The sequence below is a fragment of the Streptomyces sp. NBC_00289 genome, from assembly GCF_041435115.1.
GTDB lineage: Bacteria > Actinomycetota > Actinomycetes > Streptomycetales > Streptomycetaceae > Streptomyces.
Genome location: NZ_CP108046.1, coordinates 5,746,223 through 5,803,678, shown reverse-complemented (window position 1 = coordinate 5,803,678; position 57,456 = coordinate 5,746,223). Strand labels below are relative to the sequence as shown.

45 protein-coding genes, 1 tRNA gene and 3 pseudogenes (2 of these 49 only partly in view) are annotated in these 57,456 nt (G+C 71.0%); 25 read left to right on the top strand and 24 right to left on the bottom strand.

Annotation, left to right across the window (positions count from 1 at the left end; translation table 11 throughout):
- A protein-coding gene (gene fxsT / locus OG985_RS26310; protein WP_371670797.1) for an FxSxx-COOH system tetratricopeptide repeat protein crosses the window boundary here: on the top strand, positions 1-3,554 show its 3' portion. 376 nt of this gene lie to the left of the window's left edge; only the last 3,554 of its 3,930 coding nucleotides appear in the window; its start codon lies beyond the left edge, outside the window; it ends in the stop codon at positions 3,552-3,554.
- A 21-nt stretch (positions 3,555-3,575) separates the two neighbouring features.
- Here the strand turns inward: fxsT and OG985_RS26305 are convergent, their stop codons facing one another.
- From OG985_RS26305 to OG985_RS26295, 3 genes are all read right to left on the bottom strand, one after another.
- The gene (locus OG985_RS26305) at positions 3,576-5,360 is read right to left on the bottom strand and encodes an HEXXH motif domain-containing protein (protein ID WP_371670796.1); all 1,785 of its coding nucleotides are present in this window, start codon (positions 5,358-5,360) and stop codon (positions 3,576-3,578) included.
- An 11-nt stretch (positions 5,361-5,371) separates the two neighbouring features.
- Complete coding sequence (locus OG985_RS26300; protein ID WP_371670795.1) at positions 5,372-5,569, bottom strand: hypothetical protein; 198 nt, start codon at positions 5,567-5,569, stop codon at positions 5,372-5,374.
- Between the two features lie 143 nt (positions 5,570-5,712).
- The gene (locus tag OG985_RS26295) at positions 5,713-7,227 is read right to left on the bottom strand and encodes an MFS transporter (RefSeq protein ID WP_371670794.1); all 1,515 of its coding nucleotides are present in this window, start codon (positions 7,225-7,227) and stop codon (positions 5,713-5,715) included.
- A 62-nt stretch (positions 7,228-7,289) separates the two neighbouring features.
- Between OG985_RS26295 and OG985_RS26290 the strand changes: the two genes are divergently transcribed.
- Positions 7,290-8,258, top strand: a complete 969-nt coding sequence (locus tag OG985_RS26290; RefSeq protein ID WP_371670793.1) for a helix-turn-helix transcriptional regulator — start codon at positions 7,290-7,292, stop codon at positions 8,256-8,258.
- Between the two features lie 162 nt (positions 8,259-8,420).
- On the opposite strand, the gene OG985_RS26285 is transcribed toward OG985_RS26290, so the two are convergent.
- On the bottom strand, positions 8,421-9,269 hold the full coding sequence (locus OG985_RS26285; RefSeq protein ID WP_371670792.1) for a TetR/AcrR family transcriptional regulator: 849 nt from the start codon (positions 9,267-9,269) through the stop codon (positions 8,421-8,423).
- Positions 9,270-9,820: 551 nt separating this feature from the next.
- Complete coding sequence (locus tag OG985_RS26280; RefSeq protein ID WP_371670791.1) at positions 9,821-10,819, bottom strand: RNA polymerase sigma factor RpoD/SigA; 999 nt, start codon at positions 10,817-10,819, stop codon at positions 9,821-9,823.
- A gap of 169 nt (positions 10,820-10,988) precedes the next feature.
- Between OG985_RS26280 and OG985_RS26275 the strand changes: the two genes are divergently transcribed.
- Complete coding sequence (locus OG985_RS26275) at positions 10,989-11,519, top strand: N-acetyltransferase family protein (RefSeq protein WP_371670790.1); 531 nt, start codon at positions 10,989-10,991, stop codon at positions 11,517-11,519.
- A 120-nt stretch (positions 11,520-11,639) separates the two neighbouring features.
- On the opposite strand, the gene OG985_RS26270 is transcribed toward OG985_RS26275, so the two are convergent.
- Positions 11,640-12,431 (bottom strand): dioxygenase, encoded by a 792-nt coding sequence (locus tag OG985_RS26270; RefSeq protein ID WP_371670789.1) that lies wholly within the window; start codon positions 12,429-12,431, stop codon positions 11,640-11,642.
- A gap of 110 nt (positions 12,432-12,541) precedes the next feature.
- On the opposite strand from OG985_RS26270, the gene OG985_RS26265 reads away from it, so the two are divergent.
- A complete protein-coding gene (locus OG985_RS26265; RefSeq protein WP_371670788.1) occupies positions 12,542-13,051 on the top strand; it encodes a MarR family winged helix-turn-helix transcriptional regulator in 510 nt (169 codons plus the stop codon).
- A gap of 177 nt (positions 13,052-13,228) precedes the next feature.
- Here OG985_RS26265 and OG985_RS26260 read toward each other — a convergent pair whose 3' ends face one another.
- Positions 13,229-14,764, bottom strand: coding sequence for an MFS transporter (locus tag OG985_RS26260; RefSeq protein ID WP_371670787.1), 1,536 nt, complete (start codon positions 14,762-14,764; stop codon positions 13,229-13,231).
- A 169-nt stretch (positions 14,765-14,933) separates the two neighbouring features.
- Positions 14,934-15,578: a TetR/AcrR family transcriptional regulator gene (locus OG985_RS26255; RefSeq protein ID WP_371670786.1), complete on the bottom strand. Its 645-nt coding sequence runs from the start codon at positions 15,576-15,578 to the stop codon at positions 14,934-14,936.
- A gap of 244 nt (positions 15,579-15,822) precedes the next feature.
- Between OG985_RS26255 and OG985_RS26250 the strand changes: the two genes are divergently transcribed.
- The 3 genes from OG985_RS26250 to OG985_RS26240 all read left to right on the top strand — a co-directional run bounded on the left by OG985_RS26250 (position 15,823) and on the right by OG985_RS26240 (position 19,447).
- Positions 15,823-17,127 carry a M6 family metalloprotease domain-containing protein gene (locus OG985_RS26250; protein ID WP_371670785.1) on the top strand — a complete coding sequence of 435 codons (1,305 nt, stop codon included), beginning with the start codon at positions 15,823-15,825 and terminating at the stop codon, positions 17,125-17,127.
- Positions 17,128-17,444: 317 nt separating this feature from the next.
- Positions 17,445-19,319 (top strand): IclR family transcriptional regulator C-terminal domain-containing protein, encoded by a 1,875-nt coding sequence (locus tag OG985_RS26245; RefSeq protein ID WP_371670784.1) that lies wholly within the window; start codon positions 17,445-17,447, stop codon positions 19,317-19,319.
- Positions 19,320-19,371: 52 nt separating this feature from the next.
- Positions 19,372-19,447 (top strand) — tRNA-Arg (locus OG985_RS26240).
- Between the two features lie 120 nt (positions 19,448-19,567).
- Here the strand turns inward: OG985_RS26240 and OG985_RS26235 are convergent.
- Positions 19,568-19,849: pseudogene (locus OG985_RS26235) on the bottom strand (tyrosine-type recombinase/integrase); the annotation flags it as partial.
- Between the two features lie 132 nt (positions 19,850-19,981).
- Between OG985_RS26235 and OG985_RS26230 the strand changes: the two are divergent.
- Entirely contained in the window at positions 19,982-20,344 is a 363-nt protein-coding gene (locus OG985_RS26230) for a DUF5335 family protein (protein ID WP_371670783.1), read from the top strand.
- 380 nt (positions 20,345-20,724) lie between these two features.
- Here OG985_RS26230 and OG985_RS26225 read toward each other — a convergent pair whose 3' ends face one another.
- A complete protein-coding gene (locus tag OG985_RS26225) occupies positions 20,725-21,096 on the bottom strand; it encodes a hypothetical protein (RefSeq protein WP_371670782.1) in 372 nt (123 codons plus the stop codon).
- Positions 21,097-21,628: 532 nt separating this feature from the next.
- Here OG985_RS26225 and OG985_RS26220 point away from each other — a divergent pair.
- Together OG985_RS26220 and OG985_RS26215 are read left to right on the top strand one after the other, a co-directional pair.
- Complete coding sequence (locus OG985_RS26220) at positions 21,629-21,880, top strand: hypothetical protein (protein WP_371670781.1); 252 nt, start codon at positions 21,629-21,631, stop codon at positions 21,878-21,880.
- An 11-nt stretch (positions 21,881-21,891) separates the two neighbouring features.
- Positions 21,892-23,076 (top strand): SPFH domain-containing protein, encoded by a 1,185-nt coding sequence (locus tag OG985_RS26215; protein ID WP_371670780.1) that lies wholly within the window; start codon positions 21,892-21,894, stop codon positions 23,074-23,076.
- A 216-nt stretch (positions 23,077-23,292) separates the two neighbouring features.
- Here OG985_RS26215 and OG985_RS26210 read toward each other — a convergent pair whose 3' ends face one another.
- Complete coding sequence (locus tag OG985_RS26210) at positions 23,293-23,967, bottom strand: lamin tail domain-containing protein (RefSeq protein ID WP_371670779.1); 675 nt, start codon at positions 23,965-23,967, stop codon at positions 23,293-23,295.
- A 736-nt stretch (positions 23,968-24,703) separates the two neighbouring features.
- Here OG985_RS26210 and OG985_RS26205 point away from each other — a divergent pair.
- Positions 24,704-24,925 (top strand): hypothetical protein, encoded by a 222-nt coding sequence (locus OG985_RS26205; protein ID WP_371670778.1) that lies wholly within the window; start codon positions 24,704-24,706, stop codon positions 24,923-24,925.
- 318 nt (positions 24,926-25,243) lie between these two features.
- Here OG985_RS26205 and OG985_RS26200 read toward each other — a convergent pair whose 3' ends face one another.
- Both OG985_RS26200 and OG985_RS26195 read right to left on the bottom strand, forming a co-directional pair.
- Positions 25,244-26,161, bottom strand: coding sequence for a hypothetical protein (locus OG985_RS26200; protein ID WP_371670777.1), 918 nt, complete (start codon positions 26,159-26,161; stop codon positions 25,244-25,246).
- A 208-nt stretch (positions 26,162-26,369) separates the two neighbouring features.
- Positions 26,370-27,020: an FMN-dependent NADH-azoreductase gene (locus tag OG985_RS26195; RefSeq protein ID WP_371670776.1), complete on the bottom strand. Its 651-nt coding sequence runs from the start codon at positions 27,018-27,020 to the stop codon at positions 26,370-26,372.
- Positions 27,021-27,141: 121 nt separating this feature from the next.
- Here OG985_RS26195 and OG985_RS26190 point away from each other — a divergent pair.
- The 5 genes and pseudogenes from OG985_RS26190 to OG985_RS26170 all read left to right on the top strand — a co-directional run.
- Positions 27,142-27,492: pseudogene (locus OG985_RS26190) on the top strand (winged helix-turn-helix transcriptional regulator); the annotation flags it as partial.
- A 357-nt stretch (positions 27,493-27,849) separates the two neighbouring features.
- Positions 27,850-28,542: a DUF4232 domain-containing protein gene (locus OG985_RS26185; protein WP_371670775.1), complete on the top strand. Its 693-nt coding sequence runs from the start codon at positions 27,850-27,852 to the stop codon at positions 28,540-28,542.
- Between the two features lie 411 nt (positions 28,543-28,953).
- A complete protein-coding gene (locus OG985_RS26180; protein ID WP_371670774.1) occupies positions 28,954-29,088 on the top strand; it encodes a hypothetical protein in 135 nt (44 codons plus the stop codon).
- A 166-nt stretch (positions 29,089-29,254) separates the two neighbouring features.
- Entirely contained in the window at positions 29,255-30,178 is a 924-nt protein-coding gene (locus OG985_RS26175) for an N-acetylmuramoyl-L-alanine amidase (RefSeq protein WP_371670773.1), read from the top strand.
- A gap of 385 nt (positions 30,179-30,563) precedes the next feature.
- The gene (locus OG985_RS26170) at positions 30,564-31,616 is read left to right on the top strand and encodes a chitinase (RefSeq protein ID WP_371670772.1); all 1,053 of its coding nucleotides are present in this window, start codon (positions 30,564-30,566) and stop codon (positions 31,614-31,616) included.
- Between the two features lie 264 nt (positions 31,617-31,880).
- Here the strand turns inward: OG985_RS26170 and OG985_RS26165 are convergent.
- A pseudogene (locus OG985_RS26165) lies at positions 31,881-33,078 on the bottom strand (MFS transporter).
- Positions 33,079-33,203: 125 nt separating this feature from the next.
- Between OG985_RS26165 and OG985_RS26160 the strand changes: the two are divergent.
- Positions 33,204-34,187 (top strand): winged helix-turn-helix domain-containing protein, encoded by a 984-nt coding sequence (locus OG985_RS26160; RefSeq protein ID WP_371670771.1) that lies wholly within the window; start codon positions 33,204-33,206, stop codon positions 34,185-34,187.
- A 140-nt stretch (positions 34,188-34,327) separates the two neighbouring features.
- Positions 34,328-34,825, top strand: a complete 498-nt coding sequence (locus OG985_RS26155) for a glutathione peroxidase (RefSeq protein WP_371670770.1) — start codon at positions 34,328-34,330, stop codon at positions 34,823-34,825.
- Positions 34,826-35,194: 369 nt separating this feature from the next.
- Here the strand turns inward: OG985_RS26155 and OG985_RS26150 are convergent, their stop codons facing one another.
- From OG985_RS26150 to OG985_RS26140, 3 genes are all read right to left on the bottom strand, one after another.
- Entirely contained in the window at positions 35,195-35,383 is a 189-nt protein-coding gene (locus OG985_RS26150) for a DUF397 domain-containing protein (protein ID WP_371670769.1), read from the bottom strand.
- Positions 35,384-35,564: 181 nt separating this feature from the next.
- Positions 35,565-36,422, bottom strand: a complete 858-nt coding sequence (locus OG985_RS26145; RefSeq protein ID WP_371670768.1) for a helix-turn-helix domain-containing protein — start codon at positions 36,420-36,422, stop codon at positions 35,565-35,567.
- A gap of 372 nt (positions 36,423-36,794) precedes the next feature.
- Positions 36,795-37,550, bottom strand: a complete 756-nt coding sequence (locus tag OG985_RS26140) for a GPP34 family phosphoprotein (RefSeq protein ID WP_371670767.1) — start codon at positions 37,548-37,550, stop codon at positions 36,795-36,797.
- Positions 37,551-37,771: 221 nt separating this feature from the next.
- On the opposite strand from OG985_RS26140, the gene OG985_RS26135 reads away from it, so the two are divergent.
- Entirely contained in the window at positions 37,772-40,615 is a 2,844-nt protein-coding gene (locus OG985_RS26135) for a D-alanyl-D-alanine carboxypeptidase (RefSeq protein ID WP_371670766.1), read from the top strand.
- A 206-nt stretch (positions 40,616-40,821) separates the two neighbouring features.
- Positions 40,822-42,999: an MFS transporter gene (locus tag OG985_RS26130; RefSeq protein WP_371670765.1), complete on the top strand. Its 2,178-nt coding sequence runs from the start codon at positions 40,822-40,824 to the stop codon at positions 42,997-42,999.
- 69 nt (positions 43,000-43,068) lie between these two features.
- Here OG985_RS26130 and OG985_RS26125 read toward each other — a convergent pair whose 3' ends face one another.
- Positions 43,069-43,908, bottom strand: a complete 840-nt coding sequence (locus OG985_RS26125; protein ID WP_371670764.1) for a hypothetical protein — start codon at positions 43,906-43,908, stop codon at positions 43,069-43,071.
- Positions 43,909-43,989: 81 nt separating this feature from the next.
- Here OG985_RS26125 and OG985_RS26120 point away from each other — a divergent pair, with 81 nt between their 5' ends.
- Both OG985_RS26120 and OG985_RS26115 read left to right on the top strand, forming a co-directional pair.
- The gene (locus OG985_RS26120) at positions 43,990-44,778 is read left to right on the top strand and encodes an SDR family oxidoreductase (protein WP_371670763.1); all 789 of its coding nucleotides are present in this window, start codon (positions 43,990-43,992) and stop codon (positions 44,776-44,778) included.
- 160 nt (positions 44,779-44,938) lie between these two features.
- Positions 44,939-46,516 carry a sodium:solute symporter family protein gene (locus OG985_RS26115; protein ID WP_371670762.1) on the top strand — a complete coding sequence of 526 codons (1,578 nt, stop codon included), beginning with the start codon at positions 44,939-44,941 and terminating at the stop codon, positions 46,514-46,516.
- 39 nt (positions 46,517-46,555) lie between these two features.
- Here OG985_RS26115 and OG985_RS26110 read toward each other — a convergent pair whose 3' ends face one another.
- From OG985_RS26110 to OG985_RS26095, 4 genes are all read right to left on the bottom strand, one after another.
- Complete coding sequence (locus OG985_RS26110) at positions 46,556-47,671, bottom strand: ADP-ribosylglycohydrolase family protein (protein ID WP_371670761.1); 1,116 nt, start codon at positions 47,669-47,671, stop codon at positions 46,556-46,558.
- Between the two features lie 197 nt (positions 47,672-47,868).
- The gene (locus tag OG985_RS26105; RefSeq protein WP_371670760.1) at positions 47,869-48,435 is read right to left on the bottom strand and encodes a hypothetical protein; all 567 of its coding nucleotides are present in this window, start codon (positions 48,433-48,435) and stop codon (positions 47,869-47,871) included.
- Between the two features lie 66 nt (positions 48,436-48,501).
- Positions 48,502-51,087 (bottom strand): bifunctional FO biosynthesis protein CofGH, encoded by a 2,586-nt coding sequence (locus tag OG985_RS26100; RefSeq protein WP_371670759.1) that lies wholly within the window; start codon positions 51,085-51,087, stop codon positions 48,502-48,504.
- Between the two features lie 69 nt (positions 51,088-51,156).
- A complete protein-coding gene (locus tag OG985_RS26095; protein ID WP_371670758.1) occupies positions 51,157-52,032 on the bottom strand; it encodes an LLM class F420-dependent oxidoreductase in 876 nt (291 codons plus the stop codon).
- Positions 52,033-52,252: 220 nt separating this feature from the next.
- Between OG985_RS26095 and OG985_RS26090 the strand changes: the two genes are divergently transcribed.
- Complete coding sequence (locus OG985_RS26090) at positions 52,253-53,776, top strand: CehA/McbA family metallohydrolase (protein WP_371670757.1); 1,524 nt, start codon at positions 52,253-52,255, stop codon at positions 53,774-53,776.
- A gap of 545 nt (positions 53,777-54,321) precedes the next feature.
- Here OG985_RS26090 and OG985_RS26085 read toward each other — a convergent pair.
- Positions 54,322-54,933: a hypothetical protein gene (locus tag OG985_RS26085; RefSeq protein ID WP_371670756.1), complete on the bottom strand. Its 612-nt coding sequence runs from the start codon at positions 54,931-54,933 to the stop codon at positions 54,322-54,324.
- Between the two features lie 131 nt (positions 54,934-55,064).
- Between OG985_RS26085 and OG985_RS26080 the strand changes: the two genes are divergently transcribed.
- Positions 55,065-55,832 carry a calcium-binding protein gene (locus OG985_RS26080; protein WP_371670755.1) on the top strand — a complete coding sequence of 256 codons (768 nt, stop codon included), beginning with the start codon at positions 55,065-55,067 and terminating at the stop codon, positions 55,830-55,832.
- Between the two features lie 40 nt (positions 55,833-55,872).
- Here the strand turns inward: OG985_RS26080 and OG985_RS26075 are convergent, their stop codons facing one another.
- Complete coding sequence (locus OG985_RS26075) at positions 55,873-57,063, bottom strand: nuclear transport factor 2 family protein (RefSeq protein WP_371670754.1); 1,191 nt, start codon at positions 57,061-57,063, stop codon at positions 55,873-55,875.
- 150 nt (positions 57,064-57,213) lie between these two features.
- Here OG985_RS26075 and sigJ point away from each other — a divergent pair, with 150 nt between their 5' ends.
- A protein-coding gene (gene sigJ, locus OG985_RS26070; protein ID WP_371670753.1) for an RNA polymerase sigma factor SigJ crosses the window boundary here: on the top strand, positions 57,214-57,456 show its beginning. Its footprint extends 696 nt past the window's final position; 243 of the gene's 939 nt are visible here — the first part of the coding sequence; it begins with the start codon at positions 57,214-57,216; the stop codon falls past the right edge of the window.

The window sequence follows — 57,456 nt, the reverse complement described above, 5'->3', positions numbered from 1 at the left end:
GCCGGCTGACCCTGCTCGTCACCGACGGCGCGGGCCCCCGGTGGCACACCCACGCGGTCGAACCGTGGCTGCGCCGCCGGGGCCAGGCCGGGCCGGTCGCGCTGATCCACCTGTTGCCGCACCCGGTGTGGCCCGCGACGGGACTGCGTCACTGGCAGGTGCTGCTGCGTTCGCCCGCTCCCGGAGCGGCGAACCACCGGCTGCGGTGGCGTGCGCGCGGACTCGGCCCGGACCCGGGCGGCCTCCCGCCGGGCAGCGGGCCCGACGTGCCCGTCCCGGTGCTCGAACTCGCTCCGCGCTGGCTGGACGCCTGGTCCGGCCTGCTGGGCGCGACGCGGCCCGCCTGGCTGCCGCTGACGGTGATGTTTCCCCGTGCGGGCGTGCCCGCCCGCTCCGAGGGCGAGCCGTCCGAGGACGCCGGAGCACGGGTGGCGCGCTTCCGCTCCTCGGTGACCCGGAACGTCTTCACGCTGGCCACGCTGCTCGCCGCCCTACCGCTGCGCGGGCAGCTGATCCGGGAGGTGCAGGGCGCGCTGCTGCCGGACGGCTCACTCGCCGACTTCGCCCAGCTTCTGACGTACGACCTGATCCGGCCGGTGGACGGCCCCTTCGTCGCCTTCGAGTTCACGACCGGCGTGCGCGAGGAGCTGCTGGCCGCAGGACGCCGTACGGATCTGCTGCGAGTCGTCGAGCTGGTGGGGGATCGCGGCGGACCCGGCGGGGAACACTTGTGGCGACTGCCTCGGCTGCTGCGCGGGGTCGCCGTACCGCAACTCCCGCCGCTCGACGAGGAGTCCGAGCCATGGCTCATGGCGGAGAGCGCCGTACTCCACGCGCTGTCCGGCCCGCTCCTGAGGCCGGCCGCGGAGGTGGACGCGGCTCTCGCCGCACACCGGGAGCACCGGCAGCGCACCGGGCACGAGGGCACCACCGCACCCGCAGCACCCAGCGATGCCGTCGCCCCGCTCCGGGGCGACGCCGACGGTCCGACGACCCAGGGGAAGAGGAGGCCGGTGATGCCGCAGCAGGCCCCGGCGAGCACGGTGGGCGGCGAACGCGCCAGCAACACGCCCACGGTCTGGGGAAACATCCCGCCCAGAAACCCGAACTTCACCGGCCGCGAGGCGCTCCTCGACGCACTGCACCAGCGCCTGCTGCGGGAGAAGGAGACCGCCGTACTGCCCCACGCCCTGCACGGCATGGGCGGAGTGGGCAAGAGCCTGCTGGCGGTGGAGTACCTCTACCGCCGCATGAGCGAGTACGACGTGATCTGGTGGATCTCCGCCGAACGCACCGCGCAGATCTCCCTGTCCCTCGTGGAACTGGCCCCGCGGCTCGGACTCCAGCCCGGCTCCGACGCCTCCTCGACCGTCGCCCAGGTCCTGGAGTCCCTGCGCATCGGGGTCCCGTTCGCCAACTGGCTGCTGGTGTTCGACAACGCCGAAAGTCCCGAGGCCGTACGGCCGTTCTTCCCGGTCGGCGGACCGGGCAACATCCTCATCACCTCCCGCAACCCCCAATGGGCCTCTCTGGCAAGGCCGTTGGAGGTCGACGTCTTCACGCGGGCGGAGAGTAAACAGCTGCTGCAGGTGCGCGGGCCGGAGATCAGCGACCGGGACGCCGACCGGCTGGCGGAGGCGCTCGGCGACCTGCCCCTCGCGATCGAGCAGGCGGCCGCCTGGCACGCCGAGACGGGCATGCCCGTGGACGAGTACCTGCGCCTGCTCGAGGAGAAGCGCGTCGACCTGCTGCGAGGCACCGCGCCCCTCGGCACCCAACACCCGGTGATAGCGGCCTGGAACATCTCACTGGACCAGCTGGAGGCCAAGAGCCCCGCCGCCTACCAGCTGCTCCAGGTGTGCTCCTTCTGCGCCCCCGAACCGATCGCGCGCGGCCTGCTCGCACGCATGCAGCGCGGCTCCATCGCCCCCGAGCTGGACGCGGCACTGGAGGATCCGATCCGGCTCGGCCAGGTCATCCGGGAGATCGGCCGCTACTCGCTGGCCCGCTTCAACCACCGCAACAACTCCCTCCAGATGCACCGGCTGGTGCAGGCCGCGCTGCAGTTCCGGATGACGGAGGAGGACCGCACGGTCATGCGGCGGGGCGCCCACCTGCTGCTGGCGGCGAGTGATCCCAACGATCCCAACGACGCGCTCCGGTGGGATCGCTACGGAGCCCTCTATCCCCACGTGGTCGTCTCCGGCGCGGTCCAGTCGGACGAGACGTGGGTCCGCAACCTGGTGGTCAACGAAGTCACGTACCTGCTCCGCTGGGGCGACTACGAGTCCTGCCTGGAACTGGCCCGCACCGCCCACGACACCTGGTCCGCCCGGCTGGGCGAGGAGCACTCACAGACCCTGCAGGTCGCCCGCCTGCTGGGTTTCCTGCTGTTCAGCATGGGCCGCTACCCGGAGGCCGCCGACCTCAACGCGGCGGTACTGGAGGCATACCGCAGGTCGGTGGGCCCCCACCACCAGGACACTCTGGCCGCCCTCGGCAACGTCGCCATCGACCACCGGGTACGGGGCGCTTTCACGGAGGCCCTGGAGCTGTCGGAGGCGGTGCACCGGCAGTACCTGGAGTTGATCGGGCCAGACGATCCGGAGACGCTGCGCGCAGCGCACAACCTCGGTGTGAGTCTGCGCCTGGTGGGCGACTTCGCCCGGGCGCTGGAGTTGGACCAGGAGACCTGGCACAACCGCACGCAGGTCTTCGGCCAGGACCGCGTGGACTCGCTGCGCACCTGGCTGAGCGTGATCGTCGATCAGCGGGAACTCGGCGACTACGACGCGGCCCTGACGTATCACCGCGAGATCACCGAGCAGGCGTCCAACCTGCTGGGCGGCAGCAATCCGTTCACCCTGTCCTGCGTCCGTCACCTCGCCGTCGCACTGCGCAAGGCAGGAGCGCACGAGGAGGCCGCGGACACCGCGCAGCAGATCCGCACGGAACTCGTGCGCCGGTACGGCGACCGCAACCCCGAGTCCCTGGCCGCGACCCTGGAACTGACCATCCATCTGCGGCACCGGGGAAGCCTCGACGAGGCGCTGGCGCTCGGCACGGAGATCTGCGGCCGGTACGAGCAGACGTACGGAAAGAGTCACCCGCACGCCCTTTCGGCCGCCGTGAACCTGGCGATCACCTATCGGCTGCTGGGGAACGCGGCAACCGCTCAGTACATCGACACACTGGCCCTGCGGCAGCTCACGGCGACGCTCGGTGCGACACATCCCTCCACGCTGGTGTGCCGCACCAATCTCGCCAGTGACCATCACGCCCTCGGTGACGCGGCAGGCGCTCTCGACCTGGACACCGAGACGCTGCGCCGTTCCCGGCAGGTCTTCGACGAGGAGCACCCCTCGACCCTGGCCTGCGCGGCGAACCTCGCGATGGACCTGCACTCCGTGGGGCGGGCCGAGGAGGCGGACACGCTCCGCGGCGACACGCTCGAACGGCTGAGCCGCAGACTGGGCGGCGGACATCCCGCGGTCGCGCAGGTGGCCGACTGGAACCGTCGCGCGGACTGCGACATCGACCCGATGCCGCTGTGACCGCGGGGTGGTTCGGGTGGCCTACCCCGCCAGCCAGTGGGCCAGGGCCACCGGATCCGGCGGGGTGGGCAGTGAGCGGCTGACGGCCACGGCCAGTTCGGGGTGCTCGACGAGCGCGGCCCCGGCAGCCGCCTCGCCGCGTTCGGCCAACGCCAGGCCCAGCCCGGCCCAGGCCGCCTGTCTGCCGCCCGGACCGGTGAGCTCCTCCGCGTACAACTTGACCGCGGTCTCCGCGTCGCCGTCCATCAGAGCCACGTCGGCTCGAGCCACCCCGGGCAGGAGATGTGCCGGATCGTCCACCTGACGCAGTGCCTCGAACTCCGCGGGAGCGACGAGACTGAGGCGGGCCAGCAAGGCCAGGGAGTCGAGCCGGCGGGCGTGGGGGTCGACACGGAGTTCGGGCTCCGTCCCGCCCCGCACCCCTCGTCGTCCCTCGCACCACGCGGCCGTCAGTTCCCGCGCGTGCGCCGTCGGGGTGTGCAGGTGGTGGACACGCCAGGTGGCTTGGTGGTGAGTGGCCGCGAGATGGGCGAGGCGTTGTTCGCGTGGGCTTACCTGGTCCTCTCGCCAGCCTGAGGTCTGTTCGTACAGCGCGGTCACCAGTGCGCTGCCCGACGGGGTGAGGGCGGGGTGGTCCAGCAGCGTTTCGAGCACGGCACGTACGGCATCGCGCCACAGCGCGAACTCGAAGCCCGCGAGCCCGTCCGTGCCTCGCGTGCGCCAGTAGTGCGCGACGCCCGAGAAGGCGTACGCCCCGTGCACGAGACCTCCGATGGGGCGAGGGTCGTCGCGCCACGGGGTGTGGAACAGCTCGCCGCGTTCTTCGAACAGTGGCGTGAGGAAGGCAAGGCCGTTGAGGAGGCTGTGCCTCAGTTCGTGCACGAGCGCGACGCCGAGCTGCGCCGGGAGGACGTCGTCGTCCGCATCCGGCTCGGACAGCAGCACGCATCCGAACGCGTCACTCGACGAAGCCGCTCGCGCCCGCAGCCGCTCGCCCCGCGCCAGCGGCACCACGGACAGCAGACCGGCGGCCAGCGCCCGCGCACTGTCCGGATGGCCCTCCACCAGTTCCGGCCACATACGCCCGAACCAGTCCTGCCAGCGCACGAACCGCGCCGGGGACAGCCGACCGGCCCGGCGGAGCGCCGGCACCGGCGCACCGGGGCCGAGGTCGTCGAGCGTGACCGTGACGGCCACTCCGGCATGCTCGGCGCGGAGCTTGCGCAGCCCCTCCCACCCCGGCGCGTCGCTCTCCACGTCCTGGGGGAGGGTTGTGGTCGTACCGCCCGCGGCGACCCGGACCACGCCGTCGCGCGCCGAGACCTCGGCCGTACTCCAGCCCTCGCCGCGGACGGTCGCCCGTCCGAGGCCCGGCAGGATCACCTGGCCGTCCCACAGGGGCACCCGCGCGTAGAAGTCGACGCCGGCGGTGACGAACACGGCCGCCGCCAACTGGGCGAGGAAGCCCAGCTCCACTCGGAGCGGGGCCTCTCCCGCGGCGGCCTGTGGATCCGGTCGGGACAGTCTGCGCACCAGGGTCGCCGCCCACACACCGACCTGCGGTTCGAGAAGTGCCCTGCGGAACGACGCCGGGTCCGCCCGCTCGGCGGATTCCAGCAGCTGCCACGCCCGCGTCAACTCCGAGGCGTCGCCGTGCGGGACCTCGGCACCGGCGTCCAGGATCATCCGCAGCAGAAGAAGCCGGCGGCTCACTTCCGTGTCCAGCAGGAAGGTGACGGCGTCCTCGTGTTCGGTGACGGAGTTCAGGGAGCGCAGGACGGGGCCGGAAAGGTGGTGGAGGCGCATCGGCACAGAGGTCAGCCGCCGTCGCTGCCCGCGATGGTCGACACGGGACGGCCGACCTGGTGCCGCATGCGTTCGGCCGACGGCAGCAGATCGGTGCGTTCGAGGGCTGTGAGCTCCTCCAGGGACAGAACCGACAGTGCGGGCAGCCACGGTCGCGCCACCTCCGGCGCCGTCGCCGCACTGGGGGTGACGTGTTCCCTCGATGACATGGCGTCACGGTACCGCACCAAGGTGTGGCCACCCCTACCCGGCAAGCGGCCGTCGGCGCCCCGGCCGGATGGCCGGTACGACGGTGCGCCCGCCCTCCGGCAGTGGAGGACGGGCGCCACTCGCGTCTCAGCCAGGGCCGGCCTCAGCCCACGAGCGCCGCCTCCCTCTCCCCCGCCGGAAGCCGGCCGTCCCCGCCCTCGACGTGCTGGGCCGGTCGCCCGGGCAGCGCGAACATCAGCAGGAAGATCACGCCCATCACCGCGGCCACCCAGACCAGCGCGTGCTGGAAGCCGTTCACGAAGGCCGGGCCCGTGTCGGCGGGGCGCAGGTCGTCGCCGATGGTGCCGAAGAAGACGACGGACACCAGGCCGAGACCGAGCGCGTTGCCCATCTGCTGCACGGTGTTGATGAGGCCGGACGCCGACCCCGAGTGTTCGCGCGGTACGTCGGAGAGCACCGCGTCCGTCAGCGGGGCGACGATCAGACCCATGCCGAGGCCCATCACGACCAGGGGCAGGGCCATCTGCCAGGAGGCGATCGACATGCCGTACCGGTCGGACTCCCAGATGTAGAGCAGCACGCCCGCGCCCATCACCAGCGCGCCGGCCTGGAGCACCTTGCGCCCGAAGCGCGGGACCAGTTGCTGGACCGACAGGCCGGCCGCCGCCGAGACGGCGATCGAGAAGGGGACCCCGGTCAGTCCCGCGCGCAGCGGGCTCCATCCCAGGCCGACCTGCATGTACAGCGTCCACACCAGGAAGAAGATGCCGAGCGCGACCCCGAAGACGGTCTGCACCGCGATGCCGGCCGCGAAGCTCTTCACCCTGAACAGCGACAGTTCGATGAGCGGGGAGCCGTCGCGGGCGGCCTTGCGCCGCTCGTACGCCACCAGCGCCGCGAAGACGACGAACGCGCCGGCCATCGAGACGTACCCCCACAGCGGCCAGCCCAGCTCACGGCCGCGGGTCAGCGGGTAGAGCAGCATCAGCAGGCCCAGGATGACGAGGGCGACCCCGACGAGGTCCAGCTTGAGCGCCTTCGGCGCCTTGGACTCGGCGATGAAGCGGCGGCCGAGGATCAGGCCCGCGATGCCGACCGGCAGGTTGATCAGGAAGATGGGCCGCCACTCCAGCCCGAACAGGTTCCACTCCGTCAGCAGCGCGCCGAGCAGCGGCCCGGACACCGCCCCCAGGCCCACGACCGCGCCGAAGAGCCCGAAGACCTTGCCCCGCTCGTGTGCCGGGAAGGTCGCGTGGACGATCGACAGAACCTGCGGCACCATCATGGCCGCCATGCCGCCCTGCAGGATGCGCGAGGCGACCAGCATCTCCGGGTTGGCGGCGAAGCCGCACAGTGCGGAGGCGATCGTGAAGCCGCCGATGCCGACGAGGAACAGCCGCTTGCGGCCGTGGATGTCGCCGAGCCGCCCGCCGGTGATGAGACCGGCTGCGAAGGCGAGCGCGTAACCGGCGGTGATCCACTGGATCTGGCTGAAGGAGGCGCCCGCGTCCTGCTGGATCGACGGGATCGCGATATTGACGATCGTGACGTCGACGAGGTCCATGAAGGCCGCGGTCATCACGATCGCGAGGGCGAACCAGCGGCGGCGGTCCGCCGTGAGGGCCGAGCTGTCCACAAGGGGTTCGGTGGAGTTCATGCCCCCAAGCTATGACCCCAATAGGTCAGATCATGTCCTAGATCTACGGCATCCTCGACCTCATGACGACGGACACCCCGGCCCGGCTCCTCCAGCTTCTCTCCCTCCTCCAGACGCCCCGCGAATGGCCCGGCGGCGAGCTCGCCGGACGACTCGGGGTGTCCCGTCGTACGGTCCGGCGCGACATCGACCGGCTGCGCGAGCTCGGCTATCCCGTGCAGGCCAGCAAGGGGGCCGACGGCGGCTACCGGCTGGTCGCGGGCAAGGCGATGCCGCCGCTCGTGCTCGACGACGAGGAGGCGGTGGCGATCGCGGTCGGGCTGCGGGCCGGGGCCGGGCACGCCGTCGAGGGCGTGGACGAGGCGTCGGTGCGGGCCCTGGCCAAGCTGGAGCAGGTCCTGCCGTCCCGTCTCCGCCACCGCGTCTCCACCCTCCAGGCCGCGACAACACCGCTGACCAGCGGGGACGGGGCGAGCATCGCACCCGAGACACTGACCGTGATGGCCTCGACGGTGGCCGGGCGGGAACGCCTGCGGTTCGCCTACCGCGCCAAGGACGGCACGGGCTCGCGGCGCGTGACGGAGCCGTACCGACTGGTGTCGACGGGGCGCCGCTGGTACCTCGTCGCGTACGACCTCGACCGCGACGACTGGCGCACCTTCCGCGTGGACCGGGTGAGCGAGCCGTTCGCGACCGGGGCCCGGTTCACTCCCCGGGAGCTGCCGACGGGCGACGCGGCAGAGTACCTGAGGCAGTCGATGTACCGGCGGCAGGAGACATACGAGTTCACCGTCACCTTCGCCGCCCCCGCCGAGGCGGTCGCACCCCGGCTGCCGTCCTGGCTCGGCACGCCCGAACCCCTCGACGAGCGCAGCTGCCGGCTGCGCGGCACGGCCGGGGACTCGGTGGAGTGGCTGGCGGTACGGCTGGCGATGCTGGAGATCGAGTTCACGGTCGAGGAGCCGGAGCAACTCGTGCGGCGCGTACGGGAGCTGGGAGGACGGCTGGTGCGGGCGGCGGGGGGCGCCTGATCGACGCCGCACCGTGCACCGGTACAGGTGGAGGTGGACCGTCCGACGAGTGGCTAGGTGGAGGGGGACCGTCGCCGACGAGTGGACAGGTGGAGGGGACCGTCACCGAGACACGGATAGGTGGGACCGTCGCCGACGAGCGGACCCCCGAACGTCGGACCGTCACGTCTCGCGCCGGTCCACCACCGTCTCCCAGGGGAAGTCCCGCAGCGCCGCCAGGTTCCGCAGCGCCACCGCGGCCGGCCCCTCCGGCCCGCCGGCGGCCGCGTCCCCGGCCGCCCAGCCCTCGACAGCCGTGCGTACGACGGCACTCGCGGCGGCAGCGGCGAAGCGCAGCCCCGCGTGCGGGACAACGGGCGGCTCACTCACGGAACCCGAGCCGGAACCAGCCCCGGTGCCGGAGCCGGTCTCGGAACCGGAACCAGCCCCGGTGCCTGAGCCGGTCTCGGAACCGGGAACGGCTCCTGCCCCCGCTCCTGCCCCCACCCGGTTCTCCCGCTCGGCAACGTTGTCGTCGTGGCCCGGCCGCGTCACCCGTTCCCGCAGTACCTCCGCCAGGGTCCGTTCCGAGGTGTGGCAGACCTCCGCCCACACCTTGCGCAGGGCGGGGCTCGCCTCCGCGAGGCGGATCAGGGTGCGGACCCATTCCCAGGAGCTCGCCGAGACGCCGACACCGGGCGTCAGCGTGTGCCGTACGCCGTGTTCCAGGGCCTGCGCCAGGGACAGGTCGGCGGGTGCCTCGCGCACCGCCTCCGCCCAGCGCTGCGCGCCTGCCGCGTAGAGCGGGGCGACCGCCTCCTCCTTTGTGGCGAAGTAGCGGTAGAAGGTGCGCGGGGCGATGCCCGCCGCCTGGGCGATGTCCTCGGCGCGGGTGGCACGCAGACCGTGCTTGACGAAGAGACCGGCCGCCGCGCGGGCGATCTCCATCCTGGTCGCGGCTTTACGGCGTTCCGTGAGCGAGGTGGCCGCGGTGGCAGGTGGGGTCGGGGAGGCAGAGGTGGGGAGACGCACATTCGGCAGGCTATGCCCATGTGACACAATCTGCCATTCGGCGGGCCACCCCGGGGTTCAGGTACGGGGTGCCCCGCCGTCCCCATACGCCCCGACTGCCCCGCCGCCCCCATCTGACCGCTCTGACAGAGCTGGCCTCTCTAGCAAAGCTGACAGCTCTGACAGCGCATAAGTCAGCCGGGCTCCGGCGCCCGGGGGGAGGGTCGCCGGAGCCCGGCTGGTGGAGAGTCCCGGCGCCGGGGGGGGTGTGCGTCGGGACTTGGCTCAAGGAGTCAGGGGACTTGCCCCCGGACTCGAACATCAGGGAAAAGCATCCGAACTCCCGGGCCCTGAGGTCTTGTTCCCGGGCCCGTGTCGGTTGAAGCGGCGTTACGCGCCATGTTTGCGCCGTCTTTCGCCACCCGGCGTACGCGGCCCAGGCCGTCGTACGCCATCCGGCGCCAGTCGTGTCAAACGCGCCCCTCCGCTCCCGCTGCTACCCCGCAGTCGCGAAGCGACACATCACGGACCGGCAACGAAAACGACCGGCTGTCACGCCGCCGCTTCGACCGTCACGCCGCCGCGTCGAACCCGGTGGAGCGCGCCAGCTTCTTCAGCTCCAGCAGGGCGTGCTTCTCGATCTGACGGATGCGCTCGCGCGTCAGGCCGTGCTCCTTGCCCACCTCGGTCAGCGTGCGCTCCCGGCCGTCGTCGATGCCGTAGCGCATCTTGATGATCGAGGCCGTGCGCTGGTCGAGGCGGCCGATGAGGTCGTCCAGTTCCTCGCTGCGCAGCAGGGTGAGTACCGACTGCTCCGGCGAGACCGCCGACGTGTCCTCGAGGAGGTCGCCGAACTGGGTGTCCCCGTCGTCGTCGACCGCCATGTTCAGCGATACCGGGTCGCGGGCCCAGTCCAGGACGTCCGTCACACGGGCCGGCGTCGAGCCGAGCTCGGCGGCGATCTCCGCGGGCTCCGGGTCCCGGCCGTTCTCACGGTTGAACTCGCGCTGCACGCGCCGGATCCGGCCCAGCTCCTCCACCAGGTGGACGGGCAGGCGGATGGTGCGCGACTGGTCGGCGATCGACCGCGTGATGGCCTGGCGGATCCACCAGGTGGCGTACGTCGAGAACTTGAAGCCCTTGCGGTAGTCGAACTTCTCGACCGCGCGCACCAGACCGGCGTTGCCCTCCTGGACCAGGTCGAGCAGGGGCAGGCCGCTACGGGGGTAGCGGCGGGCCACGGCCACGACCAGTCGGAGGTTGGAACGGATGAAGACGTCCTTGGCCCGCTCGCTCTCGGCGACCAGTGCCTCCAGCTCCTCGCGGGTGGCGTCCGCCTTCGACTCCTCGAACCCGTCGAGGACCTGCCGCGCGAACACACCCGCCTCGATGATCTGTGACAGCTCGACTTCCTTGGCGGCGTCGAGCAGCGGTGTACGCGCGATCTCGTCGAGGTACATGCCGACCAGGTCGCGGTCGGCGATCTCGCCGCCATGGGCGCGAACACTGCGTGGCGCGTCGTTGGTCTCGCCGGTGGCGGACTGTCGACGGGCGACGGCACGGGTTGCCATGCGTGCTCCCTTGCGATGGTGGTTCAGCGGTGGTCTCTCAGACGCTCGGCACTCTCCTCGGGTGCCCTGCATCCGAAGGAAACAACGACTGGAATCCGGACAGAATTCCCAACCGGCATCCCTGTTTTTCTGATCATGCAGTACCCTGTCCCGCCACACGGGAGGCACGATGTCGTCGGCACGTACAGAGGTCCAGGTCAGGCCGGGAGTCGAGGCCGACCTCGACGCTCTCACCGACATCTACAACCACTACGTACGTGAGACGGCCGTCACCTTCGACACCGCCGCATTCTCCCCGGAGGAGCGCCGCCCCTGGCTGCTCTCCCACCCTGTAGACGGGCCGTACCCGCTGATGGTTGCCACGATGACGGCCCCGGGGGAGATCTCACAGGAGATTCTCGGATACGCCACATCCAGTCCCTACCGCGCGAAGCCGGCGTACGGGACCTCGGTGGAGACCACGGTCTACGTCGCTCCGCACGCGGGCCGCCGCGGCATCGGCACGCTGCTCTACAAGGCCCTCTTCGCGGCGCTCGCCGACGAGGACCTGCACCGCGCCTACGCCGGCATCGCCCAGCCGAACGAAGCGTCCGTGCGACTGCACGAACGCTTCGGCTTCCGGCACGTCGGCACGTACGCGGAGGTGGGCCGCAAGTTCGGCCGCTACTGGGACGTGGCCTGGTACGAGAAGGAACTCTGAGCCGACGCCACAGCGGGCACCGTACGGCGGGCCGCCACAGCAGGCCCCCGTACAGCGAGGGCCCGGCCGATCCCCCGGCAGGCGCAGGCATGGGCGACCCGGGCGGGGCGCCCGCACCCGTCAGCCGAACTGCACCGACCGCTTGGCCATCCCCATCCAGAACCCGTCGATCACGGACTTCTGCGCGTCCAGCTCGCCGCCGGCCTCCGCCGCGCCCATGGTCACGAACAGCGGGGCGAAGTGCTCCGTGCGCGGGTGGGCGTACCGGCCGGCCGGGGCCTTGTGGAGGAAGTCGAGCAGGGCGTCCCAGTCACGGGTCTCCAGGGCGCGGTGGCCCCAGTCGTCGAACTCCGAGGACCAGGTCGGCACTCCCCCGCCCGTGTGCCGCAGCGCGGCCAGGTTGTGGGTGAAGAAGCCGGAGCCGACGATCAGTACGCCCTCGTCGCGCAGGGGCGCCAGGGTGCGGCCGATCTCCATGAGCTTCACCGGGTCGAGGGTCGGCATGGAGATCTGCAGGACCGGGATGTCGGCCGCGGGGAACATCTCGACGAGCGGGACGTAGGCGCCGTGGTCGAGGCCGCGGTCCGGGATGTCCTGCACCGGCATGCCCGGGGCGCGCAGCAGCTTGCGTACGGACTCGGCGAGTTCGGGGGCACCCGGGGCCGTGTACTGGACCTGGTAGTAGTGCTCGGGGAATCCCCAGAAGTCGTACACGAGAGGGACGGTCGTGGTGGCGCCGAGGGCGAGCGGGGCCTCCTCCCAGTGGGCGGAGACCATGAGGATCGCCTTGGGGCGGGGCAGGTCCTTGGACCAGGTGGCGAGCTGGCCGGGCCACACGGGGTCGTCCGCCAGGGGCGGCGCGCCGTGGCTGAGATAGAGGGCGGGCATGCGCTCCTGGATGGCGGCGGACATGGCGTCTACTCCCTCGGAAGAATCAACTACTTGAACTCTCAACGTATCCAGTACAGAGAGTACGCCGCGTTTGTTTAATATTCAAGGAGACCTCTCGTACAGTGGAGTACATGAACACGGCATCCACATCCGCTGAAGAGCCTCGCTGGCTCACTGACGAGGAGCAGCGCGTCTGGCGCTCCTACATCGACGCCTCCACCCTGCTCGAGGACCATCTCGACCGCCAGCTTCAGCGCGACGCGGGCATGCCGCACATCTACTACGGCCTGCTGGTCAAGCTCGCCGAGTCCCCTGACCGCCGGCTGCGGATGACCGAGCTCGCCATGATGGCCAAGATCACCCGGTCCCGTCTCTCCCACGCCGTCGCGCGCCTGGAGCGGAACGGCTGGGTGCGCCGCGAGGACTGCCCCTCCGACAAGCGGGGCCAGTTCGCCGTACTGACCGACGAGGGGGCCGACGTCCTGCGGCGGACCGCCCCGGGCCACGTGACCGCCGTACGGCAGGCGGTGTTCGAGCGGCTCACCCCGGAACAGCAGAAGTCCCTCGGCGAGATCATGCAGATCCTCGCCGAGGGACTCCAGCCGAACGGAGCGGGTGCGGACCTGCCCTGGCTCCGCTGAACCTCCGTTCAGCCGGATACCAGGGCAGGTCCGTCAGGGTCGTACGTGCGGGTCGTGCGTGCGGGGCGTCCCCTTCCCCGTACGCACGGGTGTGGCGAATCCGAAGCGGGTCCAACTGGCCGGTGGCAGGTAGCCGGTAGCGGTAACCACTGGCTACCGGCTGGTGGCCGGTGGCCGTCAGTGCATGGCGACCGGCACTGCCAGCTCGTCCTCGACGCCCTCCGCGGAACCCGCCACCGTGGTGCTGCCCGGGCGGCCGGTGTTGATGAGCGTCGCGGCGATCGTCGCGGCGAGCACCAGGATCCCTACGGCGAACCAGATGGCGTTGGTGTAACCGTGCACCTGTCCCTCCAGCTGAACCAGCTGCTGCTGGGTCTTCGAGCCGGCGCCGGCGATGTGGTCCTTGATGTACGAGGTCGTCGCCGAGGCGGCGATCGTGTTCAGCAGGGCCGTACCGATCGCGCCGCCCACCTGCTGCGAGGTGTTGACCATCGCGGAGGCGACACCGGCGTCACGCGGCTCGATGCCGAACGTGGCCAGGGACATGGCGGGCATGAACGCCGTACCCATGCCGAGACCGAGCAGCACCATGCCCGGCAGGATCACGCCGGAGTACGAGGAGCCGATCTCCAGCTGGGTCAGGAACAGCATGCCGAACGCGGCGACCAGGAAGCCCGGGCCCATCAGCAGGCGCGGTGCGACGCGGGTCATCAGGCGGGTGCCGATCTGCGTGGAGCCCACCATCATGCCGCCGATCATCGGCAGGAAGGCGAAGCCGGTCTTGACCGGCGAGTAGCCCTTCACGATCTGCAGGTAGTACGTCAGGAAGAGGAACAGGCCGAACATCGCGATGATCGCGAGTCCGAGCGAGAGGTAGACGCCGCCGCGGTTGCGCTCGGTGATGACGCGCAGGGGCAGCAGCGGGGCCTTGACCTTGGACTCGGTGACGGCGAACGCGGCGAGCAGCACCGCGGAGGCGACGAACAGGCCGACCGTCGTGGAGTCGCCCCAGCCGTCGGACTCGGCGCGGGTGAAGGCGTAGACGAGCGTGACCAGACCGAGCACGGAGAGGATGACGCCGGGGATGTCGAGCGGCGAGCGGTTGCGGCCACCGGCCGGCTCACGGATGACGAAGTACGCGCCGGAGGCCGCGATGATCGCGAACGGGATGTTCACGAAGAACGTCCAGCGCCAGTCCATGTACTCGGTGAGCACGCCGCCGAGGATGAATCCCACGGCGCCGCCACCACCGGCGATCGCGCCGTAGATGCCGAACGCCTTGGCGCGCTCCTTGGGCTCCGTGAACATCACTGCGAGCAGCGAGAGCGCGGCGGGCGCGAGCAGTGCGCCGAACGCACCCTGGAGGGCGCGGGCGCCGAGCATCATCGCCTCGTTCGTGGCCGCGCCACCGATGGCGGACGCGGCGGCGAAGCCGATCAGACCGGCGACGAAGGTGCGCTTGCGGCCCCACAGGTCGGCGATGCGACCGCCGAAGAGCAGCAGACCGCCGAAGGCGAGGGCGTAGGCCGTGATGACCCACTGCCGGTTGCCGTCCGAGATACCCAGGTCCTGCTGGGCGGAGGGCAGCGCGATGTTCACGATGGTCGCGTCGAGGACGACCATCAGCTGGGCGAGCGCGATGAACGTGAGCGCTTTCCAGCGGTTGGCATGGGCGTCGGCGACGCCGTGAGCCTTTACGGCTGTTTCAGACATGGGGATACCCACTTCGGGACTTCGTGACGGAAAAGAGTGTGTGAAGGGGACGGCTCGTCGGTTGGCGACTGCCGGGAAGCTGAATCTCAACTGGTCGAGATCAAGAAATCTGAACTGGCCGAACTAGCGAACCAGTTGACCTGACCCGATGAACTGATGAACTGATGACTCAGGCTTGACGCAGATCCTCCATGGTCGCGGCTGTTCCCGGCAGGACGGAGCGGGCCGGGGCCCGCAGTCCGTCCAGGAACAGCTGCAGGTGTCGGTGTACGAAGCGGTCGGCGCTGAGGCAGGCGGTGCCGGCCGGGGGCCGGCTGAGCTGGGCCACGGCGACCAGCACGTCGCCCACCCCCACGTCGGTACGGAGTCGACCGGCCGTCTTCGCCCGGTCCATGAGTTCCTCGACGAGCTGCTCGACGCGCCGGCGCGCGGCCTCCAGGTCGGGGTGGTTCTGGTCGAAGGTGCTGGCGACCATCGGGCACAGCGCGCTGATCCGCTCGTCGGCGGCGGCGTGCACGAAGCGCTCCAGCGCCTCGAAGGCGTCGCCGGTTTCCGCGAGCCCCTGCTCGGCGGCCTCCGACGTACGGTCCATGACCGAGCAGACGACCTCGCGGACCAGAGCATCGCGGTCCGGGAAGTTGCGGTACACCGTGGCGTTGCCGACGCCAGCCCGGCGGGCGATCTCGTCGAGCGGCACGTCAGGGCCGAACTCGACGAACATCTCCTGGGCGGCGGTGACGATCCGCTCCCGGTTGCGCAGCGCGTCGGCGCGCGGCCGGGTGACCTTTCGCTGCACGGCGGGTGCGGTCTGCACGGTGGGCTCCTCGGGTGAGTGGGCGGGCGATCCGGGGAGCCTTTCCCCGTTTCGCGCGGACACAGGTCTAAACGGGGAAACGATCCCCGGTTATTTCCCGCCTTCGAGAAGTTTCCTGTGACCTGAGTCACACCGGGAAACCCACGTTCGGCTCCCTCAACGCGCGCCCGACCACCTGGCGGCACAGGGTGATCGAAAGGGTGCAGCCGGTGACCGGCGGCTGCCCGCAGCGAAAGGCCCGTGCATGCAGCCGCAGCCTGAGGGACCCCGCGGGCCGCACCGCCGTCGGATACGCCCGCGGCGTGTGGCCGCCCTCGCCTCCGTGACCCTGCTGACCCTGGCGGTCAGCACCTCGGCCGGAACCGGACACCTCTCCCCGGGCTCCACGGTGGCCGGAGCGGGGCCGATCTCCCTGGCCCGCTCCCCCGCGCTGAGCCCCTGCATGATGACCAGCGGCCCGACCGTCCAGATGTCCGAGGGCGTCCCGACATCCGGCGGCTACTCCCGCTCCACGGGCACCGTCCGCGCCCTCACCCTGATGGTCGACTTCTCCGACGCCCCCGGCCACGGCAACGCGCTCGACCGCTTCCACGAGTTCTTCCCGCAGACCCAGCAGTGGTTCCGCACCAGTTCCTACGGCCGTCTCGACTACCGCCCCGAGACACCGATACCCACCTGGCTGCGCATGCCCAAGCCGTTCGAGGCGTACGGCATAGAGCGCGGCGCGGCCTTCGACCCCGGCTACCGCCGGCTGGTCCAGGACATCGTGGCCACGGCCGATCCGAAGGTCGACTTCCGCTCGTACGACTTCCTCAACGTGCTGATCACCCCGAACGCCGGCCCGTCCGCGCTGGACACGGTCCTGTCGGTCACCTTCGCCGGCAACCCGGAGGCCCCGGTCGCCGACGGCGTCCCGGTGGCGAACGCCTCCTTCGTCTACTCCCGCCAGGACGACGGCTCCGGCTCCTACGACCAGACCGGCTACCGGGTCCTTCCGCACGAGAACGGCCACGTCTTCGGCCTGCCCGACCTCTACACCCAGGAAGGCGGGGGCGCCGTCGGCCACTGGGACATCATGAGCGAGGACTGGGGCGCCAACAACGACCTGCTCGGCTGGCACAAATGGAAGCTGGGCTGGCTGGACGCCTCGCAGGTGCACTGCGCGGCAACGCCGGGCACGACCGAGTACACGCTGACACCACTGGCCCGGGCCGGCGGAGTGAAGCTGCTCGTGGTCCCGGCCGGCACCCGCACCGGGTACGCCGTCGAACTGCGCACCCGCGAGGGCAACGACGAGACGGTGTGCCGCCCCGGCGTACTGATCTACAAGGTCGACGCGGACGTCGACACCGGAATGGGACCCGTGACGGTGTACGACTCCCGCCGCGACAGCGGCGGCTGCACCCGCAGCCCGAACGTCCACGCGGAACTCTCCGACGCCCCCTTCGCCCCCGGCGAGGACTTCAACGACCCGAGAAAGGGCCTCCGCATCACGGTCGCGGGCGCCGACCTCAAGGGCAACTACCGGGTGTTGGTGACGCGGAGGTAGCGACCGGGGCGGGTGCGGATCTCAGGGGGCCGGGTTACGGCGGCGCGTGGGGAGCGGGGGGTTACGGCGACGCGCAGACGGCTACAGGAGCGGGCGCCGACCTCGCGCGGAACTGCCGGATCCCGGCGATACGCAGGTGACCACCGGGGCGGCGCGGACCTGACAGGGGGGCTGTCGGCTACCGGTGAAGCGCAGGTAGCGGCCGGACCGGGTCCGACGACGGGGACGGCCGCAAGCGCGGAGAGGGAGGGCACTGGACAGCGCGGAACGGGACTACGGTAGGCCGGGTCCGCCATGACCGCCGTACCGGAGAACCGATGCCCGCCTCCCCCACGATGGACTCCGACGAGAGCGCCGAGCCGGATACCGGTGCGGAGCCGACCGAGGCCGACAGCCTCGGCGGCGGGGTGGGAGGGGACACCCGGGCGGGGGCGCCTGGCGCGGCGGGCACGGTCGTAGGGGCGGAGGCCGATACCCCGACGGGATCGGGGGAAGCCGCCGCACCGGAGGCGGCCGACGCCCGGACGGGAGCGGCGGAGACCGCCGTACCCTCGAGGGCCGTACCGTCGAAGGCCGATGCCGTACCAACGGCAGCCGATGCCGTACCAACGGCAGCCGATGCCGTACCGGCGGCAGCCGATGCCGTACCGGCGGAAGCCGTGACACCCCTGATCCGGGGAATCGCCGTACTGCGGGAACTGACCGAGGCGGGCGGGACGCTGAGTCTGAGCGGGCTGGAGCGGGCGACCGGCCTCGCCCGCTCCACGGTCGACCGGATCACGTCCACCCTCGCGCGCATGGGCTACGTCCGTCTGGACGGCCGGGACGCGGTCCTCGCCCCCCGGGTCATGGAGCTGGGCAACGCCTACCTGGCCGCCCTGCGCCTGCCCGCGCTGCTGGCCGCACACGCGGACGCCCTCGCGGACGAACTGGACGAGTCGGTATCGCTGGCGGTCGCCGACGGCGACGGAATCCGCTTCATCCACCAGGCCACCCGCCGCCGCGCGATGTCCCTGAGCTTCCGCATCGGCGACCTGCTCCCCGCCGAACGCACCGCGCCGGGCCCGCTGTTCGCGGCGGAGTGGACGGACGAGGAGTGGCGCAGGTGGCGCGAGCGGCGAGCGACGGACCCGAGAGACCAGAGTTTTCCTGCCGTACCACCACGCGAACACGCCTCACCGGACGGCGACTTCGAACGACGTGCCACCGACGCACGGGAGGACGGCTGGGCGCTGGACGACCAGCTGATCGAACCGGGTCTGGTGGCCGTCTCCATGCCGGTACGGGACCCGCGGACCGGCCGAACGGCCTGCGTGGCAAGCGTGGTGAGCCACACGAGCCGCCACACGGCGCCGAACCTGCGCGACACCCTGCTGCCCCGGCTGCGGACGGCGGTGACACAGATGGAAACGGACCTGACGACGGCCTCCTCGACCCCATCGGCCTCCTCGACCTCCTCGGCACCATCGGGCCTGGCGACCTGGACGGGTGCGTCGAAGCAGGAACTCGGCAGGGAGTTCATCGAGTCCCTGGCCCGTGGCCTGACGATCCTGACCGCCTTCGACGAGGGAAGGGCGTCGCCGACGCTGACGGAGGTGGCCAGGGCGACCGGCCTGGCCCGCGCGACGGCACGCAGGGCACTGATCACGTATGAGCATCTGGGCCTGGTGCGACAGGGCGAGAACCGCACGTTCCTGCTGACCCCCGCGGTCCTGTCCCTGGGCTTCCCACCCGCCTCCCGGACGTCTCTCCCCGTGATCGCGACCCCGCACCTGGAGGACCTGGCCGCGCGTATCCAGGAGTCGGCATCGCTGGCGATCCTGACCCCGTCGGGCGAGGAGATCCAGTACACGGCCCGGGCGGCCACGACCCGCGTCATGAGCGTCAACATCACGGTCGGCACCCGACTGCCCGCCCACGCGACCTCACTCGGGCGAGTACTGCTGGCGGACGCGGAGCAGAACTACGCCCTGGTCGACGGAGAACTGGAGGAGGGCCTGCGCGCGATCGCGGTCCCGGTCCGCGACCGCACGGGCAGGGCCGTCGCCGCGGCGAACGTCACCGTCCACGCGGCCCGGCACACAGCGGCGGAATGCGTCGAGAACATCCTCCCGGAACTGATGACGACGGTCGGCCGCATCGAGGCCGAGCTCCGAGTCGCAGGCCGCTTCACCCGCGTACCCACGACCTGATCCACCCCCGCACCCCACCCCACAGATCCGGTACGCTGACGCCTGTAGCGCTGCCTTCGTAGCTCAGGGGATAGAGCACCGCTCTCCTAAAGCGGGTGTCGCAGGTTCGAATCCTGCCGGGGGCACCAGGCAAAAGGCCCCGGACCGATCATGGTCCGGGGCCTTTGACATCCAGTTTTGACATCAACGAGGACGGTCACTGACGACCGGGACGCTTCCTGAGCAGCCGATCCATGTGGCTCATGGCCTGACTGCCGCATCCGGTGCCAGCGCAACGGGGCGATGCAGAGCGCGGGCAATGGGACGACCCGGCGACGGCGGCTCTTGGGATCGTCGTCGTACAGGACGCCGCGACGGCGCTGGGTCTGCTGGCGGACATAGAGGATCCGGTTGTCGAGATCGAGGTCCGACCATCGGAGGCCCATGATCTCGCCCCGCCGGAGCCCCATGGCGATGGCGAGCACGAAGACCGCGTAGAGCGGATGTCAGTCCAGCGTTTCGTCCAGCGTCCAGGGCTTCAACTCCCTGTGGGGCTTCGGCCCGGACTCGTCCAGGCAGGTCCACCAGGGCCGCACGGCTCGACCTGTCAGGCCGAGGCAGTCGCTCAGGGCTGCCGCTACGGTCGTGAGGAAGAGCGGATTGCCACCGGAGGAGGAACGACGATGGCCGGCACCGAAACGCTCGACCGCAGCACCTGGGAGACCGCCCTCAACCAGATGACCGAGGAACACCAGGGGGAGTTCGTCACCATCGAGGTACTGGACCCCGAGGTCGGGCACCAGTACGCAGCCAACCGGCTGCCCTTCGCCACCATCGTGTACGACCCGAAGGACGACGTAGTGGCCGTCTCCGTCGGTGGACGGTCGCCGCGCTACCCCGTCGTCCTGCGGCACCTGGTGTGGCACCCCAGGGAGATCGACGTCGCCACGCAGGACATTCCCGAGCCGGCGGTCCGGACAGTCGACAAGGACGGCACCGCCACGCTCATCACCTTCTTCCCCCAGGAGTCCGGCACGGAGTCTTGACCCCTGAGGCGCGCCCGCCGCCGGCAGCCGTCACGGCACCTCGTATGACGCGACCTGCTTGTAGCTGGGTCATGTGCTTCTCGGGAGGCGGATCGCGGCGGCCAGGCCGATGACCGCCAGAGTGATCATTACGGCGGCATAGGCGCCCTTGGTGAGGCCGGAGACCGGTGCCGGCGATGGCTGTGCCGAAGGACGAGCCGAGGTTGGAGAGGCTGCGGGAGAGGCCGGAGATCTCGCCTTGTTGGTCCTTGGGGAAGCTGGACTGGACGATGTTGACCGGCGGGGGCCTCACCCGCTGCGGGTGACAGGTGAGCCGATGAGTGCGACAGAGGTGTCCTACACTCCGCCCGTCCATCGCACCCAGAGGCCGGTGAGCACCGCTATTCGGTGCCGGTTTCGGCCTTGTGCAGCAGCTGGGCCAACAGCAGGACGCCTCCGGTCGCTGCTCCTACCGCTCCCGCGGCCAGGAAGCCACGAGAGGAACGCCAGGACAGCACCGACCAGCGCGACTGCGCGGAGAACAACGATCCCGTACTCAGCCACGACCCGGTGGAGATCAGCGACAGGGAGGAACCGATCGAGCCGACCGACAGGGCACTTCCGATCGAGCCGACCGACAAGGCCGAACCGACGGACCCCACGGACAGCACCGATCCCACTGAGCCGATCGACAACACGGAGTCCTGTGACCACAACGACAGCACCGAACCGGAGGAGGCACGTCGGATCGACCGTACGGACAGTTTCGTCATGAGGCCATCCTGCCCGCTGGTCGTGCCGTCTCGCGGGTTGTGGACGGATGCTGCGGTTGGCCGGCGCGAGATCCGGGTTGCTCCTCAACAGCCGTCCCGGGTAGGCCGAGGGATCGAACTCCTTCCCAGCAGGGTCCCAACGGCCCCCGCCGCAGACCGAGTTACAACCATCGACCCGGGCAGAACCGAGCAGACGGGGGATGATCCGCTCATGCGCATACGACGAGAGGTCCGCTGGGGCCTGTGGGGGTTGTGGCTCGCGTGTCTCGTGTTCTCCATCTGGTTCGTCGCCGAGGTGGTCACGCTCTTTCTGGAGGCCGAGTCCTGGTGACGTGGGCGGGGTGTCGTGCCATTCCGTGCCGGACAGTCCTCGCGGGCCGGTTGCGTCGCGCTCGTGGCGCCGGCTTGGGCGAGCCACCGCCCGGGCGCGTCCGCCCCGGCGGCGCAGACCGGGTCCGCCTGCCCGTTGGGTCCCGGCCCCACTGGGTCTATCGTCGGAATCATGGGGCCAGGACTAGGAGGACGGCCGGTGATGCCGCAGGACGAGGCCGTGATCGGCTGCACGGGCAAGGTACTCATCGGGACTCGCGGATCCGCGGGCCCCGGCGAGATTCTGGTGCGGGTCAGAGGTGGCTCCGAGACCTTCCTCGCCTGGTCGGAGACCCCCCTGTCCGCGGGCGCGACGGTGCTCGTGATCGAATCACGCGGATGCCGCGAGGTCGGCGTCATCGAGTGGGTGGATCCATTGGACGCGCTTGGCGAGGACACCGCCGACGCCGACTGAGGAGTACAGGCATGTTCGGATACCGCGTCCCCGCCCCCGACGAGGCGATGTTGATCTCGGGAGGCAGGCGGGGACTGGGGGGCGCGCCGTTTCGAGTGGTGACGGGGCACGGCAAGTTCGTGCTCCCCGTCTTTCGGAAGGTCCGGTTCCTCACCCTGTCCATGTGCGAGTCCGAGGTCACCGAGACGTGTGTGACCAGGCAGGGCATCGCGTTGCACGTCCGCGCGGTCATCGCTTTCAAGGTCGGCAACGATCACGAAAGCGTCATCAACGCTGGCCAGCGGTTCCTCTCCGACCAGGAGCAGATGTCGGTGCTCACCGGCCGGATCTTCGCCGGCCACCTGCGGGCCATCATCGGCTCGATGACCGTCGAGGAGATCGTCACCGAGCGGCAGAAGCTCGCCGCGGAGGTCCTGGACACCTCCAAGACCGAGATGGCGAAGATCGGCCTGACCGTCGATTCCCTTCAGATCCAGTCGATCGACGACGGCGACACCGGCTACATCGACGCGATGTCCGCGCCGCACAAGGCGGCCATCCAGCGGCAGGCCCAGATCGCCCAGGCCCAGGCCACGCAGGCCGCGGCCCAGGCGGAGCAGGCGGCGGCCCGCGAGCAGGCCGAGTACGCCCGACAGACCGCCATCGTCAAGGCGGAGTACTCGGCCGAGGTGGACCGCGCCCAGGCGCAGGCCGCGCAGGCCGGACCACTGGCGCAGGCACACGCCCAGCAGGAGGTGCTGGCCGTCCAGACGGAGCTGGCCCAGCGCCAGGCCAAGCTGCGCCAGCAGCAGCTGGTGGCCGAGATCGTGAAGCCCGCCGAGGCTGAGGCGGAGCGAGTGAGGATTCTCGCGGCTGCCGAGGCGCAGCGGATGAAGATCCAGGCAGAGGCGGCGGCCTCGTACGACCGGGTCGCACTCGACCGGATGCTGATCGACCAGCTTCCGCAGATCGTCAAGGAGGCCGCCGGCGGTCTCGCCGGCGCCAACGTCAATGTCCTCAACGGCGCGGACGGCCTCGGCGAGATCGCCGCCGGCCTGGTGTCCCAGGGCCTGACGATCCTCGACTCGGTCCGACAGAACCTGAACGGCCAGGACTCCGACGGCCGCCGACCCGCGGAGAGGGAGGACAACGGCCTGCTTCAACTGCCCATCGGCAAGGAGCCGAAGGCGAAGGACGGTCGGGTGGACGTCGACTAGGAGCGGCAGAAGCAGGCGAGCTCACCAACGGCCGGGGGGCCGAAGAACGGAAGGGCCGCCACGGCAAGGGCACCGGACGATCATGGTCCGGGCCCGCGTTTGGCAGGGTCTGTGCACGACGGCGGCGCGCCTGAGCCCCTGAGGGGTCGGGCGCGCCGCCTTGTTGGTGCCGGTGGGCCGGGTTCAGCGGTCACCGGGGCGTGGTGCGGGGGTCAGTCAGTGGCGGTCGTTCCCACCGTGGTGGCGGTCGTTCCCACCGTGGTGGCGGTCGTTCCCACCGTGGTGGCGGTCGTTCCCACCGTGGTGGCGGTTGTCGCCGTCGTGGTGGCGGTCGTTCCCACCGTGGTGGCGGTTGTCGCCGTCGTGGTGACGGTTGTCGCCACCGTGGTGACGGTTGTCGCCACCGTGGTGACGGCCGCGGCCCCAGGACTCGTCGTCGACGAAGCGGCCGTGGTCGTTGCGCAGGGTGGCGGTGTCGGAACGGTTGTCCCACGCGTAGTTGCGGCGGTCCTGGTAGAGGTCCGTGCGGGTGTCGCGGCCCTCACCGGTGTGGATCCGGACCGTGGCGCGGCCCTCCAGGCGGTAGTGGCGGAAGGTGAACTTACGGCCGTCTTCTCCTCGCAGGGTCCAGCCGTCGAGGTTGACCGAGTGACGCTTGGTGTTGGTGAGCTCCACCCACTCCTTGTTCAGGGAGCGGTTGGAGCGGTCCTCCGGTCCGGGGGAGTCGTACTGCACGGCTGAGATCTCCACCTGCGAGCGGCCGGGGCGCGCGTGGTCGGCGGCGGACGCGGGCAGCGTCACCACCGCGACCACGGCGCCGGCCGCGAGCGCGGCAGCGGCCAGACGGCGGGCGGTGACAGATGCGGAAACGGACACAAAGTCCCCCTGCATGGTGCGGGCACCTGCCCTCAACGGCCTTCGTGGTCCTTTGAGGGATTCGGTGCGGTGTGCGGGTGGCGACCGGCTGGCCGCGCACTCACACTCTGTCCACAGCACGCTCCGGATGGGGAGGAAATATGGGCGGTGTTACGTATTGCCCACATCTCCGTAACTCTCGACTGCAATATCCACTTATTTCGCGTAGGCGTGAAGTTGACGCCCGGGCGAATGCTGCCCTCTTGCGGCAGTTGGGCTGTGGTGTCCGTTCGCCACGTTCGCGCCACCCCACCCAGCGGCGGGCCGTCACCCGAAAGTGAGTAACGACCGACTGCGTGTTCTCCGCCTTCGTCACAGCAAGAACGCGCCGCCGGCGTATCCGTGACGGGGTCGCGACAGCGACCACGGGCCTTGCCTCACGCTGAGAAGACCGTCCAAGGGCCGTCCCCAGGCCGCCCATGAACCGCCCAAGGACCGCCCAAGGACCCTTGTAGACCGTCTATGGACCGCCCTAGAGGAGGCCCAGGTCGGTCGATCCGGGCCCTGTCGCCGCCGGATGCGAAGAACGTCACGAGCGACAACGGTGACCGGTGGGCGCGCTCGCACGGGTCGGCTCGGTGGCCGACCCGCAGGTCAGGGGCGGGATGTGCCGATCTGTCCCGTACCGCGGTTCTTGCCGCCCGCTCCGTTACCGAACTGTGGAGGCGGACAGCCGCACCGAACGGATACCGGCGGGCGCATACTGGTGAGGATGACAAAGCCAGCAGCGTTGAAGCGTAGTTTGCCCTCCAGCCCCTTCAAGGCCCCGGTCGCACCGCCTCCGAAGCACTTCGCGGTGGGCGATCAGGTCACCCACGACATGTACGGCCTCGGCCGAGTGATCGGCATCGAGGAGGGGATCGCGGTCCTCGTGGACTTCGGTTCCGCGCAGGAGCGGATCCTGAGCCCGTACTCCAAGATGAGCAAGCTGTAGGTCCGCTGTGCCCGGCCACGGCACGCCAGGTCACTTCGTGGGCCTGTAACGAATGGGAGACCCCTCATCGACCTGACTTCGTTGTTCTCCGCTCCGGGAGGGCCGCCCAGCCGTGCCGCCGCGGCATCACCGCCTCCCACGACGAACCCGTTCCAGGCTCCGGACTTCGGCGAGGACGAGACGTATCTGCCCAACGACGGGCAAGCGTCCGTCCCGGGCATGGGGACGGCTCAACGCCAGGTCGGCTAGCTCCAACCGTGGACTGTGGCCTCGGCGGCCGGCCACGGGCCGGCGCCGTGTCCCACCCTGCGGCGACCGTCATGTCGAGACGTCCACCACCTCGGCGACGAACGTCTGGAACAGCACCTGCGAGGGCTTGCTCTTCGCGAGGAGGCTGAATGGGCCGTGCTTCTCGGACTTCACGCCGATGTAGCCGGGAAGGTTCCCCTCGCCGTCGGCTGCCGTCGGGAACTGCTGGCCCTCGAACTTCTTGTTGTTCCTGATGGCGTCGAGACCTTCGCCCTGCGAGGCCAGCGCCATGTACTGGGGGCTGAACAGCAGGTCGTGCGCGCCCGGCTTCAGTACGAACTTGAGCACCGCCTTGGCCTCCCTGGCCTCGTCGGTTCCCTTGTCGTAGTAGTGCCTGGCCTGCCCCTCGTCGCCCATGTGACCCTTGACGGGGATCTCCCCGACCGTCGCGTCGTTGTTGAACGCGAGGCCCGGCCCCGTTTCCGGAATGCTCTCCATCCAGTCGTCGGACGCCTTCTTCTTCCCGGTCTGCCAGGCGAGGATCTCGTCGGCCTCCTCCCTCGGCATGGTCCGGAAGAGGACCAGTTGATCACCCGAAGAGTCCGCCAGGCTTTCCAGCAGGCCAGGAATCACGCTGCTCAGCACTTCATCCAGCGATCTCGCCTTGCTCTTCGACGAGCCTTTTCCCTTTTTGCCCTTGCCCAGCTTCAGGGCGTTCTTCGCCGCCTTCGCCAGCTTGCCGCTTCGACTCCCCCCGTCCCAGTGCTCGGTCGTCAGCATGTCCTGCACGTTCCCCCCGGTGTCCATCCGCTGGACCACCTGGCTGACGGCCGAGTTCCCCGCGGCGCGCTGCAGGCCGAGTACGGCCGCCGGCGTCATGGGGCCTCGGGTGGGGTCGAGCGTGGGAGCCGAGGGCTGACCGTGCTGGGGAACCGGAATGCGCCGCCGGCCGTGTTCGGCCACTTCGGCGGAGTCGTGGGCATGCATGAGGATCCTTTGCGTGCGTTCAGGACGTGTCCGACCACCTTTCATCGTCAACGGGCGCCCGCCGCACGGTGAAGGGCTCGAAGGGCAGTGTTGTGTGCCCCCGGGGACCCGACCCGGGCGTACCGCACCGCCCTTTTCCGGTCCGGGGGCTCGGCTCGGCCGCGCTCTCGGACCGGACGGGCTTCTCGCCGCGCCCTCCGGACCCCGGTTACGCGGCGAAGCGCTCGGCCAGGGCCTTCGCCTTCGTGGCCGCGTCCTGGAGGGCGCGGTTGCGGGAGGCCTCGAAGAGCGGCAGCAACTCGGACAGGGCCGGCATGTGCGGGGCCATCGTGAGCTCGGGAACGATGAAGTCCAGCTCGAGCGCGAGGGCGTCGGCGAGGACCGCCGTCAGGTAGTTCTGGACGTACTCGTAGGGCTCGCGCGGGGTGCCCGGTGCGTACGAACCGCCGCGGCTGGCCACGACGGTGACCGGGGTGCCCTTGGCGGAGGGGGTCTCGCCCGCCGTGCGACCCAACAGGATCACGCTGTCCAGCCACGCCTTGAGGGTCGACGGAATCGTGTAGTTGTACATCGGGGCGCCGATGAGCACCGCGTCCGCCTGCTCCAGCTCCTCGATCAGCTTCAGCCGGTCGGCGAAGGCCGCCGCCTGCTCGGGCGTGTGGGCGGCCGGATCCGCGAAGCCGGCGGTGTGCGCGTCGGCGGTGATGTGCGGGACGGGATGCGCGGCGAGGTCGCGGTAGATCACCGTGCCGTCGGGGTGCTGCTCCTGCCACGTCTTGCGGAAGGCGTCCGTCACGGCACGGGAGGCGGACGCCTCGCCGGTGAAGACGGACGAGTCGATGTGCAACAGGGTGGCCATGAGTCTCTCCAGAAGGGCGAGCCCGTAACGCGACGACGGGCTGAGATTTCGTACTCGACTATAGATAACACAGGGACTTACTTTTTATTAGCCCCCAACGGCAGGGTAGTACCCTGAACCCATGGCGGCAGAGCAGACCCATGACGCGTCGGCGTGCAGGCAAGTGGACGACGGCATCACCCGCGTCTTCCAGCTGCTCGGCAAGCGCTGGAGCGGGCCGATCCTGGCCGTGCTGATGGGGCAGCGCACCCACTTCGCCGACCTGCGCCGGGCCATCCCCGGCATCAGCGAGCGCATGCTCTCCGACCGCCTCGCCGAGCTGGGCGCCGCGGGACTCCTGGTGCGCGAGGTCGACGAGGGACCGCCGTTGCGCGTGTCCTACCGGCTGACCGAATCGGGAGCCGCGCTCGAACCCTCGCTCAGAGGGCTCGGCGAGTGGGCGAGGGAGCACCTGCCGGACGTACCGCCCTGCGTGAAGGCGATGGAGACCGTGAGGGCCGCGGGAACAGCCGAGACGGTCGAAGCCGTGAAGACGGCCGCGGGAACAGCCGAGACGGTCGAAACCGTGAAGACGGCCGGATAGCCACGACTCTCGCGTACGGCGGCACTCCCGGGCCCCGCCGGCCCCGCGGCGAGCGAATGGCCAGGCCACGACCCGGTCTCGTCACCGCCGGGTCACAGGTGGGCGGCCCGGAGAACCCCCGGGCGGGTCCGAGTTGTCTGCGTCGGCGAGGGGCGGCGAGGGCCTGCTCCCGGCGACGCGACTTCGGGGGATGCCATGCGGTACGGGAGCCGGTACAGGAGCGGTGCGCGCGGGACCCTGGTGGCGGTGATCGCGGCCTCGGCCGCGCTGGTGGTCACCGGGTGCCAGGGCGACGACGGTGGTGACGGTGTCGGCTCCGGGACCGTGGCCGGGTCGTCCTCGGGTGCGGCGAGCGTCTCGGTGTCGCCGTCCGGTTCGGCGGGAGGCGGTGTCTCCGAGCCCGGCAAAGGCGGCGCGTCCACATCGGCGTCTGCGTCTGCGTCCACGTCGGCGTCCGCGTCCGCGAGCGCCTCGTCCGGTTCCGTGGGAGGTGCGGTGGAGGCGTGTGCCGCGGCCGGGCTCGAGGCTGCCGCGCGTCAGGCCGCCGATCGGCCCGACGGGACGGGGACCGGAGCCGTGGTCGTCGGGTTCACCAACGTCTCGGGGACGTCGTGCGTCCTCGGCGGGCACCCTTCGGTGGCCGGGGCCGGCAATGGTTCCCCGGAGCACAACTCCCCGCTGGCGGTGACGCGTACCGGTTCGGCGCCCTCGGTGCGGGTGGCTCCGGGTGGCACGGCGTGGGTGAAGCTGACCTTCGTCCAGGTCCAGGGTGAGGGCGACGGCTACTGCGTGTCCGGCGCCGATCCCGTGGTGTACCCCACCCTGGTGGTCGGGCTTCCCGGCGCCGGGAAGCACCAAGTCGCGCTGGACGACGGCGTGTTCGCCGAGTGCGACGACACGGTGACCGCCACGGCCGTGTCCTTGGCCAAGCCTTCCTGATGCCGTGCCCCGGGTGAGTGCGTTCACCGTCGCCGGATGGGTACGCGCGCTCGCATCCGTCCTGCGCGGCAAGGCCGGCATCGTCGTACGACAAGGCGGGGAACGCACCTGACCATCGCCGCCACCGCCGCCACCGCCCTCCTGGTCCTGGCCGCACGGTCGCCGCCTGGGCCTGACGAGCCGGCAGAACTCGGGCGTAATGGCCGGTGTCCGAATTCGACCACTCCTTCCAGCCACTGGGCAGGTCGGACGGCACAGCCCCCGCCGTCGGTGCGATCTCGCCGCCGCCGGCCGGAGTCGGCGGCGTGCCGCCCGGGCGGGCCTCGCACCGCGGGGCCCGGGCCTGCACCGGCGGGGGTACCGGCTCCGCCCACGGTGGCCGGGCTGCAGGTCGGAGTGGGTCTGCGGGGCATGACGGCCCAGGTGGCCGGGGCCGATATCGGCGCCGGCCCGGCGATCGTCATCGAGGTCACGGCGGTGGACGGACTGCGGCTGTGGGCGCCCGTCGGCGAGGTGCGGCCGGCGACCCGGCCGTCCCGAGGGTGACACCGGACGGGGGCAACGGCTGGATTTCGCCCCGCGAGGGGCGTAATTCAGCAATGCTGAGCGGTACCAGGCGTGTCCCGCCGACCGGGCCTGCCGTGCCTCGTCCCGTCTCAACTTGCTTGTTCACCATGACCACTTGATGTGCTGATCCGGAAGGACCACAGCCATGGCCACACCCTTGTCCGCCGCGAAAACGCTTGCTGCGTTAAAGGCCGAGGGTCTCAGCGTCCACGAACACGCCGGCTGGACCACCCACAACCGCGACTCGGCGACCGGCAAGTCCTTCGGTCCCGTGATCGGCGTACTGATCCACCACACCGCCGGTCACGGCGACAAGGAGCTCTGCTTCAAGGGCAGGTCCGACCTTCCCGGCCCGCTCTGCCACGCCTGGCTCGGCAAGACCGACGGCCTGTGGATGATCGGCCACGGCCGCGCCAACCACGCCGGATCCGTCGACCTCGACGTCCTCAACGCGCTGCGCGAGGAGGAAAAGCTGCCGCACGACAACCAGGCCAACGCCGACGGCAACGACTGCCTGTACGGCCTGGAGATCGAGAACCTCGGCGACGGCAAGGACCCGTACCCGGACGCGCAGTACGAGAAGGCCGTGCTGTGGGCGGCGGCCCTGTGCCGGGCCCACGGGTGGTCCGAGAAGTCCGTCGCCGGACACAAGGAGGTCCAGCCCGGCAAGATCGACCCCAGTTTCGACATGGACGACTTCCGTGCCGACGTGAAGAAGCAACTCGCTTCCAAGGTCGGCAAACCGACGCCGTCCAAGCCGAGCAGCCCCGGCAAGCCCCGGGTCGACCTGTCCCGCCTCGCCAAGGCCGCGAAGACCGACCCCGGCGCCAAGCAGGGCCACGTCAGCTACATGGCGGGGACCAACCTCACCGAGGCGGCCCTGGTCAAACTGGGCTATCTCGCCAAGACGTACGCGGGTGACGGTTCCTTCGGCTCGACCACCATCGCCGCCTACGCCAAGTGGCAGCGCCACCTCGGCTACACCGGCACCGACGCCAACGGCATCCCCGGCAAGATCTCGCTGAGCAAACTCGGCGATCGCACCGGCCTGTTCACCGTCGTCGCCTGACCCAAGAGCCGCCTACCGGTGAGCCACCCGGCGGCGAGCCGGCCACCGGCCGGTCGTTCACCGATCAGCCGCTCACCGACCCGTCACACACCGGTCGTTCGCCGTCCGGTCGTTCGCCGAACGGCACTCGGCGGGCCGAACAACCGTCTGACCGTACGGCGAGAAGGGCACCTGCCAGCGCGGCAGGTGCCCTTCCGTGTGTCTTCGGCCGACCGGTGGGCGCGTGGTGTGCGAGCGGCAACTCGGTCAGTTAACAGTAAAGAACCTTGACAGATAATTGGTCTAGTCCAACGATGGCGCTAGCCCGCCCCCCAGCCCCGCTGTCCCTATCTCCCTGGGAGCGTCAATGAGACGACCTGGTCCTCTTCGCGCGTTGCTGTCCTGCATGACCGTGAGCACCCTGTCCGCCGGGCTCGTCGCACTCTCGGGCGGTGGCGCGCTCGCCTCGCAGCAGAGCCCCGCGCACCCCTCGCCCCCCGCGAAGCCGATGCCCGCGCACGTGGCGGCGCCGTACTTCGAGGCGTGGACCGGCGAGAGCCCGGCCGCGCTCGCCGCCGAGTCGGGCAACAAGTACCTCACGCTGGCGTTCCTCCAGACGGCCGCGGCGGGCTCGTGCACCGCGGACTGGAACGGCGACGCCACCCAGCCGATCTCCCCGGCGACCTTCGGCAGCGACATCGCCACGATCCAGGCGCGCGGCGGCAACGTCATCCCGTCCTTCGGCGGCTACAGCGCCGACACCACCGGCACCGAGCTCGCCGACAGCTGCACCAGCGTCGACGCCATCGCCAAGGTGTACGAGAGTCTCGTCACGACGTACGGCGTCACCCGGATCGACCTGGACATCGAGGCCGACTCCATCAACAACGCCGCCGGCATCGACCGCCGCAACAAGGCCGTCGCCAAGGCCGAACGCTGGGCCGAACGCAGCGGTCGCCCCCTGCAGTTCTCGTACACCCTGCCGACGACCAACACCGGCCTCGCGCCCAACGGCGTGGCCCTGCTGCAGAACGCCGTGGACAACGGCGCGCGCGTGGACGTCGTCAACATCATGACGTTCGACTACTGGGACGGTGCCACCCACGACATGGCGGTCGACACCGAGACCGCCGCCGCCGGTCTGCACGCCCAACTGGCCGCCCTGTACCCGAAGAAGAGCCCGGCGAAGCTGTGGCACACGATCGGTGTCACCGAGATGCCCGGCATCGACGACTTCGGCCCCGAGGAGACCTTCACCACGCAGGACGCCGTCAAGGTGGAGAAGTGGGCCGTGGAGAAGGGGATCAACACGCTCTCCTTCTGGGCGCTCCAGCGCGACAACGGCGGTTGCGTGGGCACCGCGGGCGCCAACTCCTGCTCCGGCATCGCCCAGGACACCTGGCAGTTCAGCCACACCTTCGAGCCCTTCACCCGCGGTCACGGCCACAGCCACCACTGACGGCTCGGAGCTCGGGGCTCGGAGCTCGGGGCTCGGGGCTCGGGGCTCGGGGCTCGGGGCTCGGGGCTCGGGGCTGAGAGTCGATCGAGGCCCACGGCCCACGATCGACCCGTGCGGACTCCTGACCAACGTCTGCCACTCACGGCCGCATCCACCCGGCCCCGCTCGATGCCCTCATCCCGGCTCCGTCACATCGGTGTCCCGGCCGGTTTTCCGGCCGGGACCTGTGAGGAATGGGGTGCCGGGGAGAGCAGTCCGCGGCGGCTACCGCGCCGGTGCCGGCCCAGGCACCGGCTCCGGTCGCCGCGCCCGTCCAGCAGCCGTAGCCAACGCCGCTGTCACCACGAGGGACGCCATCGCGGCGAGCGTCATCGCCCGTGCCGGAGAGGTGAGTTGGGCCGCCGAACCGGCCAGGGCCGCGGCCACGCCCTGCATCGTCAGCATGCCCGCCGAGTGCAGTCCGAGGGCGTGGCCGCTCAGTTCGTCGGGGGTGAGGGCCATCAGCCGTTCCTGCTGGACCAGGCTCGCGCCGAAGCCGACGGAGGCGAGAGCGACCAGGGCGGCGGCCACCGGGAGAGCGGGGTGCAGGAAGAACGCCAGGTACGGCCCGGCCAGCAGGACCAGCAGGGGCAGGCCCAGGCGCGGGCGGACGGTGGCCGGCACCAGACGGCCGACCGTCACGTCACCGGCGAACATGCCCAGCGCCGCGCAGGCGAACAGGGTGCCCGCGGCGCCGGGATCGTACGACACGTAGAGCGATTCGCAGCCGACGACCAGGCCGTTGGGAATCCACAGGCCCAGGTAGACGTGGCGGCGAGGGCGCGAGGACCACAGCAGGGCGTTGGTGCGCCAGGTCGCCCGGATCGAGGGGCGGCCCGCGGCACGCGGTGGGCGTCGCGTCAGGCCGAGGCGGATTCCGGCGGCCGACATGAGGAACAGTCCGGCCGCCAGCAGCAGGCAGACCCGCGGTGAGACCACCGTCATCAGGGCGCCGCCGGTGGCGTAGCCGGTGATCTGCATCAGCCCGCTCTGCATGTTGAAGACCGAACGCCCGAGCAGGTAGCCGTCCTTGGAGAGCGTCTCGGTCAGGAGTCCCCAGCGCACTCCCCCGCCGAGCGACGCGACGACCCCTTGGGCGAGGACGACGGCGAAGACGGCCTGGATCGGCAGACCGGGCAACGCCAGCACCGTCGTACCGGCCGCGAAGGCGAGCGAGATGCCCGCCAGCGTCGCCCGCGGCGGCAACCGGTCTGCCCCCGACAGCAGGAAGGTCGCGCCCAGCACCTGCGCCAGCGAGGGGCCGAACATGCTTCAAGGCGGACAGCAGCGGTGAGTCGGTCGCCCGGTACACCAGGGTGCCGAGCGCCAGCCCGCTCACGGTCTGTCCCGCGGTGAGGGCCGCGGAGGTGAGCAGGAGCGGGGTGAACTCCGGGGTCCGGAGAAGTTGTCGGTAGCTGCGCATGAGCGGAGTCTGTGACGGCCTGGAAGGGCGCCGTTATTGTTTCGCGCCGGGGCGAAAGGTCGTGACGCGAGCGCGGACGGCGACGCCGACGGGGTGTGGACCGGGGACGGGGTGGAGGCGGGCGCATGGGCTGGTGGCAGGTCAACGCGGACACCCTGGCCGGCAGCCGCTTCGTACTGTCCCCGCTCGCCGAGACCTTCGCCTCGCTGAAACTGCTGCACGCGGGCGTGCCCGCGCACCCCGGTGAACAGGCCTGGCTCAGCGATCACCTGCCCGCCTACCGGAGGCGGCTGGCCGCCGACCCGGTCACGGCGCTGCTGGTCCGCTCGGGGCTGGGCCGGAACTGGATCGCCGACTTCCTCACGCCCACCCCCAAGGACCGGGAGACCTTCGAGGAGGGTGTCGCCCGTGTCCGGGCCGCCCAGCCCGGCCGGGCCCGCGCGCATCTGCGGACCTCCCTCGCCGGCCCGCTCCCGGCGGCGCTGCACCGGGACGACCTCCCCGAGCGGGCGGCCGCGCTCCTCGAGGACGTCTGGGCCGACGCCGTACGGCCGTACTGGCCCCGGCGGCGTCGCGTGCTGGAGGCGGACGTGGTCGCGCGCACCGCGCGGATGACCCAGGGCGGCTGGGCGGCCGTCCTGGACGCGCTGCGTCCGGGCACGCGCTGGCTCGGCGAGAACCGGCTGCAGGTGAACACGCACGAGTACCCGCCGCGGGAGATCTCCGGCGCGCAGCTCGTGTTCGTACCGGTCACTCCGCAGACGGGCTGGGTGTCGTGGGAGGAGGACGAACGCTACGCGGTGGTCTACCCGTGCGCCGGCGTGCTCGCCACGGGCCGGAGCCCCGCTGTGCCCGCGAGCCTGGGCACGCTGCTCGGAACCGCTCGCGCCGGGGTCCTGGTACGGCTCGGCTCCCCACTGAGCACCAGCCAACTGACCGCCGTGACCGGCCAGGGCCTCGGTTCGGTCGGCCGGCACCTACGCGTCCTGCTGGACGCGGGACTGGTGGAACGGCGGCGGGCGGGGCGATCGGTGCTGTACTCCCGGACGGCGGCAGGGGAGGTCTTGGTGCGGGCCGGACGGGGCGGCGGGGCGGACAGCCCGGCATAATCCGGGGGTTCTGCCGGGCGGGGCCCGGTGGCGGCCCCCGCGAGTCCGGGCCACGGCCCGCCGAGGGGCGGTGGGCGCGGGGAGCGTGTTACGCACCACGTCTCCGGCCCGGCCCGTCGGGCAGGCCATAGCATCGCCGTATGACGAATACTTCTTTGTACGAGATCGAGATCGGCGCCCTGAAGGGCGGTTCCGCGGACCTCGGGCAGTACGCCGGGCAGGCCGTGCTCGTCGTGAACGTGGCCTCCAAGTGCGGGCTGACCCCGCAGTACAACGGCCTGGAGCGACTGCAGGAGCGTTACGCCGCCAAGGGCTTCACCGTGCTGGGCGTGCCGTGCAACCAGTTCCTCGGGCAGGAGCCCGGCAGCGCCGAGGAGATCGCCGAGTTCTGCTCGGCGACGTACGGCGTGACCTTCCCGCTGACCGAGAAGGTCGAGGTGAACGGTGAGGGCAGGCACACGCTGTACGACGGCCTGGTCGGTTTCGCCGATGCCGAGGGGCACAGCGGGGACATCCGCTGGAACTTCGAGAAGTTCCTGATCGGCCGCGACGGCAAGGTCGTCGCCCGCTTCTCGCCGCAGACCGAGCCGGAGGCCGCCGAGATCGTCACGGCCATCGAGGCCCAACTGGCGGCTTGATCCCGCCCCCGGGCACGGTCGCGGGTGGCTGAGCCGGAGGACGCGCCTGGGTCGGGAGCGGGCCGGGTCCGGGAGCCGAGCTCGGAAGGGCTCGGTTCGGGATCGAAGGGCTGAGGGCTGAACGGCGGTCGTGGTCCCGGCACATGTGGGCGCCGGACCCGCCTGGGTGAGGCGGATCGCGGGCGGGCACAGCCGAGCCCCCTCGGCAAGGACGGCGAGCTGGTCGAGAGGGCTCTGTCACTGGTGCTTGTGCAGTTGTGAGTGGTGCGGTGTTGCGGCTGCCGGCCTTGCCGTGTGATTGCCGATCGCCTGTTACTCGATCGCCTGGTTGCCGGCCATACGGTCGGGCGAGGATCAGAAAGCCTCCTCTTACGCCTTGACCGCTGCCACGAAGGCCTTCCACGCGTCGGCGGGGAACGCCAGGGTGGGGCCCTCGTGGACCTTGGAGTCACGAACGGCCAGTGCCGCCGACGGCGACATGACCTCGACGCATGCGCCGTTGCCCGTGGAGTAGGAGGACTTCGTCCACGTTGCCGTGGCACCCTGAAGAATTGCCATGTTTGCTCCGGTGGGGAGTTGTACGGTTTGAGCCAACGCCTTTGATCGTGGCGTGATCGACGCTACTCGCCAACATCCCTATTCGGAGCAGTCGTTCACTCGACCGGATGGCATATTCCAGGGGAGTCTTCCAGTCCGGTGGTCCTGGGGTGTAGCATCCGGCCCTTCACTCCCGAGGGCCTCAGCGGGCGTACTCCTTCGCGACGTCCTCGATGAGCCGACGGGACTGTTCCACGTTCAAGGCCTGCGCCCGCAGGTGCTCGTACATCACCGTGTACTTCTGCACGTCGTGCGCCTTCTCCAGGTACAGGTCACTGGTCACGCCCTCGATGTACACCACGCTCGAGTCGGCCGCGTCCGCGAACTCCAGGATCGCGTACTGGCCGTTGATACCGGGGTGCGCCCCGACCTCGAACGGCAGCACCTGCACGGTGATGTGCGGCTGCTGGGACATCTCGGCGACCTGCTCCAGCTGCTCGCGCATCACCTGACGGCTCCCGACGACCCGGCGCAGCGCGGCCTCGTCCAGGACCACCCACAGGCGCAGCGGTTCCCGGTCGGCGGCGATACGATCCTGCCGCCGCAGCCGGACCTGGACGCGCTTCTCGATGTCGGTGGTCGAGGTCTCCGGCAGCGCCCCCTGGATGATCGCCTCGGCGTACTGCCGGGTCTGCAACAGGCCGGTGATCACCTGGGGTTCGTAGACCCGCAGGGACTCCGCGTCGGTCTCCAGCCCGATGTACACGCTGTACGGGATGTCCCCGAAGGCATGCCACCAGCCCTGTTGGCGCGAGTCCTTGGCCATCTGCATCAGCGAGTCGACGATGCGCTGGTCCTCGACCTCGTAGACCCCGCACAGATCGCGGACGTCCCGCTGGCTGATACTGCGCCGACCGTTCTCCAGGCGGCTGATCTTCGACTGCGACACGAGCAGTCGCTCCGCCACTTCCTCGGCCGTCATGCCCTTGAGCTCGCGGAGCCTGCGCAGCTCCTGGCCCAGCCGGCGTCGCCTGACGGTGGGATTGACATTGGACGCCACGGGACGTGCACCTCCGGCTGTGTGCCTGTATCTGCCACTTTGCGTATCTGCTGTTGAGCAGACTGCCACCAAGGTGCTTTCTACCGCTGGCAAACGAGGGATATGCGCTGCGTGCGGGGCCGGCCGGGGCACGAAGAAGCGTGCCGGGGGCGGACATGCGGCCGCGCGGGGCGGCGGGACCGTGTCGTCTTCCGGACGTACGGTTCCGTCGCCCCGCGCGGACCAGCGGCTCCCGGACCGGTCTTGGGGACTGCGGTGCGGCGCTCGGCCATGCTCGGCGGTGCGGGTCGTGCGGTCTTACCGGGTCGTGCGGTCTTACCGGGTCATGCGGGTCCCGCGAACCGCGTCGCGGTGCTGCCGTGGGACTGCGGCTCAGTGGGCCACGGCACGCACCATGCTTCCGTGGCGCGGTTGCATCGGAACACCACGAGCGGGTTCCGGCGCGGACCTGGCCCCGGGCGCGGCCTGCCGGCCGGCCGGTGCCTGGTTACGGCGCGGCTGTGCGGCCGCGCCGTTCTGGACGTCCATCACGGCGTGCGCCACGAGACCGCCCATGGGGTCGTGCCTGATCAGGTCCCGCAGCCGGGAGCGGGACGAGCGTCCCTCATTGCCCGGATACAGGTGCTTGCCGAGGCCGACCGCGTGCGCCAGTGCGGCGAGCGCCGCGGTCCGCGGGTCCGGCGGTACGCCGGTGCGGATCGCGGAGTCCAGCCGGGCCTTGATCTCCCGGCTGATGTCGGTGTCCGTCGCCTGGTAGCGAGTCGTCGGAAGCACTCCGCACATCTGGCCCGCCACGGCATGCACCATGCCGCACCGCTCCAGATGCGAGAGGTAAATCTGGCGTAGCCCGAGACGCGGCCCGCCAATCCAGTGGACGGCCCGAACCGGAGCGCCGCGCCTTCGCAGCAACTCCAACGCGCAGTCCAAAGTCGGATCTCCGGTCGGCCGTGGGGACACCACGGCGATACGATCCCCGTCTGGGGCTATCCGTCCGGCCAGCGCCAGCTCCACTAGCTGTGCTCCGGCCAGACCAAGGTCGAGCGACTGCGGCTGTGCGGTGGTACCCGTGGTCGGGTCCAGCGCCAGAAGCAAAAGCTCTTCCGGAATGGTTCTGCGGCTCCTGCCCATCCATGCCTCCCCGCGTGGATGAATGACAGGGTGACCCCTCTCACATTGGTCTGTCGAGGGTGCGTGACCTGTTTGCAATGGAACCAGTAGGTATGTCGTTCTCGTCTACCGCTTGGGTCAAGCCCGCACACAGGACACTGGTACATGGTTCGGACAGCGCCACGAGGCGGTGTCCGGGCGGCGGTTCACGGTTCGGTTGACGCACGGAGGGCGTGCGGCGCATGGAGGAGGCATCGGTGGCGGGCGAGTCCCCCGACAGGTCGAAGCAGCGCGAGTCGTCGGCGGAACCGACGCCGGGGAGCGCGGGCCCGGTTCCCGAAGCCAGGAGCGAGGGCGGCTCGGCAGGCGAGAAGCGCGACCCTCGCCTGGCGGTGTCCCGCTCCCGCGGAGGCGTCGATACGGCGACGAGGGTGCTGTCCGTGCGGGAGCTCGCGGAGGCGACCGGGAACGCCGACGACGCCGAGGCCCCCGAGGACGCCCAGCGGGCTGACGGCGTCGAGGACGCGGTGGACGCGGCCCGGGACGGTGCCCGGGAGTCCGGGGCGGAGACCGAGGCCGAGGCCGCGAACTCCGGCTCCGACGCCGACGCCCGCTCCGAGGAGGAGCGCGAGGCGGCTTCCGAAACCCCGGAGAGCACCGGGGCTTCCGAGGACGTGGGTGCCGTGACGGGTGACGCGCGGTTGCGAGAGGCCGTGGCCGCCTGGGTGCGGTCGGCGGACGACAAGCCGGCGATCGCGGCCGAGGACACCGAGGACGCCGACACCTCGGGGACCGACGACGAGGCGGACGGCAAGGCCGACAGTGGCGGTGCCGGCACCGTCGACGATGAAGACGCGGACGCCGCCGAGGCGGACGCCGAGGCCGTCGAGGAGGCTGAGGGCGCCGTGGAGGCCCCGCAGGCCGACGCCGCGCCCAAGACGACCGACAGCGGGGCGGACGCCGGGACAGACGCCCAGGGAGCCGTTGACGCGCCTTCCGAGGCGGACGCGGACGACCAGGCCGACACGGACGAGTCCGAGCCCGCCGACGCTGTCGGGCCCCGCGACGAGCCCGCCGACGAGCCCCGCGACACGCCCGACGAGGACGCCGCGAAGGCCGACGCCACCGAGAAGGCCGACGCCGAGCCCGCCGACGCTGTCGGGCCCCGCGACGAACCCGCCGACGAGCCCCGCGACACGCCCGGTGAGGACGCCGCGAAGGCCGACGCCACTGAAGAGGCCGACGCCGAGCCCGACGAGCGGCCCGTCGACCAGCCCACCGCCGTCTTCAAGGCCCTGCCGCCGTCCGCGCCCGCCGTGGACCAGCCCACGACCATGCTGAAGCTCAGCGACGCGGCCCGGGCCCCGAGGGACGCGAAGCCCGCCGACGCCGATGCGAAGCAGGACGCGAAGCCGAAGCAGGACGCGAAGCCGAGGCAGGACCCCGGGCCCAAGGACGACGCCAGGCCGAAGGAGGACGCCAAGCCAAAGGCAGGTCCCGAAGCCGGTCCCGAAGCCGGTCCCGAAGCCGGTTCCGAAGCCGGTTCCGAGCCCGACGCCAAGTCCAAGGCCGGTCCCAAGCGTGAGGCCGAGGCCGAGCGCACCAGCAAGTTCGTCGCGCTCAAGCCGCTGGACGAGCCGCGCCCGGCCGCGCAGCCCAAGCCCGCCTCCGCCCCGCACCGCACGCCCGCCGGCACGCCGTCCGGCACGCCCGACGCCAGGCCCACCGGCAAGCCGGGCACGGCGCCGGACGCCACGGCGGTCACCCCGCGGCTCGGCCCCGAGCGGACCACGCAGCAGCCGTTGCCGCCGAGGCCGCCGCTGGACCTGCTGGCGGAGCTGACGAACACGCCGCCGCCGCCGGAGACCCCGGTCCGCACGATCGTCCGACGGGTCAAGATCTGGACCCCGCTGGTGCTGCTGCTGGTGGTCGTGTTCGCGATCGCACAGGCCGTGCGCCCGCTGCCGGCGCCGACGCTCGCGCTGACCGCCGAGGACTCGTACGCCTTCGACGGCAGCAAGGTGGACCTGCCGTGGCCGAGCCAGGGCCAGGGCTGGATGGACGTCGAGGGCATCGGCACGATGGGGGACTTCGGCAAGCAGACGCCGGTCGCCATCGGCTCGGTCGCCAAGGCCATGACGGCGTACATCGTCCTCAAGGACCACCCGTTGAAGACGGGCGCCGAGGGGCCCGCCATCGAGGTCGACGCGACCGCCGAGAAGGAGGGCGGCTACGACAAGGACGGCGAGTCCACCCTCAACAGCGTCAAGCAGGGCGACAAGCTGTCCGAGAAGCAGGCGCTGGCGGCCATCATGATCCCGTCCGCCAACAACATCGCCCGCCTGCTGGCCCGTTGGGACTCGGGGACCGAGGCGGCGTTCATCAAGAAGATGAACGCCACCGCCAAGGAACTCGGCATGACGAACACGACGTACACGGACGCCTCCGGCCTCAAGGAGACCACCGTCTCCACCGCCGAGGACCAGGTGAAGCTGGGCAACGAGCTGGTGAAGATCCCGGCACTGACGGCGATCACGTCCATGGGGCAGTGGGTCGACCCCTCGGATCGGAAGCACTACAACTACAACTACCTGGTCCCCTACAACGGGGCGATCGGCCTCAAGACGGGCACCACCACCGCGGCCGGCGGCAACCTGCTGTTCGCCGCCACCAAGGAGGTCGGCGGTGAGACGGTGACCGTGGTGGGCGCGATCCTCGGCCAGCACAAGGCGCCGATCATCCAGACCGTGAACGACGTCAGCAAGACCGCGATGCTCGCCGCGCGGGAAGCCCTGAAGTCGGCGAAGATCCTGAAGAAGGGCGACGTCGTCGGGTACGTGGACGACGGGCTCGGCGGCCGGACCCCGGTGGTCCTCACGAAGGACGTCGCGGCGGTCGGCTGGGCCGGCCTGAAGGTGAAGCTGTCCTTCACGTCCGGCGACGTGCCGCACACCGCGAAGGCCGGAACCAGGGTCGGCACGCTGACCGTCGGTGACGGTGCGAGCGGCGCGGTCAAGGTGCCGGTCACTCTGGGGAAGGAACTCGTCGAACCGGGCTTCACGGACAAGCTGAAGCGCGTCGGCTGAGCCGGCGCCCGTGACGCGCCCGCGCACCCCCGCCGGTCGGCCCCTCCCGGGGTTCCGCCCGGCGGGGTGCGTGCTAGCGTCGCGAGACGGGGCAGGCCGCCGTTCACGGGACGGGGCCGCTGAGCCCGCCAGGACGCGGCCGGCAACGCGCGGGGAACGGGACGCGGCCGAGAACAGAACACGGACCCCACGGGGAGTACCTTCAGGTGGCCACTGCGGAGCCGACACGCGCCGACGACGCCGATCCAGGATCGGGGGCCGGCTCACGAATACGCGTGCCCGCGCCCGAACCGAAGGGCCGCGAGCACGGCCGTACGGACAACGCCCGTAAGGGCGGCACCCGGACGGACACGGCTCGTCCGGACAACGGTCGCGCCGACAGCGCTCGTAGTGACAGTCGTCGCCCGGACAGCGCTCGTACCGACAACCGTCGCCCGGACGACCCGCGCGCGGACGGCACACCCGCCGACAGCGCGCCCGCTGACAACGAGCCCGCCGACGGCGCGCGCACCGAGGACGCCGGCCCGGACGAAGCTCGCCCGGCCGAGGCCGGTGCGGTCGGGGCTCACGCGGACGAGAACCGTCCGGGGAGCGCTCGCGCCGACGAGGCGCGTGCCCCGGGCGACGGTGGACCCCGCTCGGTGCGGTCCGCGGCGTGGGAGTTCGTGCTCGCGGTGCGCGAGCGGCTGCTGCTGCACCCCGTCCTGTCCATCACCGCGCTGTCCGGTGTGCTGCACATCGTTTGGTTCTTCACTTTCGCCAACAGTGGCGGCGACCTCGCGGCGCAGGACGCGTGGGCCGAGTTCGTCGGCCGGCATCCGGACTCGGCGTACAACCTCGCCTGGTACGGCGGTATGCACCCGGTGTCGTACAGCGTGGTCTCGCCGTACCTGATGTCGGTGCTCGGTGTCCGGACCACGATGATGATCGCGGGGACGATCTCGGCCGGGCTGCTGACGATGATCCTGTTGCGCAGCCGCTCGGTGCGGAACCCGCTGTGGGCCTCCCTCGCGGGGGTTCTCGCGTTCCTGTGCAACGCGGCCTCGGGGCGCGTGACCTTCGGTCTGGGCACGGTCTTCGCGCTGGGCGCCGTCGCCGTCGTGTTCTGCTGGCCGCACCGCTGGCGCTACAAACGCTGGGCGAAGGCGCTGTGCGCCGCTCCGCTGGCCGCGCTCGCGACGATGTCGTCGCCGGTCGCGGGCCTGTTCGTGGGCCTGGTGGCGGTGGCGCTGTTCCTGCAGAAGCGGCGGCCGGGCGCCTGGGCGCTGGGCCTCGCCCCGGCGGCCGTGGTGGCGGTGTCGGCCTGGGCGTTCCCCTTCTCCGGGACCCAGCCGATGACGATCTACTCGGTGATCCTGCCGCTGTCGTACGCGCTCCTGGTCCTGTTCCTGGTCCCCAAGGAGTGGCGGACGGTCCGGCTCACGGCCGGGGTGTACGCCTTCTCGATCGTCATGGTCTGGCTGGTCAGCTCGCAGATCGGGTCCAACATCTCGCGGCTGGGGATGCTGTTCGCGGGGGTGGCCCTGGTGGCGGCGCTGCCCTTCACGGTGCCGCGGTCGCGCAAGTGGTACACGGTCGTGCTGGCCTTCGTCGGCTTCGTCGGCTGGATCGGCTTCAAGTCGGTCGACGACATCATCCACACGACGCCGACGGCGTCCTGGGCGCGTGAGCTGGCACCGCTCGTCAACGAACTGCAGAAGGTCGGCGCCGAGAAGGGCCGGGTGGAGGTCGTCCCCGCCCGCTCCCACCGCGAGGCCTCTGCCCTCGCCCCCTACGTGAACCTGGCTCGCGGCTGGAACCGGCAGGCCGACATGGAGCGCAACCCGCTCTTCTACGACGACACGCTCAACTCGGCGAACTACCACGAGTGGCTGCAGCGCTGGGCGGTGCACTTCGTGGTGGTGCCGAAGGACGAGCCCGACGGGAACGGCGGCGGCGAGCGCGAGCGGGCGCTGGTGCAGCGGGGCATGTCGTATCTGAACCAGGTCTGGGGCGACGCGAACTGGCAGTTGTTCCAGGTGACCGATCCGGCGCCGCTGGCCGAACCCAACGCCGTCGTCGAGCGCGCCGAGCAGGGCGAGATGACGATGGAGGTGCAGAAGGCGGGCCGCGTCCTGATCCGTATCCCGTACTCGCCGTGGCTGAGCATCGTCGACGCCGAAGGCAAGAAGCTCGCGCCGCCGCAGGAGACGGAGGCGTCCAAGGACCGGGCCGAGGGCACGCCGAAGACGTACGACAACGCCAACGGCTGCCTGCTGGAGACGGAGGAGGACGCGGAGGGCGACCAGTGGACCATGCTGATCGCGCCGAAGGCGGGGATCTACCGGCTGGCGGCCCCGTACACGCTGCCCCGGGGCACGCCCTGCCCGGACGAGCTGAAGTGACCGGACGAGCCGAAGGTGTGCGCTGACCGGACGAGCCGAGCCGATCGGCGCGGCCGGTCCCTCGCCGTGTCAGCGGAGTCGGTCCACGTAGGTGTCGGTGCCCGGAATCGTGGGGATGAACGGCGCCAGCAGTTCCGTCCGGCCCAGCCCTGACTCGGTGACCGCCTCGTCGAGGCCGGTGAAGCAGGCCTCCCAGCACTCCCGCGGGTCCGTCTCCAGGAACCACAGCAGCGTGAGCCGGGTGCCGACGCCCTCGACCTGCTTGACGTACGTCATCCGGTCGCCGGGCAGCGGGGTGGGCCGGAAGACGGTCACCAGCGCGGCCGGCGTGCCCGCCACCCGCTTGGGCAGGTGCCGGGACCGCAGCCACTCCAGCAGCTCGTCCCGCTGCTCGGACGACTCGCTGTCGATCACCTCGAGGACGAGCCCGGCGTAGGGGTGGTCGAGGGCGTGGAAGTCGCGGGGTCCGGCAGCGCCGTCGCGGTACACGGTCGCCTCGTGGTCCTGGAACGCGGTGAAGACGTGCGTACGGTCCTGGTAGACGCGGCCGTCTCGGTTGAGGCGCTTGTTGATGCCGACCGTCCACTTCATGTGGTCGTCGTAGCGGCCGTCGGTGATCCAGTACGTGGAGAGGTAGCAGCCGGCGGTGACCGGCTGGGCGATCGCCGACTTCTCGGGCCGGCGCAGGAGTTGGAGGTCCCGGGTCGCCACCCAGCGGCGGCCGGCGTACATCCAGGGCATGGCCATCGCGCCGGCGTAGTAGTGGTCGTCCTCGTACCAGCGGTTGTACGCGTACTCGTGGCCCGGGTGCGGTTCGACCATCGTGATGAGCGCGTGGCCGGGGCGGACGCCGTACGGGCCCACGGCGGCGAGCTCGGCGTACACGCCACTGCGGGTGGCATCGGACATGGGCGCTCCCCTTCCGTCATGCTGCGGTCGCTCCTACTCTGACGGACCGTCAGATGCAGCACCAGAGCCGGGAGGTACCCGATGTCAGCACTACTCGCGGGCAGGACCGTCGTCGTCTCCGGAGTCGGCGCCGGACTCGGCCATCAGGTCGCGGCGGCCGTCGTACGCGACGGCGGGAACGCCGTGCTGGGGGCGCGGACCGAGGCGAACCTCGCGAAGAGCGCGGCCGAGATCGATCCGGACGGGGCCCACACCGCGTACCGGGCGACCGACATCACCGACGAGGGGCAGTGCGAGGCGCTGGCGGCGCTGGCGCGGGAGCGGTTCGGGCGGATCGACGCCGTGGTGCATGTGGCGGCCTGGGACTCCCACTTCGGCGGCGTCGAGGACGCGGACTTCGCGACCTGGCTGTCGGTGATCGACGTGAACCTGCTGGGCACGCTGCGGATGACGCGGGCGTGTCTGCCGGCGCTGAAGAGCTGCGAGGGCTCGGTCGTGTTCATCGGGACGCAGTCGGCGGTGGCCGCCCCGTCGCAGGTGCGGCAGGCGGCGTACGCGGCCTCCAAGGGGGCGCTGACCAGTGCCATGTACTCGCTGGCGCGGGAGCTCGGGCCGCACCGTATCCGGGTCAACACCGTGCTGCCCGGCTGGATGTGGGGTCCGCCGGTGCAGGCGTACGTGCAGTTCACGGCCCACACCGAGGGCGTGCCGGAGGCCGAGGTGCTGGAACGGCTGACCGGGCGGATGGCGCTGCCCGAGCTGGCGACGGACGGGGACGTGGCGGACGCGGCGGTGTTCCTGGCCTCGGACCGGGCGCGGGCCATCACGGGACAGTCGTTGCTGGTCAACGCTGGGGAGCTGATGCGCTGACCGTACTTTTCAGCCACTCGTCTAGTTCACATACATAGACGCGAGTCACCGCACAGAACTATTTTACGCTCCCTTTACTTACCCCTTCCTTGCCCTGCCCATGCCACCCAACCCAGAGTTCACATGCCTGACCCTGGCGGCGGACTCTGGAAGGGGGCGCATGAACAGTCTCGACTGGGCCGTGCTCATCGGTTACTTCGGTGTGATGGTGGCGATCGGCGTGTGGTCGCACAAGCGCGTCGACAACGTCAGCGACTTCTTCACGGCCGGCGGCAAGATGCCGTGGTGGCTGTCCGGCATCTCGCACCACATGTCGGGCTACAGCGCGGTGATGTTCACCGGGTACGCGGGCATCGCCTACACCTACGGCGTCACCTCCTTCATCACCTGGTCCTTCCCCATCGCGCTGGGCATCGCCATCGGCTCCAAGCTGTTCGCCCCGCGCATCAACCGCCTCCGGTCGCGGTTGCACGTGGCGTCGCCCCTGGAGTACCTGAAGAACCGCTACGACCTCAAGACCCAGCAGGCCCTTGCCGTGTCCGGCATGCTGCTGAAGATCGTGGACGTGGGCGCGAAGTGGGCCGCGATCGCCACGCTGCTGTCCGTCTTCACGGGCATCTCCCTCAACCAGGGCATCCTCATCACCGGTGCGATCACCGCCATCTACTGCACGATCGGCGGTCTGTGGGCGGACGCGCTGACCGAACTCGGCCAGTTCGTCATCCAGTTGCTGGCCGGCGTCGCGATGTTCGTCGCGGTGGTGCTGAAGCTGAACGACAAGGGCATCGGGTTCTTCGGGGCGTGGGACGAGCCCGCCCTGCAGGGCCACGGCAAGCCGCTGGTCGGCCCGTACACCACGGTCTTTCTGCTGGCCTTCCTCTTCATCAAGCTCTTCGAGTACAACGGCGGCATGCTCAACCAGGCCCAGCGCTACATGGCGACGGGCAGCGCGAAGGAGGCCGAGCGGTCGGCGCGGCTGTCGGCGGCGCTGTGGCTGGTCTGGCCGGTGGTCCTGTTCTTCCCGATGTGGATGTCCCCGCTGCTGGTCCACGCACAGAAGCCGGACGGCTCGGACTCCTACGGCCTGATGACCGAACAGCTGCTGCCACACGGCCTGTTGGGCCTGGTCATCGTCGGCTTCTTCTCCCACACGATGGCCATGTGCTCCTCCGACGCCAACGCGATCGCCGCCGTCTTCACCCGTGACGTGGCGCCGGTGGTGTCGTCCCGGGCCCGGGGCTGGGGCGAACGGTCCGGCCTGATCGCGGCCCGCGTGACCACGGTGGTCTTCCTCGCCCTGTCCATGGCGGTGGCCACGCAGGTCAACTCCCCCGCCTTCAAGGACATCATCACCGTCGTCATCAAGTGGGTCGCCGGTCTGATGGGCCCGATCGCGATCCCGATGATGTTGGGCCTGCTCCGCCCGTTCCGCCGCTCCGGACCGACGGCCGCGCTCACCAGCTGGGCGCTGGGACTGCTGGCCTTCTGGCTGGTCAACTACCCGATCAGCTGGAACGTCGACGGCGGAGTCCCGCTCCAGTACCAGGTGTCCGTACCCCTGGCCGTGTCCCTGGTCCTGTACATCCTCGTCGGCTTCCTGAAGCCGGAGGACACCCCGGAGCGGCTGGCGGTCATCGAACGCGTCAACACCGACGGGGACGGTACGGCAGCCGCCGCGATCCCGACTCCGGCGGGCGAGCCGGAGGACGCGGCGGTCAGGACACCGGTGAAGGACTGAGCCCTTCGGGCAGGTGGTGCCGGCTCCGGGACAGGGGGGTCAGGCCCTCGGGTAGCGCGCCAGCCACCCGGGGGACGACCCCGCCGGACCGTGCAACGCGGGACCCTGGGTCATCTCCATCGCGAAGTCGTCCGCCAGTTCCAGCAGCGTGGGACGGCCCTCCAGCTCGGCCAGCCAGGCCGGCGGGAGGGCCGTCTCGCCGTACAGGGCACCGAGGAGGCCGCCGGTCAGGGCACCCGCGGCGGCGGACGGCCCCTCGTGGTTCACGGCCAGGCGCAGCCCGTGCCGTACGTCCTCGCCGACGAGCGCGCAGTACACGGCGGCGGCCAGCAGCCCCTCCGCCGTACCGCCCGCGATGAGCTCCTCGACCCGGGCCGGAGAGGGCATCCCCTGCCGTACCGCGCCCAGCGCGTGCTGCAGGGCGTCCGAGACCGGCGGGTTTCCGGCCCGTCCGGCGAGCAGGGCGAGCGCCCGCTGCACGGCCCCGTCGAGGTCCTCGCCGCAGGCCAGCGCGTGCACGATCACGGCGTACGCGCCCGCCGACAGGTAGGCGGTGGGATGCCCGTGGGTCTGCGCGGCGCACTCCACGGCGAGCTGCACGACGAGCTGCGGTTCCCATCCGACGAGCAGCCCGAAGGGCGCGGACCGGGCGACCGCCTCGGGTCCGGCCGCACCGGGGTTCTTGGGCGCGTCGAGGGTCCCCATGGTCTCGTCCCCGAGCCCGAGCAGCAGGGCCCGCGACGGGTCCCGGCGCGCGTACAGCCACTCCTCGCGTGCCAGCCACCCGTCTTCCTTGCGGCGCTCGTCGGGGCCCCAGTCGCGCTGCGTGGCGGCCCAGCGCAGATACGCCCGGTGCAGATCGGTCGGCGGATGCCAGGCGCCGGTGTCCCGGCGGACCTGGGCGCGGATGAGCCCGTCGACGGTGAAGAGGGTGAGCTGGGTGAGATGCGTGACGGCGCCGCGCCGCCCGTAGGCGGGGGCCAGGTCCACCACGCCCTCGGCGCCGTGCGCCTCCCGGATGGCGTCGAGGTCCAGCCCGTCGACCGGCGCGCCCAGCGCGTCCCCGACGGCCGCCCCGAGCAGGGTCCCGCGCACCCGGCTGCGGAAGTCCTGCTGCTCGGCACGCCCCCAGACGGGCCCGGCTGTCGCACCCACCAAGACCTCCCTGACCCATCGCCCGCGCGCCCGACAGCTCAGCACTGTAATCGAACGGGGACGGTCGGTTCTGGGCGCGGATTGATATGCGAAGTGTGCCCGGACTGGTCACGAACGATCGAAGCGTGTCTCCGCGAGGCTCGACCGGGCCCGTCGCGGGTCGCCGCGACGCCCGACCGGAGGGCTCGTCGCGCCCGCTACTCGACCACCCTCACCTTGGTGGCCGTCGAGCCGAAGGTCCACAGGGCCGTGCCGTCCGCCTTGCGCATGCGGATGCCGCCCGTCTGGACGTTCGCGGCCGGTGGGGGTGAGGAGCCGTCCAGGGCGTTGGAGAAGGCGAAGTTGACGCCGGACTTGGCGCCGAAGTACACGACGTGCTCGATCTTCACGCCGTCGGAACCCGTGATGGCGTCCCGGCGCAGCGACACCGTGTACGAGCCGGGGTCCGGGCTGACCGTGCCGGGCCAGACCGTGAAGGTGCGGCGGGACGCGTCGCTCGCGTCGACCAGCCACAGCCGCTTCTGGCCGAGGGAGTAGACGATGCGGCGCCCGGTTCCGGAGTCCTTGGGCACGGCGGCCGGGGCCGCGCTCCTGGTCGGCTTGGGATGCGCGCCCGTGGACGCCGAGGCGCTGGGCCGCGCGGCGGTGGCGACGGGGTGGGCCCCGCGGTCCGCCTGCGTTGCCAGGACGACGACGGCCGCTATCGCTCCCACCGTCAGGCCGGACACCCAGGCCCACGAGGGAAGTCGGGCAGACACGGGCACGCATCTCCTCAGTTACGGACCCCTCCACACGGGGGTCCGATCATCGTACTGTGACTGCCCTGTCGGTCAGTCCAGCACCGGCAACAGCTCGGGCAGATGACCGTCCGACACCGTCGCCGCCCGCTGCCGTTCCTCCGGCACCGGTCCGTAGAGGGTCGTGCGCGGCTTCGACGGGCGTCCGGCCGCCTCCGCCACCGCGATCAGGTCCTTCACCGACTTGTACGAGCCGTAGGACGAGCCCGCCATCCGCGAGATCGTCTCCTCCATCAGTGTGCCGCCCAGGTCGTTGGCTCCCGAGCGGAGCATCTCCGCCGCGCCCTCCGTGCCGAGTTTCACCCAGCTGGTCTGGATGTTGGGGATGTACGGGTGGAGCAGCAGCCGGGCCATCGCCGTGACCGCCCGGTTGTCCCGCATCGTCGGGCCCGGGCGCGCGATGCCCGCCAGGTAGACCGGCGCGTTCGTGTGGATGAAGGGCAGCGTGACGAACTCCGTGAAGCCGCCGGTCCGCTGCTGGATGCCGGCCAGCGTGCGCAGGTGGCCGAGCCAGTGGCGGGGCTGGTCCACATGCCCGTACATCATCGTGGACGACGAGCGGATGCCCAGCTCGTGCGCGGTCGTGACGACCTCGATCCAGGTCGCCGTCGGCAGCTTGCCCTTGGTCAGGATCCAGCGGACCTCGTCGTCGAGGATCTCCGCCGCCGTGCCGGGGATGGAGTCGAGACCGGCCTCCTTCGCCGCCGTCAGCCACTCGCGGATGGACAGGCCGGTGCGGGTCGCGCCGTTGACGACCTCCATCGGCGAGAAGGCGTGCACGTGCATGCCCGGCACCCGCTCCTTCACGGCCTTCGCGATGTCGAAGTACGCCGTGCCCGGCAGGTCCGGGTGGATGCCGCCCTGCATGCACACCTCGACCGCGCCGACCTCCCAGGCCTGCTCCGCCCGGTCCGCGACCTGGTCCAGGGAGAGCGTGTACGCGTCGGCGTCGGTGCGGCGCTGCGCGAAGGCGCAGAAGCGGCAGCCGGTGTAGCAGACGTTCGTGAAGTTGATGTTCCGCGTGACGATGTAGGTGACGTCGTCGCCCACCACCGACTTCCGCACGTCGTCGGCGATCCGCGTGAGGGCGTCCAGCGCCGGGCCGTCCGCGTGCAGCAGGGCGAGCGCCTCGGCGTCCGTCAGCCGCGTCGGGTCGTCTGCCGCGGTGCGCAGCGCGTCCCGTACGTCGGTGTCGATGCGCTCCGGAACCATGCCGGGCACGGCCGCCTCGCGCAGGGCGGCCCAGTCGCCGTACACCTCGTCGAAGTCGTCGCGGCGGTCGGACGTACGGCCTTCGGTGTCGATCGACGCGTGCAGATCCGTACGGCCGGAGGAGGTGAACGCCTCCTCCGGCTCCTGCCACGGGTGGCCCTCGACCACCGCGTCCGGCCGGGCGAGCCCCGTCTCCGGGTCGGCGAGCGCCCGGACATGCGGCAGCAGCCGCGGGTCCAGCCAGGGCTCGCCCCGGGTGACGAACTCGGGGTACACGCAGAGCCGTTCGCGCAGCTCGAACCCGGCCGCCGCGGACTTCGCGGCGAGCTCCTCGATCTGCGGCCAGGGGCGCTCGGGGTTGACGTGGTCGATGGTCAGCGGGGAGACCCCGCCCCAGTCGTCGATGCCGGCGCCGATGAGCCGCTCGTACTCGGCGTCGACCAGGTTCGGCGGTGCCTGGATGCAGCCGCTCGGGCCCATGATGTGCCGGGCCACCGCGACCGTCGCGACGAGCTCGTCGAGTTCGGCGTCCGGCATGCCGCGCATGGCCGTGTCCGGCTTGGCGCGGAAGTTCTGGATGATCAGTTCCTGGATGCCGTGGTAGGCCCGGGAGACCTTCCGCAGCGCGAACAGGGACTCGGCGCGTTCCTCGAACGTCTCACCGATCCCGATCAGGACGCCGGAGGTGAAGGGCACGGAGGAGCGGCCGGCGTCCTCCAGGACGCGCAGCCGTACGGCCGGTTCCTTGTCCGGGGAGCCGTGGTGCGGGCCGCCGGGCTCGGACCACAGCCGGGTCGCGGTCGTCTCCAGCATCATGCCCATGGACGGGGCGACGGGCTTGAGCCGCTGGAAGTCGGTCCAGCTCAGCACGCCGGGGTTGAGGTGGGGCAGCAGCCCGGTCTCCTCCAGGATGCGGATGGAGATGGCGCGGACGTAGGCGATCGTGTCGTCGTAGCCGTGCGCGTCGAGCCACTCGCGTGCCTCGGGCCAGCGGTCCTCGGGCTTGTCGCCGAGGGTGATCAGGGCTTCCTTGCAGCCGAGGGCGGCGCCGCGACGGGCCACGTCGAGCACCTCGTCCGGCGACATGAACATCCCGTGGCCGGCCCGGCGCAGCTTGCCCGGCACGGTCACGAAGGTGCAGTAGTGGCACTTGTCCCGGCACAGCCGGGTGAGGGGGATGAAGACGCTCTTCGAGTACGTGATGACCCCGGGCCGGCCGGCCGCCTCCAGGCCCGCGTCCCGCACCCGGGCGGCCGACGCGGCGAGGTCGTCGAGGGCCTCGCCGCGTGCCTGCAGGAGCACCGCCGCCTCGGCGACGTCGAGCGCGACGCCGTCCCGGGCCCGTTTCAGGGCGCGACGCATGGAGTTCTCGGTGGGGCCGGTTCCGGTGGTCGCGGAGGTCGTCATCCTTCGAGCATACGAGCGAGGTGATCAGGACAGGCAGGCGCTGCCCGTTTTGTCCCCGACGGCCGTTCGTCACACCGCGCGCGCGGAACCGTCGCCTCCACCGATGAAGGGCGCGTACGCGTCCAGCAGGCGCAGCACCTCCGCCTCCCCCGCCGGCGGCAGCTGTACGACGGTCTCCTCGACGCCGAGCTCGGCGTAGTGGGCGAGCTTGCCGGGGCTCGGCTGGACGGCGTACGGGACGACCTGGAGGCCGGCCGGGTCACGGCCCGCGTCGGCCCATGCGGCGCGCAGCAGGGGCAGCGACTCGGACAGGCCGCGCCCGCCGATCGGCAGCCACCCGTCGGCGTACTCACAGATGTGCGCGAACAGCTTCGGACCGGCCGCCCCGCCGACGAGCGTGCGCGGACCGACGACCGGACCGCGCGGCTTCTGGACCGGCTTGGGATAGGCGGTGCTGGCCCGGACGCTCCCGAACTCGCCGTCGTAGGCGGTCGGTTCATCACTCCACAACGCCCGCATCAGACCCATCCGGTCCCGTACGAGTTCACGCCGGGTCCGCCACTCCACACCGTGGTCGGCGGCCTCCTCCACGTTCCAGCCGAAGCCCAGGCCGAGGGTGAAGCGCCCGCCGGACAGGTGGTCCAGGGTCGCGATCTGCTTGGCGAGGCCGATCGGGTCGTGCTGGGCGACGAGCGTGATGCCGGTGCCGAGGCCGAGACCCTCGGTGACGGCGGCCGCCTGGCCGAGCGCGACGAAGGGGTCGAGCGTACGGCCGTACTCGGGCGGCAGCTCGCCGCCCGCCGGGTAGGGGCTGGTGCGCTCGACCGGGATGTGGGTGTGCTCGGGCAGGTAGAGCCCGGCGAAGCCCCGCTGCTCCAGCTCACGGGCGAGCCGGGTGGGGGTGATCGTCTCGTCGGTGAGGAAGATCGTCACGGAGATACGCATGACCCATCTGTACCGGGGCGCGCCCCATCTGTCGATACCGACTGGTCGGCATCGTATTCACACCGTGCGGCCGGTTCCTTTCCGCAATCCGCCGTCCCCCTTTTCACCCACGGCGGTTCACGCCTGAATACCAGGGTTGAACGCGCGACCAGAGCGCCACCGCTCCACCACCACTGCACCACCCACGCCCTGTCACTCACGACACCCTGGGAGCAGCAGCATGTGCGAGGACGACCACGGCGGGACCTCCGGCCCGGGCAGACGCGCGTTGTTCGTGACGGGCGCCGCCGCCGCGCTTACGTTGGGAAGCGTGAGCTTCGCGTCAGCGGCCGGCCGCGCCGGCGGCCAGGAGACGAGGACGGTGCGCGGCACCCTGCCCACCGGCTCCCCGGACTTCGTGTACGTACCCGTCGAAGTCCCGTCCGGTGTACGGGAGATCAAGGTCGCGTACACCTACGACAGGCCGTCCGTCCCGGCCGGCACCGCGGGCAACGCGCTCGACATCGGCATCTTCGACGAGCGCGGCACGGACCTGGGCGGCCGGGGCTTCCGGGGCTGGTCGGGCGGGGCGCGCACGGAGTTCTTCCTCCGCGCGGACGAGGCGACGCCGGGATACCTCCCCGGCCCGGTGCGGGAGGGCACCTGGCACATCGCGCTGGGCCCGTACACGGTCGCCCCGCAGGGCCTGTCGTACGAGATCACGGTCACGCTGACCCACGGCGAGCCGGGCGCGGCCGTACCTCCGGTGTATCCGCCGACGCGCGCCAAGGGGCGGGGCCGGGCCTGGTACCGGGGCGACTGCCACCTGCACTCCTGGCACTCGGACGGCCGCCGCACCCCGGCGGAGATCGCGGCCCTCGCCCGGGCGGCGGGCCTGGACTTCGTCAACACCTCGGAGCACAACACGAACGCGGGGCACGCGCACTGGGCGGACGTGGCCGGCGACGACCTCCTGGTCATGCTGGGCGAGGAGATCACCACCCGTAACGGCCATGTGCTGGCGCTGGGCACGGACCCGGGGACGTTCGTGGACTGGCGTTACCGGGCCCGCGACAACCGCTTCGGCCGCTTCGCCCGCCGGATCCGCCACGCCGGCGGCCTGGTGGTCCCGGCCCACCCGCACGCCACCTGCATCGGCTGCAACTGGAAGTTCGGCTTCTCCGAGGCGGACGCGGTCGAGGTGTGGAACGGGCCGTACACCCCGGACGACGAGGTCGCGTTGGCCGACTGGGACAGCATGCTGGTCGCGTCCACGCGCGAGGGCGGCCGGGACTGGATCCCGGCGATGGGCAACAGCGACGCCCACCGCGACCCGGACACGGTGGGGCTCCCCCAGACGGTGGTCCTGGCCGACGACCTGACGCGGGAGGCGATCCTGGAGGGGATCCGGGCGGGACGGTCGTATGTCGCGGAGTCGTCGCGGGTGTCGCTGTCGATGACGGCGACAGGCGGCCGGGGCGAACAGGCGGGCGTCGGCGACCGGTTGGAGGTCTCCCGGGACACGCCGGTGACGGTGCGGTTGGAGGTCTCAGGCGCCCCACGCTGCACGATCCGCTTCGTGACGGACCAGGGCGTCCTGTTCACGAGCCCCCCGCTCCCGGTGTCGGGCACGGGCGTCGCGGAGTGGCGGACGACTCCGGCCTACGCGGCTTACGTACGGGCGGAGTTGCGGCACGAGGTGGCGGCGGGCCCGTCGCCGGGAGCGTTGGCGGCGTTCACGAACCCGGTGTTTCTCGGTCGCTAGCGGGAGTTGGCCGGTGGCAGACTGACCGGCCATGTCCAACTCGTATGCGCAGCCCATTCTGCGGACGTCGGATCTTTCGGAAGGGCTGGGGGTTGTCGAGCGGTTGCTGGAGATCGCCGATCTCAGGGACCTCGAAGTCGATTTCGAGGCGGTGGTCTCCTCGGCGGAGTCCCTGTCACCGCTGCTGGAGATGTTTCCCCATGGCCACTGGTGGGCCGAAAGGGACAGCGGCGGCTCGTCGGAGAACGGCGACGACCCCTCTGCACACCTCCCCATCCGGCTGTGGGGCTGGGCCATGCCACCAGAGACGGTGGAGCCGTTCCTGAAGGCGGTGGGCGACAGCCCGGCCACGCCGCGCAGGCCCGGACCAGGTGGAGGCCTCGGCCGCTCTCGGCTTCCAGTGGAGGCGGCGGTCCCGGGTCGGCGAAGCCGGGCGGGACGTGCGGGTCCATGTCCGCGGGGGGAACGGACAGCCATGGGGGGCGCCTCCTCGATCAGCTGGTCGGTGCCGACCGTAACGCGTGGTTGTCTACGGCCGTCGTCATTTAGCGGCGGCCGTCCTCTTTGCGCTCCCCGCGCCGCAGTTCGCGCCGTTGCTTGCCCGGCAGGGTGGCTGTCAGCTTGCCCACCTCGGCGACGTCGTGGCATTCGCCGGTCCGGCCGCCCCGGCACCACCACACCGGTGGGGCGGCCGCGTCCGTGCGGTCCGGGTACCAGTCCGCCGTGGTCCCGGGCGGGCGCGGATGCATTCCGGTCTTGTGCTCCCGGCAGACCGGCCACGCCTGCCACAGCAACTCCATGACGGTCTCCTGCGCCGCCCCCGCGACCACGGTCAGGACCGTGGTCGCGTCGTCCGGCTCCGGCGGGTCTCCGGCCTCCACATCACTCGCGTTCACCGCGTTGCCCTGCCAGCGGCCGTCCGGCATCGCCACGTAGATCTGATCGCCGTCGGCCCCGCTGCCGGGCGGGGACTCCCGGGACGGGGCAAGCATCAGGATCAGGGCGTCCTGGTCCGGCAGGGTCGCCGTCACGTCACGGTTGACCACGGCGAGCGCCGCCTCCAGCTTCGGCCACCGGCCGGGATCGGCCGGCCTGGGCTGCGGTGGAGGTTCGCGGTCACGACCGGGACCGGTGGGCGAGTAGGAGAAGTGGCTCACCGACGCATCTTCCCAGCTACTCCGAACAAGGGATTCCGATGCCCGGATGAGCGTCCGTACAACTCGGTGACGTCCTCGCGGGTCTCCCCCACATCCGGGCCGTGATCCGGTCCCTCGTTTCCGGGAGAACCATGCGCAAGCCCTACGCGGCCGTCCTCACCGTCGCTCCTCTGGTCGTTCTCGCCGCCGTGGCGCCCGGCGCCCGCGCCGACACGACCGCGGGAGACGCCCGTATCACGTCCGTCGCCGTCTCCAAGCCGACCACCGCCGTCGGTGCCACGCTCGGGACGTCGGTCGGCGTCACGGTGACCGCCACGGACGACTCCGGGATCGACAGCGTCATCGGCCCCAAGGTGGTGGGCCCCGACGGGCTCGTCATCCGTCCCACCCGAAACGAGTGCACCGTACAGAGCGCGACCACCATGCGGTGCGCCTACAGCTTCCCGCTCTCGCCGGACGGCACGGACGCACAGGATCTGCGCAACAGCGCGGCGGGTCTGTGGCACTTCAGGGCCAAGGCCGTCGCCCACGACGGCGACTTCCACCACCTGTCGCCGGGCGCACCGTTCAGCGTCAAGCGGCACACCAGGATGGAGAGTGCCCAGGCCGCACCCGAGCCGGTCGACAAGGGCGGAAAGCTCACCGTCACAGGCTCACTCCGGCGGGCCGACTGGGACACCGGCGTCTACGACGGCTACGCGGGCAAGTCCGTGATCCTCCAGTTCCGCAAGTCCCGCACCGACACCTTCAAGAACGTCAGAACGGTCACCACCGACAGCGCGGGCAAGCTGCGTACGACGGTCACCGCGAACGCGACGGGCACCTGGCGCTGGCGGTTCACCCACAACACCGTCGCCACCGGGGTGACGTCTCAGGGCGACCGGGTCGAGGTCCGCTAGGTGTACGGCGGTGTACTGCCCCGGGACGCCCTGGGCCGGCTCAGTATCCGATGGCCTCTCGGAGAAGCAGCACGGTGCCGCGTCCTGGGCGCGGTTCCGCGTTGAGGACGAGCAGGCGGTTGACGGCGCTGGGCATCCCGTACACCGCCTGGGCGCGGACGTTCTCCAGTACGAGGGCGTACTCCTCGACGCGGCGCAGCGCTGTGCGCAGGTCGGGCACCACCTTCTGCGCGCCGACGACCCAGATCGCGTGGGCGGCGCCGCCCGCGTTGGCGGGGAGTTGGCTGCCGCTGCCCGAGGCGAGGACGAGCGAGCCGGTCTCGGTGACGGCGGCGACGCTGTTGACGACGAAGTCGGGGACGGCGGACAGCCTGCGGATCTCGTCGGCACCGGTGGCACGGTCGATGGCCAGGACGCGCGGCCTGATGGCGTCGTACCGGCCGCCGGTGTTGATGTCCTCGTCGATGCCGGACAGCCGGAGGGTCTCGCTGGCTCCGGTGAACACGCCGGCGCCCTCGGGGACCAGGTCCTTGACGCGGGCGCGCGCGGCCGCGGCGTCGTCGAGGATCTCGGCGGCGAAGCCGTTGGCGCGCAGCGCGGCGGCCACCCGCTCCAGTCGTTCGGCCGATGCCGGTTCGGCGAAGGAGGCGACCGGATCCGGGATCGCCGTGACGTCCGCGGGGATTGTGGGGGTGGCCGTGGCATCCGCGGGGACTGCCGGGCTGGTCGTAGCTTCCGCGGGGACTGCCGGGTTGGCCGTGGCGTCCGCCGGGTCGGTTCCGGCGGCCCGCTCCGCGTGGGGAGCCGTGCCGGCCAGTGGGGAGGTGTCGAGGTACCTGACCTCGTACACCCGCTCGGCGAACCTCCAGCCTTCCTCTGTGCGCTGGTAACGGTCGTGGTAGACGGCGTAGTTCAGGCCCTGGCGCCCGTCGAGGGTGCGCGCGAGTTCCTGGATGTAGGCGCGGCCGGTCGCGGTGTCGCCGTCGAGCAGGATCGTGCCGGGGTGTGTGGTCTGGACGAAGAAGTCCCACTGGCTCTGCAGCCGTTCGCCCCCGGCACGGATCTCCTCCCGGCCGACCTGCTCGACGGGGATGTTGGGCATGCGCAGGGCACCGTCCGGTGTGAACAGCGAGGCCAGGCGCGGCCGGTCGCGCATCATCGCCGCGTCGGTGAACTCGCCGCGCAGTGCCTCGATCTCGACGCGGTCCGCGATGGCCTGGAAGTCGTTCATCAGAGTTGCCTCTCCGTCTTGTCGTCGTCCTCACCGGTACGACAACGCGGCCCTCCGAAGTGTGAGGTGGCGCGTCGGCCTCACAGTCGGGTGCGCTGTCCTGTCGTAACGGGGAGAGGCACGGAAGCGAGCGAGGGAGAAGGCCAGACCATGACCACCGGAGTCGAGCCCGGCGACGATCGGCGCGAACCGGGACTCAGCGCGATCATGAGCGAGCGGCGCCGGCTGATCAACCTCGGCTATCGACTCCTCGGGTCCCTCGCCGACGCCGAGGACGTCGTGCAGGAGACCTACGCCCGCTGGTACGCCATGTCCGCACAGGAGCAGCGGGCCATCGAGTCGCCCGGCGCCTGGCTGACGACGGTCGCCGGCCGCATCTGCCTGAACCTGCTC

What these genes read in the sequence shown, in the direction of transcription:
- OG985_RS26305 (WP_371670796.1), bottom strand. Translation starts at nt 5,360, where the DNA reads ATGCGCCTCCACCACCTTTCCGGCCCCGTCCTGCGCTCCCTGAACTCC.
- OG985_RS26300 (WP_371670795.1), bottom strand. Translation starts at nt 5,569, where the DNA reads ATGTCATCGAGGGAACACGTCACCCCCAGTGCGGCGACGGCGCCGGAG.
- OG985_RS26295 (WP_371670794.1), bottom strand. Translation starts at nt 7,227, where the DNA reads ATGAACTCCACCGAACCCCTTGTGGACAGCTCGGCCCTCACGGCGGAC.
- OG985_RS26290 (WP_371670793.1), top strand. Translation starts at nt 7,290, where the DNA reads ATGACGACGGACACCCCGGCCCGGCTCCTCCAGCTTCTCTCCCTCCTC.
- OG985_RS26280 (WP_371670791.1), bottom strand. Translation starts at nt 10,819, where the DNA reads ATGGCAACCCGTGCCGTCGCCCGTCGACAGTCCGCCACCGGCGAGACC.
- OG985_RS26275 (WP_371670790.1), top strand. Translation starts at nt 10,989, where the DNA reads ATGTCGTCGGCACGTACAGAGGTCCAGGTCAGGCCGGGAGTCGAGGCC.
- OG985_RS26270 (WP_371670789.1), bottom strand. Translation starts at nt 12,431, where the DNA reads ATGTCCGCCGCCATCCAGGAGCGCATGCCCGCCCTCTATCTCAGCCAC.
- OG985_RS26265 (WP_371670788.1), top strand. Translation starts at nt 12,542, where the DNA reads ATGAACACGGCATCCACATCCGCTGAAGAGCCTCGCTGGCTCACTGAC.
- OG985_RS26260 (WP_371670787.1), bottom strand. Translation starts at nt 14,764, where the DNA reads ATGTCTGAAACAGCCGTAAAGGCTCACGGCGTCGCCGACGCCCATGCC.
- OG985_RS26250 (WP_371670785.1), top strand. Translation starts at nt 15,823, where the DNA reads ATGCAGCCGCAGCCTGAGGGACCCCGCGGGCCGCACCGCCGTCGGATA.
- OG985_RS26245 (WP_371670784.1), top strand. Translation starts at nt 17,445, where the DNA reads ATGCCCGCCTCCCCCACGATGGACTCCGACGAGAGCGCCGAGCCGGAT.
- OG985_RS26230 (WP_371670783.1), top strand. Translation starts at nt 19,982, where the DNA reads ATGGCCGGCACCGAAACGCTCGACCGCAGCACCTGGGAGACCGCCCTC.
- OG985_RS26225 (WP_371670782.1), bottom strand. Translation starts at nt 21,096, where the DNA reads ATGACGAAACTGTCCGTACGGTCGATCCGACGTGCCTCCTCCGGTTCG.
- OG985_RS26220 (WP_371670781.1), top strand. Translation starts at nt 21,629, where the DNA reads ATGCCGCAGGACGAGGCCGTGATCGGCTGCACGGGCAAGGTACTCATC.
- OG985_RS26215 (WP_371670780.1), top strand. Translation starts at nt 21,892, where the DNA reads ATGTTCGGATACCGCGTCCCCGCCCCCGACGAGGCGATGTTGATCTCG.
- OG985_RS26210 (WP_371670779.1), bottom strand. Translation starts at nt 23,967, where the DNA reads ATGCAGGGGGACTTTGTGTCCGTTTCCGCATCTGTCACCGCCCGCCGT.
- OG985_RS26205 (WP_371670778.1), top strand. Translation starts at nt 24,704, where the DNA reads ATGACAAAGCCAGCAGCGTTGAAGCGTAGTTTGCCCTCCAGCCCCTTC.
- OG985_RS26200 (WP_371670777.1), bottom strand. Translation starts at nt 26,161, where the DNA reads ATGCATGCCCACGACTCCGCCGAAGTGGCCGAACACGGCCGGCGGCGC.
- OG985_RS26195 (WP_371670776.1), bottom strand. Translation starts at nt 27,020, where the DNA reads ATGGCCACCCTGTTGCACATCGACTCGTCCGTCTTCACCGGCGAGGCG.
- OG985_RS26180 (WP_371670774.1), top strand. Translation starts at nt 28,954, where the DNA reads ATGACGGCCCAGGTGGCCGGGGCCGATATCGGCGCCGGCCCGGCGATC.
- OG985_RS26175 (WP_371670773.1), top strand. Translation starts at nt 29,255, where the DNA reads ATGGCCACACCCTTGTCCGCCGCGAAAACGCTTGCTGCGTTAAAGGCC.
- OG985_RS26170 (WP_371670772.1), top strand. Translation starts at nt 30,564, where the DNA reads ATGACCGTGAGCACCCTGTCCGCCGGGCTCGTCGCACTCTCGGGCGGT.
- OG985_RS26160 (WP_371670771.1), top strand. Translation starts at nt 33,204, where the DNA reads ATGGGCTGGTGGCAGGTCAACGCGGACACCCTGGCCGGCAGCCGCTTC.
- OG985_RS26155 (WP_371670770.1), top strand. Translation starts at nt 34,328, where the DNA reads ATGACGAATACTTCTTTGTACGAGATCGAGATCGGCGCCCTGAAGGGC.
- OG985_RS26150 (WP_371670769.1), bottom strand. Translation starts at nt 35,383, where the DNA reads ATGGCAATTCTTCAGGGTGCCACGGCAACGTGGACGAAGTCCTCCTAC.
- OG985_RS26140 (WP_371670767.1), bottom strand. Translation starts at nt 37,550, where the DNA reads ATGGGCAGGAGCCGCAGAACCATTCCGGAAGAGCTTTTGCTTCTGGCG.
- OG985_RS26135 (WP_371670766.1), top strand. Translation starts at nt 37,772, where the DNA reads ATGGAGGAGGCATCGGTGGCGGGCGAGTCCCCCGACAGGTCGAAGCAG.
- OG985_RS26125 (WP_371670764.1), bottom strand. Translation starts at nt 43,908, where the DNA reads ATGTCCGATGCCACCCGCAGTGGCGTGTACGCCGAGCTCGCCGCCGTG.
- OG985_RS26120 (WP_371670763.1), top strand. Translation starts at nt 43,990, where the DNA reads ATGTCAGCACTACTCGCGGGCAGGACCGTCGTCGTCTCCGGAGTCGGC.
- OG985_RS26115 (WP_371670762.1), top strand. Translation starts at nt 44,939, where the DNA reads ATGAACAGTCTCGACTGGGCCGTGCTCATCGGTTACTTCGGTGTGATG.
- OG985_RS26100 (WP_371670759.1), bottom strand. Translation starts at nt 51,087, where the DNA reads ATGACGACCTCCGCGACCACCGGAACCGGCCCCACCGAGAACTCCATG.
- OG985_RS26095 (WP_371670758.1), bottom strand. Translation starts at nt 52,032, where the DNA reads ATGCGTATCTCCGTGACGATCTTCCTCACCGACGAGACGATCACCCCC.
- OG985_RS26090 (WP_371670757.1), top strand. Translation starts at nt 52,253, where the DNA reads ATGTGCGAGGACGACCACGGCGGGACCTCCGGCCCGGGCAGACGCGCG.
- OG985_RS26080 (WP_371670755.1), top strand. Translation starts at nt 55,065, where the DNA reads ATGCGCAAGCCCTACGCGGCCGTCCTCACCGTCGCTCCTCTGGTCGTT.
- OG985_RS26075 (WP_371670754.1), bottom strand. Translation starts at nt 57,063, where the DNA reads ATGAACGACTTCCAGGCCATCGCGGACCGCGTCGAGATCGAGGCACTG.